This window comes from Indiicoccus explosivorum (assembly GCF_002167005.1).
Classification (GTDB): domain Bacteria; phylum Bacillota; class Bacilli; order Bacillales_A; family Planococcaceae; genus Indiicoccus; species Indiicoccus explosivorum.
In genome coordinates, this window is sequence record NZ_NHTN01000017.1 from 1 (window position 1) to 57,671 (window position 57,671).

The window sequence follows — 57,671 nt, forward strand, 5'->3', positions numbered from 1 at the left end:
CTCGTACAGTTCGTCCAGCGTCACACCTTCATGCAAATTTGCGATACTGATCAGCGTCTCGCCCGGCTGGATCGTATGGAATTTTTCTGTCGGGCTGCCGCTTTCCTTGCTGATGACCAGTTCACCGCCGATCGGAAGTGCATAAGGATCATATTGGCTATTCAATTCCATCAATCGATCAACCGATATGCCGGTCTCCTGGGATATTCCCCAGAACGTATCCCCCGGCTCTATCGTGACAGTTTCCGCTTGCACTGCCATGCCTGCTGATCCCATTATCAGTCCTGCTGCAATTGCTGCCGCTGAAAATTTGGATGCTTTTCGGATAATTAACGCCTCCCGTTAGATTATTCCGTGGCATGAACATTCCTTCGTTTTCCCTGAAAGCCCCAAACAAAACACTTAAAACTGAATTTTTAGATAAATAAATCGAAAGTGCCAATTCGTTTCTCATAACTTGTTATCCCAAAAGAAATTCACCCTGATCCGCAAATCGCCGGCCGAATGGTTCCCCGTCGGCCACTTCGAACACAACTGAATTCCAAGCCTTAATCCGCACATCTGTCCGGTGTCCCGCTGACCGGTATGTATCCCGCATTTCCCGCCTGATCCGCAGCGCGGTATCCAGTGAAAAGTGGCCGATCGGAAATGTAAGCCCTTCGACTGTCACGGTCACCAAGTACATCTCTTCCATATTCCCACTCCTCAGCCTTATTATCGGCTAAACCATTCCATTATAGTAGAATAAAATAAGGATTTATGCACGGAAATTTTTTATTGGACAGTGGGGGATCTGCAGTCTGTACACATTCGACGCATTGTTCTACGCTCAAGTTACAACAAAAGTGGGGGGTCTTCTTATCAATTATCAGCTGACCGGAAAAACAGCTGTCGTCACTGGCGGCTCAAAAGGACTCGGAAAGGCGATCAGTTCAACATTGGCCGCTTCCGGTGCGGCCGTCATTATTAATTATGCGAACAACAGTGAGGCGGCAGCGCAAACTGCCCAGGAAATCAAAAAAAACGGAGGGCTCGCTTTTCCAATCAAAGGCGATGTGACTGATGAACCAGATGCAGTCCGCATGATTGAAGAAGCCGAACAAGCCGTCGGCAGAACCGTAGATATCCTTATCAATAACGCGACCGGTCCGCAGCCCGAACTGTCGATAGAAGAAAGCACATGGGCCGATTACGAGGATCAGCTGCGATTCTTCGTCAAAGCTCCTTTGCTGGCCGCGAAAGCCGTATTGCCCGGCATGAAGAAAAACGGCTGGGGGCGGATCATCACGATCGGCAGCGAAGTCGTGCAGCTCGGAACGCCTAACTTCGCCAACTACGTGACCGCGAAATCAGCGCAGCTCGGCATGACGCGATCGTGGGCGAACGAGCTCGGGGCAGCCGGCATCACGGTGAACTTGGTGAATCCCGGTTTCATTCCGGTCGAACGGCACGGAATAGTAGACAGTAACGTATATCATGATTATGTAAACTCTGTTCCTCTCCGGAAAATGGGCGACCCGCAGGATGTAGCGGACACCGTCGCATTTTTAGCCTCGGACGGCGCCCAGTTCATCACCGGCCAGTCGATTTCCGTCAATGGCGGCAAAACGTTCGGGGTTTGATGTTCTTCCTAAAAACCTGGTTTTTCAATCCGAATGCGGACGCAAAAAAGCACCTTAGACGCAATTGATTTAGCGTCTAAGGTGCTTTCTTGTGGTCTGATACAATGCAATCCATCAAACTTTTAAACGTCCCAGGAGAGATTCGAACTCCCGACCGACGTTACTTCAGCCGTTACTAAACCGCGTCATATCCGCTCAGTGAACCGGTCATTAGCCGGTCTTAGACCGCTGTTGTAAGCATAGCACGCGGCTGTCAAAAAGAAAAGCGCCTGCCGGCTGGCAAGCGCTATCGTGTTTCTACTATATATATTAGGCCCTGCCGTAGTTCTGATTATCGCGGCTATCCGCATAGGCGCTATGCGTAATCTTCAAGCGGCGGTAAGCTAGGTCAACGCCGGCGAACTGTTGCGCTTCAAGCTCCTCTAAACGCTCCTGTTCCGGAGTTTTAAGGCGGCTTAGCGTCATATTAAGACTGCGCAAGTGCCGCGCAATCGCCTCGTCACCGCCGAGCGCGTCGAAGATTGCCGGCAATTGCAGGCGGAAGTGCGCCCATGCGCCGACATTGAGGGTTTGGAGTTTGCGCTCAAGTGCGTCATAGGCCAGCTTCTTCTCAACGTCGCTGAATGCGAGCTTAGCGTCAGCAATGAAGCTCTTAGCAAGGTACTCAACGGCTTCCTTGTCGGCGTTGGATACCGGAAAGCGTGAGCGTAAGGCGGCTTTTCTAGCGTTCTCAATCTCCGACTCCATCGTTGCGGCGTGTTCCCGCCGTAGCCCGTCTACTTTGGCGTCAAGTTCCCGCCGAGCTTCCTGAATTTCGTACTGGCGGGCGCCTTCGACGTTATAGCGCGGGTGGTCTGAGCTTTCGATGCGTTCTACTTGGCGGCGGAAGCCTGCAATTTCGCGTTCGATTTCGTTTTTATAGTCTTTCATCGTAAAATTTCCCCTTTATAGTTTTAGTTTTCCGTGGCTAGTGGCGTATTTACCAACGGCTTCCCTTTTCGACGTTCTTTATTGACGGCATGATGGCGTTCGTCGCCGGCGCTTCAAGCAAGTAAAGCTCGCTTTCCGCAACGAAGCCGTCAATCCGTGCGCAGGCGGCGTTATAGGCGGCAAAGTCGCTCTTTAGTGCGGATACATAGCGCGCCTTGAAAAGCGTGTCGCCGCTGTTGCAATCTATGACGATGATTTCGACATTGCGGCGCTTGTCAGGCGCCGGCTTGACGGTTACGTGGGCGGTTACCGTGCCGGCGTCTGCTTGCGCCCCTGCCGGTAGCGGCTTTTCTTTGCCGCGCCCCATTCCGAATAGCGTCATTACGCTGAGCCTCCTTATTTTTGTCTCTCTTGCTGAACTCTAGCGGCATACGCGGCGGCCGGCGCCATTTGACGTGAGGCTCGTATAGATGCGCCAGCCCTTCCGTGTTCTCCGTGAATATCCGTAGCCAGTTCGGTTGCCCGTCGTCGTACCACGTGACTTGTTTCGTCTCGCGGCGCATTGTCTTATTCGTCCTGCGTCCCAATTGCTTCAGTCCTTTCGTATAATCGCTGTAAGCCACGTACAAGCCCGTTGAGCGGCGTTATGCGTCAGGCAATACCTCTAACATCCGTCAGGGTCTATCGTCGCTGTACGGGGCTTGTGTGGCGCCTGAGGGCTTGCTGGCGTCTTTATAACGCGTCAGCCCGTAACGTTCCAGTTCCTCTTGCGTCATAGCGTTGAGGCGGTAAACCGTAACAGGGCCGCCTTCCGCTTCTCCGTTATGCCTGCGTCTTGGCGGCTCCTGCGTATAAATGGCGGGTAATTCCTGCATATCTCAACCTCCTAGCGCAATATAGAGCGTCGCAAAGAACGGCGCATTAAGCGCTATGCCGGCGGCGGTTGCGGTGAGCTTCTTACGCAAAGTCATTGCGCCTCAACTCCCACGATGCGACGTAAGCGAGCCGTGCGGTAAGCTATGCCGGCTCTTGCAAGCGTATAAAGGTATTCAGTAGGCGTTACGCCGTTGCGCTCCGCAAGCGTCTCTAAAAGCCTTCTAGCGGCTTCTGCGTCACCGTTAAGCAAGATGAACTCAAACGCCGGTAGAACGTGCTTGCGGCTATTGCAGGCGGTACACGCAAGCGTTACGTTGCCGAAAGTATTTGCGCCGCCGCACTCAAACGGTAGGACGTGTTCGAGCGTTTTCTCGCTTTGCTCAAGCGGCTTATTACAGTAATTACAATGCGTGCCGCCGAGAACTTCCTTGACTTCCTGAAGCGTGAGCGTGCTTTCGGCGCCATAGCGCTTTGCTTTTTGGTTGGCGCGGTCTTTCGCTTTAGTACATTTCCGCTCGAATGTGCCGTAGCTCGCTTTCCGCAATTCATCCTTGCAGGTGCGGCAATAAGTTTGCCTTCCGTCTCTCGCTTTGCTATCGCGGTTAAACTCCGCAATTGCCTTAGTTTCTTCGCAACGTGCGCATTTCTTCATTTCTTTCTTCATTCGTAAAACCTCCGTTTTTATTTTTTCTCGATAAGTTCTGCGTTAAGTTCTGCCATGATTGCGTTAATTTCCTTATTGCACTGAGTTCCGCCGTGCTTCAAGTCAACCAAGACGCTCAAGTAGTCAATCAGTTGTTTGATGCGTTCCGGGTTCGTCATTTCTTAACACGCTCCTTGTCTCCGTAGTCCCGAATAAACCGGTTGTAGTAAAGCGTGATGCCACGCATCGTGTTCGGCGTCAGGTTGAACGCCTCGATTATCTTGCGTTCCATCCGCCGCGTAATCGGCGCATAGCCGGTTTCCATCTGCGATACGTAACCGTCAGTCACGCCGAGCAGGGCGCCCATCTGCGCAACTGTCAGCGCATGAACGCGCCGGATGCGATAGAGCTTTTCTTTCGTGATGTGTACTTCCATATTCGTAGCCTCCTCGTAATTTCTTGATTGTCTCGCGGTGCCGCTGGCGATGCGCGAGCCTTTCCATAAGCGTTAGCGATAGGCGGCAGTTAAGGTCACGCTCGCAGGCGTAGCAACGCACTAGCTCAGCGCCGGTGTAGATTTCCGCGCTGGCGCCTTCCATTGCGCAAAAAGGGCAATTAAATTTCATAGCGCGCCCACGCCTTCAGAAGCTCGCGCATTCGGCTCGACGGAAGATATAGCTGTATCGGCTTCCCGTTACGTATTCTGCTCCGGTAAATCCATTGCAGAAGGTCGCTAACCGCGAGCATGTCCTCGTCAATTTCTACGCCGTTGTCTTGGAAAAATGCGTTAATTTCCGGGTGATTGAAGCGATTGAACAAATAAGCGAGGGCGCGCTTTTCGGCGTAGTCGTTCGTTGCGCGTGCGTTCACCGGAATGACGCTTTTCTTGAAGCCGCTCGGCGTTACCTTGTCGGCTACCGCCTTCAGCGTTGAAAACATGGCGTCCTCCGACTTGGCTTCCGCGTAGTGACGGAAGAAGTTCGACGCGTTATCTTTCATCTTCTTGCGCGCGCCTGCATCCATGCGCCGCAAACGGTTAGCGCTTAGCGCCGTTCGCTTGTCTCCGATGTTGTTGAGCTTGCCCTCGTATACGTCCATTAGCTCGTATAGCGCCGCGCGGCCTTCCGCTTTCCGGTCGTATTCCGTCAGGGCGTAGCGGCTTCCGGCGCGCTTTACGGCTTTGCAGTCGTATTTGAAGCCGAATAGCTCGCAGTAGTAGCGCTGTACTTGCCCGCGGAACAGATACGTCATAATGGTTACGCTATCAACTGCGCCAAAGACTGACGGCGGGAACGCCCATACTAAAAACGTATCGCGATGAAAGAACAGATTGCCGGCTTGCGCCAGTTCGCGTATGTCGCGGTATCTGCTGTTGTCCTCCGGATGCCCTATCCAAATGACGCGCTTGTCGTCAGCTATGCGAATGTCGCCGGCGTCGCGGAGCTTCTTGATGTCGTGAACGTTGACCGGCGCGGTTTCGACGCAATCCATCACTTCGTCGAGTATCAGCGTGTAGCCGTAACCCGTCAGCAGTTCGACTAGCTCCGCGTCAGCCCGCTGAAAGAGCGCGTGGGTGCTTGCGATGTCCCGCCCCTGCGCGATTAAATCCTTGAGGCTCGTCATTTTAGAGCCGTCATCATTCGCGTTGTTAGGCTCGTAGAAGTCGCGGCTCGTGACGCCTCTCTTGATGCGCTCCACTTCGTCGAGATAAGGCGTGATGTAAATAAAGCGCTCGTCCTCAGTAGCCTCCTGCATACGCTGTATGGCGTATTGCGTCTTGCCTGAACCCATGATTGAGTCAATTACGGTAATTTTCGTCATTTCTTTCTTCCTCCTCTGTTTTTGCGCTTGCATCCGTGGCGGCGGCGTGCTATAGTATGATTATGCTACCATTGCGCTAAGTCTGCGCTCCTTTCCGTAAGAGGCCGCAAAAAAAAAAAGACAGCCTACTCTTATTCCCCGTTTTGCATGGCGGTAAACCTTCGCTTACTACCGATATAAAAAGATAACAGCGGCTTCCGCTAGGCGTCTGAAAAAAGACCCTCTCACTATATAGTGGGACTAACCGGGTTTTTGTAGAGGCCTCAGTGCATAAAAGGTACTTTAGTCCTACGCAATCGCTTAAGCCGCCGTATGCTCTGACGCCAGTAACGGCGCTAGTTTGCGTACTTAACCGCCCTCTCAAAAAGACCCTCTCACTATATAGTGGGACTAATCGGCTTTTTCGCTAGAGGTAACTGCATAAAAGGTACTTTAGTCCTACTGCGCTCAGCCCCGCCCCAAAACGCCCTTAACGGAGGCTTACGCGTAAAAGCCCCCTCACTATATAGTGGGACTAACCGGCTTTTTTATAACCCCGCGCCCCAAAACGCTACTAAAGTCCTACGCAATCGCTTAGTTACCGCCGGCGCCCCTGCAAGTAAGACGTAAACAGTGCGTAATGGCAAGCGGCACTTTAGCGAACTAAAGCGTGAATGGCGTCAGGGCGCCGTTAATGCCGACTGTTCCGCTTGGTTATTACGGCACTTCATCGTAGTAAAGCGTTAAGGAATACGGAATGATTACGTACTAAAGGCGTACTGGCGCTTGCTATTCCGCTTGCTAACGCTTAGGTTCCGCTTGGCTCCGCTTGCTAACGTAATTACTAGGTTCCGCGTTCACCGCGTGCGCGCCTCGAAACTTTCAGAAGCCTGCGCAATAGGCCGGAAAAGGGGCGGCTTCGCAACGCCTACCCGACGACGTTTTGCGAAAAAAACTTCGCAGAATTTTTCGCGAGCCTTAGAGCGCCAAGGGTTTCAGCGCGCTTCCCTTAAAGAGAAAATACCTTTTTTAGAGCATAGTATTTAGTCGTCTGACGAGCGTGTTTTCAGCGAAGTCAGTGAGGAGCCGCAGGCGACGAGTCAGGAAGTAACGCGTTACCGTCTGAGGCTTCGGCTATCGCCTCGCCTGCGACTGTTCGCTTCGCTCACGTCGCCCTACATAAGCTCTCTTATTGCGTTAATACGTCTTACGCAATAGGGCGCCTATTCATTATTGCGGAAGTAATCCCGTTATACTCCGTAGTAAACCCTCGCCGGGTAGCCGCCATTGCATACGGAATCTATGCACTTATCGCCGCATGATTGCCGCATCCCTTACGCCAAGAACGCCGTAACGACGCCAATGTATACGGATTGCATACGGCACTATTCCGTCGCATTGCGAGAATGCCGTCATAGCAAGGCTTCCGCCGCCATGCGAGTTTACATAAGTTATGTTCTCGGTAGCTACGATGCATAACGTATTCATTCACGCCTGCCGGCGGTTGTCAAGGCGTATGCTCAAGCGCTAAGGCCGCGCCCATAAAAAAGAAGCGGCGCTCTGCCGCTCCTGTTGCGCTAATGCCATACCGGGGGGGGCGGTTCGTGCCTGCGCCTGCCGCCGGGTGCCGTCAAATTTCCTACAACTTTTTAAATTCCGGCCTTAACGTCACTGTCGCGCCGCCGCCGCCTCTCTTGCGCCAGCCTAAAGATAATCGCGCAGGTTCTCCGCTACGTCCTCTTTATCCATATACAGATAGCGCGTCGTTACTTCTATATCCGCGTGGCCTAGCGCCTTCGAGATAAGCGCAATGTGAGCGCCTTTATCAAGCAGGTTCTTCGCAAAGCCCCGCCGTAAGGCTTGCGGATTGATATTCTTTAAACCGTACTGGCGCGCATACTTGTTCAGCCGCTTCTGTATGTTGTTATTCGTCGGGCTAGTGACGATACAGCCGCCCCGCCGCGTGATGAATAGATAGTCGTTCCGTATGCCGTAATGCTTGCGGATTGCGTCGTTCTGTCGCATAAGCACGCCTAGGAGCCGCGTCAAGTCGTCTGAGAGCGGCAGGAATAGCCGCTGGTGGTTCTTAATGATGCCGCCGTCAATCTTTAGCAGGCGCTCGTCCAAGTCGATATGGGGCGCCTCTAGCCTTGCTACCGTACTAACGCGTAAGCCCGTTTGCGCCATTAGCAATAGTGCCGCCGCATCGCGTAACTGAATGAAGTCGGATAAGTCGAGCAGGCGCAGGAGCGTTTCTATATCCTTCATTGCCGCGCCCTGCTTAACGGGGCTATCAACGCGAACCGTCACCGCGCGCCAAAACTTAGACGCAAGCCAGCCGTTATCGAAGCAACGCCCTAGAAACGCCTTCAAACACTTCAGGCGCGTGAGCTTCGTTTGATTGCTAACGTCCATGCTCGCGAGCCAGTCGTAGATATGCGACGCCTCAAGCTCCGCCAAGTGCGTCGTGCCGGTTATCCGCGCAAAGTGCGTCACGTGCATGTTATAGTCGCTAATCGTGCGCGGGCGGTAGCCGGTTGTCTCCATATAGCGCGTTACCGTCGCAAGAGCGGCGTCAATCGTCATTGCTTGCGGCTTGGCTTCTTTGGCTTGCGGCGTTGCTTGCGGCTTCACTTGCGCGTGGCCTGCGCCCTTGGCGAATAGTCCCGTTAAATCTTCCGTTACCGTGAATGCGTTGTTTTTCCTCGTCATAATAAAAAGCCTCCTAATGCGTCTGATTTGCGGTGCTACGCGTGTAGCAAAAACCGGAATGTGACCGATTCAGTGACCGTTTCATTAGACGCCTTAGAAGGCTGTTGTGGCGGGGCTTTCCCGCGTTTTTCGTAACGTCCCAGGAGAGATTCGAACTCCCGACCGACGGCTTAGCTTACCGCTATGGCTTTCGCCACCAACTTCTGTTGTTTGCAAGTCTGGACTATATCTTCACCGTTTCAGGTGCGGCACGTGTAGTCTCTACGGAACCTCACGATAATCAGTCGCCTGATTATAATTCAGCGTTTCTACCTTCCGGACGGTCCGGACCTTTGAATCGCCTGCATTCCGTCTTTCATTCGACGGAATCGTAAGTTTCCTCGGTATTGCCATCAGCATGATCTGTTAAGGTTCCACCGATATAGTGCCGTGCACTCGGCAGGTTTCTGTTTCCCTGCGGAGGCTCCTATTGTTGAAGGCCGTTGCTCTATCCAGCTGAGCTACTGGGACATGTGCCATTCGAACCGAACGACAAGTTTTATTATAGGAACTCCTGGCACAAAAGTCAACGGCTATTTTGGATTGTCAGGAGAGCCACGCCGGCATGGCCGCTTTCAATTCGCGCAATGCATTCCCGCGGTGCGAGATTTCCGCTTTCTCTTCGGGCTTCAATTCGGCCATCGCCTTGTCCAGTGCCGGGACGAAAAAGATCGGATCGTAGCCGAACCCGTGCGTGCCGCGGCGCCCCGTCAGGATACGCCCTCCACAGGTCCCCGAGAACGTTTCCGTCTTTTCGCCTGGCGCCGCAATCGCCAGCACGCAGCGGAAACGCGCAGTGCGCTTCTCATCCGGAACGCCTTCCAGCTTTTCCAGCACTTTGTCGATGTTGGCATCGTCGTTTTTCTGTTCGCCGGCATATCTTGCGGAATAAACCCCGGGTTCGCCGCCGAGCGCGTCGATCTCCAGTCCGCTGTCGTCCGAAATGACGGGCTTGCCCAGGATCGCCGCGGTTTCCTCAGCTTTCAAAATGGCGTTTTCTTCGAACGTCGTGCCTGTTTCCTCGACGTCGATGTCTTTGTCGATATCCTGCAGCGTCAATACTTCGTAGCCGAGAGGTACGAGAAGTGCTTCGAAATCCTTCGCTTTGCCTTTATTGTTTGTAGCGATGATCACTTGTTTCATTGGTCAGCCTCCGAATCTCCGCCGATGCGGTTTGCGATGTCGCCGAGCACGTCTTTTTGGACGGCGATGAGCCGGCGGATGCCTTCTTCACCTAGGTCGAGCAGTTCGTTCAGCTCAGCACGGCTGAAAGTCGCTTCTTCCCCTGTTCCTTGAATCTCCACGAATCTGCCGGTCCCTGTCATGACAAGGTTCATGTCGACCGATGCTGCGAAGTCTTCGGTGTAATCCAAATCCAGTACCGATCCTTCGCCTTCAAGGACGCCCACACTCGTCGCCGCAAGGAAGTCGGTCACCGGGAACGTCGGCAGATCCAGTTTTTCGCAGGCGAGCGCGAGCGCGACGAACGCGCCGGTGATGGACGCTGTCCGCGTGCCGCCGTCTGCCTGGATGACGTCACAGTCAACCCACAGCGTGCGCTCTCCCAGTTTCTCCAAATCGACGACCGCCCGCAGCGCGCGGCCGATCAGCCGCTGGATTTCCATCGTGCGCCCGCCGATTTTCCCGCGCGTCGCTTCGCGCTGCGTCCGCTGGTTGGTTGCCCGCGGCAGCATGGAGTATTCAGCAGTCACCCAGCCTTTCCCCTGCCCTCTCAGGAAAGGCGGCACTTTTTCTTCAACGGTCGCTGTGCAGATCACTTTCGTGTAACCGACTGTGATGAGAACCGAACCTTCCGGGTGGACGAGGTAGTCCTTTTCGATTTTTATATCCCGCAGCTGTCCTGCTGCTCTTCCGTCGTGTCTGGTCATTCGTGTAGTTCCTCCTTTATTTCTCCGCATTCATCGTACCATAAAGGGGGGAACCGCCGCCAAGGAGCCGGCAGCGTGTTTCGGGAGTTGCGATGGTGACGCTGACGTGCAGAATAGAGTGATTTTGCGCGAGAACGGGATGAACAGTCGCAAGACCGGGATAAACGGCGCCGAGAACGAGATAAGCGGGATCGAGAACGTGTTAAGCGTTCCCAAGACCGGGATAAGCGCCCTCAAGACCGGGATAAACCCATTCAAGACCGAGATAAACCCACTCAAGACCGAGATAAACCCCTTCAAGAACGAGATAAACTCCTTCAAGACCGAGATAAACACACTCAAGACCGAGATAAACACACTCAAGACCGGGATAAACCCATTCAAGACCGAGATAAACCCACTCAAGACCGGGATAAACTCTTTCAAGAACGAGATAAACCTATTCAAGACCGGGATAAACCCATTCAAGACCGAGATAAACCCACTCAAGACCGGGATAAACCCATTCAAGACCGAGATAAACCCATTCAAGACCGGGATAAACCCTTTCAAGACCGGGATAAGCACAATCCACCCCCGACCAAACCACCCCCTCCTGACCAAAACAAAAAAACCGCTCAGCGGCGGTTCGTCAAATAAATCTCGTCTTACGGATTTCCGGCTCTTCGATTCCGAGCCAATCCTTTACCGTCTCCCGGAAAATCGGTACGGAGCCGGTCGTGTAAAAAATGTGTTTCGGCTGGCCGTTCCGGTTCGCCAGCAAGTTCTCATACTCCAGCAGACGTTTTGCGTCCCGGGCGGTCTCTTCTGCTGATGAAACGACCGTCACCGTCTGTCCGAACACTTCTTCAATGAACGGCTGAAGGAGCGGGTAATGGGTGCAGCCGAGGATTGCTGTGTCGAAGGACTGCTTCCGGAGCGGCAGCAGGGTCTCCTGCACGAGCGAGCGTGCGAATTCCCCGGTATGCTCCCGGCTCTCGACAAGCGGCACGAATTTCGGGCAGGCGAGCGGAATGACGGCTGAAGAGGATGACAGGGAGCTGATCGCCGATTCGTACGCACCGCTCGCCACTGTGCCGGCCGTGCCGAGCACGACGATCTTCTTTTTGACGGACGCCTTGACTGCGGCGCGGGCACCTGGGGAGATGACGCCGATCACGGGGATGCCCAAGTGCTTCTGAAGCGATTTGAGCGCCGCGGCGGTCGCCGTGTTGCAGGCGATGATGAGCAATTTCACTCCTTGGCGGACGAGCTTTTCCGCAAGCTGCCACGTGAACTTCCGGACCTCGGCGAATGGCCGCGGCCCATATGGACAGCGGGCGTTGTCGCCGATATAGACGACCTGTTCGGCAGGCATGAGTTTCATGATTTCTTTTGCTACGGTCAGGCCTCCTACACCGGAGTCCATGACACCGATCGGTGCATTCACAGCGCGCGCCTCAATCCTGTTTCATTTCCCGGTGGAGCTTCTCCAGGAGTGAAGACAGCTGTTCCACTTCCCCGGCTGAAAAGTCGGTCAGGACATCCTGCAAGTAGTCTTGTCGTTTCTTTATGACCTCTTCGATGATGCGCCCGCCTTCTTCCAGCAGATGGATGCGGATCACCCGTCGGTCATGATCATCCCGGACCCGGACGACGAGTTTATTTTTTTCCATCCGGTCCACTAGGTCGGTCGTGGTGCTGAACGCCAGAAACATTTTATTCGACAGGTCACCGATAGTCATATCGCCATGTTCGAACAGCCACTGCAGGGCAACGAACTGCGGCGGGGTGATCGTGTAGGAACTGAGCAGTTCCCGGCCTTTCTGTTTGATGATTCCGGCGATATAGCGGAGCTCTTTTTCCATGAAGGCGACCTGTTCTTCATTATGGAGGACTTGCTTGTCTTCATTCATTCCCGTTTTCCACTCCTCACTTGCTCTTCCTACCTTCTATATTGACGGTTTTTGGAGCGTTTCGCAATAGGGGCGGGGAACTTCAGCCCACAGCCTGCTCCGCTAATCCGAACAGTTCTTTGTCCGCCTCCGCCCACGGCTCGCTTTTGCCGGTCGCTTTCGCCATCTGGACGATGGTGCCGCGTCCGGTCAGGCAGACCGTCCCTTGCCGGTCGGTCGCCATGTAATGGATATCGACGGACGACCGCCCCACGTTTTCTGCTTTGACGTGGATGTGCAGTTCTTCGTCAAAATAGACTTGTTTGGCGTAATCGCACTGGAGGTCCGCCACCACCGGGATGGTCCCGCTGTCCCGTTCCAGCCAGCACTGCATGAGTCCCAAGTGTTTGAAATACTCGGTCCGGGCAAATTCAAAGTAAGTGAACGGCACGGTGTTATTCAAATGGCCGAACATATCCGTCTCCGAAAAGCGGACTGTCACCGGCACGGCGAAGCCGAATCCGTCTTTCCATTCTTCAAGATCGTTTATATATGAAGCGCGCATGCTTTCCCCTCCGCAATAAATTCCGCAAATTGTTGTATCAGTATAGCATTTTCGGCAAAAAGAAAAAACCCTGGATTTCTCCAGGGTTCTTCGTCCTGTCCTAGTCGACCATCCGATCGCTTCCGAAGAAGTTGCGGAACATCTGGACAGTTGCCGAGCGGTTCATCGCCGCGATCGACGTCGTGAGCGGAATGCCTTTCGGGCAGGATTCCACACAGTTCTGGGAGTTTCCGCAGTCCTGCAGGCCGCCCGGTCCGATCAGCGCATTGATGCGCTCGTCTTTATTCATCGCTCCTGTCGGATGTGCGTTGAACAGACGGACCTGTGAAATCGGTGCCGCACCGATGAAATCGGATTTCGAGTTGACATTCGGGCACGCTTCGAGGCAGACGCCGCACGTCATGCACTTGGACAGTTCATACGCCCACTGGCGCTTCTGTTCCGGCATGCGCGGTCCTTCGCCCAGATCGTATGTCCCGTCGATCGGCACCCAGGCTTTCACTTTCTTCAGCGAATCAAACATGCGGCTGCGGTCGATGACAAGGTCACGGACCACAGGGAACGTCTTCATCGGCTGCAGACGGATCGGCTGCTCGAGCTGGTCGACGAGCGCCGTACAAGACTGGCGCGCGCGGCCGTTGATCACCATCGAACAGGCGCCGCACACTTCCTCGAGACAGTTCATATCCCAGGCGACCGGTGTCGTGGTCTTGCCGTCCCGGTCGACCGGGTTCCGCCGGATTTCCATGAGGGCGGAAATGACGTTCATATTCGCACGGTATGGCACTTCAAACGTTTCCCAGAACGGTTCTTCGTTTGTCGTGTTGCGCCGCTCGATTTCAAAAATGACTGTTTTTGCTGCTTCAGCCATGACTAAAGGACTCCTCTCTATAATTTAATCAGCTCTTGGCGGAGTAGTCACGTTTACGCGGCGGAATGAGGGAAATGTCCACATCTTCATAATGGAAGATCGGCGCGCTTTCGCCATCGAATTTCGCCACAGTCGTTTTGAGCCACTCGTCATCATTACGCTCAGGGAAGTCCGGTTTGTAGTGAGCCCCGCGGCTCTCGTTCCGGTTCAGTGCGCCCAGCGTGATGACGCGCGCGAGATAGAGCATATTTTTCAGCTGGCGGGTGAACATCGCACCCTGATTGCTCCAGCGCTGTGTATCCAGGATGTTGATGTTCTCGTAACGTTCGAGAAGTTCGAGGATCTTATCGTCCGTCTCCTTCAGTTTATCATTGTAGCGGACAACTGTCACATTGTCGGTCATCCACTCGCCGAGTTCCTTGTGGAGGACATACGCGTTTTCCGTGCCGTCCATGCCCATGATGTGCTCCCATTTCGCTTCTTCTTCCGCCTGTTTGCGGTCGTAGATGTCGGATGGAAGGTCTTCAGCCAGCACATCGAGCCCTTTCATGTAATCGATGGCGTTCGGTCCAGCGACCATTCCGCCATAGATGGCGGACAAGAGCGAGTTCGCGCCGAGGCGGTTCGCACCGTGCTGGGAATAATCGCATTCACCGGCAGCGAAAAGACCCGGGATGTTCGTCATCTGGTCGTAATCGACCCACAGGCCGCCCATCGAGTAATGGACTGCCGGGAAGATCTTCATCGGCACTTTGCGCGGATCGTCCCCTGTGAATTTCTCGTAAATTTCAATGATGCCGCCGAGCTTGATGTCCAATTCTTTCGGATCTTTGTGCGAAAGGTCGAGGTACACCATGTTCTCGCCGTTGATGCCGAGCTTCTGGTTGACACACACATCGAAGATTTCCCGCGTCGCGATGTCACGCGGCACGAGGTTTCCGTATGCCGGATACTTTTCTTCGAGGAAGTACCAAGGCTTCCCGTCTTTATAGGTCCAGATCCGTCCGCCTTCACCGCGAGCCGATTCGGACATGAGACGCAATTTGTCGTCCCCTGGAATCGCCGTCGGGTGGATTTGGATGAATTCGCCGTTCGCGTAATGAGCTCCCTGCTGATAAACGATCGAAGCAGCAGAACCGGTGTTGATGATGGAGTTTGTGGATTTCCCGAAGATGATCCCTGGTCCGCCGGTCGCCATGATGACCGCATCCGCGCGGAACGTCTGGATTTCCATCGTCGTCAAGTTCTGCGCCGCAATTCCGCGCGCGCGCCCTTCGTCGTCCAGTACGATGCCGAGGAATTCCCAGCCTTCATATTTCGTGACGAGGCCGTTCACTTCCTGGCGGCGGACCTGCTCTTCGATTGCATACAAAAGCTGCTGTCCGGTTGTCGCACCGGCGAACGCCGTGCGATGGTGAAGTGTTCCGCCGAACCGGCGGAAATCGAGAAGACCTTCCGGTGTGCGGTTGAACATGACGCCCATCCGGTCAAGGAGCCGGATGATGGCCGGCGCCGCTTCCGTCATCGCCTGTACCGGCGGCTGGTTCGCGAGGAAATCACCTCCATAAACCGTGTCGTCGAAATGGATTGCCGGGGAATCGCCTTCCCCTTTCGTATTTACCGCGCCGTTGATTCCGCCCTGCGCACAGACAGAGTGTGAGCGCTTTATCGGGACCAGAGAAAACAAATCTACTTGCGTGCCGGCTTCAGCAGCCCGCACAGTCGCCATAGCGCCGGCCAGGCCGCCGCCGACAACGATTAACTTGCCTTTCGCCATTAAATTCTCACTCCTCTTTCATTTCCAAAAAAACAGATGATGCGCCGTTTAGACGAATGCGAACACAGCCTGCACGCCGATGACGGACAGGACGACGAAGAACAGCATGGTCACGACGGTCGCCACGCGCTGCGATCCAGGCGACTGGGTGATTCCCCATGAAACGAGGAACGACCAGATCCCGTTCGCAAAGTGGAATGTCGCTGTGATGACGCCCAGCACGTAGAACGCGACCATCCATGGATTGGACAGGATTTCCGCCATCATATTGAAGTTCACTTCCGCGCCCAGTGCCGCCTGCCAGCGTGTCTCATACACATGCCATGCAATGAAGATGACCAGGAAGACACCCGTGTAGCGCTGCAGGACGAACGCCCAGTTGCGGAGATAGCCATACTCCTTCGGATTGTTCTTTGCCGTGAATGCTATGTAGAGGCCATAAAAGGCATGGTACATCAGCGGCAGGAAGATCACGAAAATTTCGAGGAAGTACCGGAATGGCAGACTTTCCAGGAAATGCGCACCCGCTTCGAATGCTTCAGGGCCCCGGACAGCCAGGTTGTTGACAAACAGGTGCTGTGTCAGGAAGACACCGACCGGAATGACACCCAAAAGCGAATGAAGGCGACGCAAAAAGAACTCACGATGTGTTGTCAAAGTTTTTCCCCCTCTCGGCACAATAAAATTGCAGCTGCAGAGACGGCCCGAAAGCTTGGCCGCCACTGCGCGCTGCCTACTGCATCATCATACAAAATTATGACAGTTTTATTGTACTCCCCTGTCTGGGGGGCGTCAAGGAGTCCATTTACAATCGAAACCGGCCAAAACCGCGCCAGCACAAGGGAATTCCCTAACTTCCCGCCTGTTCTTCCCGGAAAAACCGCTCGATCGATTCGGCGAGGGCCGCCGGCATTCCCGCTTCCCTGAACTGGGCGGCATCCGCTTCCCGGATCTTCTTGATGGAGCCGAAATGCTTCAGCAGCTGTTTCTTCCGCTTCGGGCCGACGCCTTCCAAGTCATCCAGGACGGACGTGATCGACCCTTTGCCCCGCAGCTGCCGGTGGAATGTGATGGCGAATCGGTGAACTTCGTCCTGAATCCGCTGAAGCAGATAAAACGCTTCGCTCGTCCGCTCAAGCGGAACCGTCTCCGGCGGGAAGCCGAATAAAAGCTGCGACGTCTGGTGCTTCGTGTCCTTCGCCAGGCCGGCGATCGGGATCTCGAGCCCCAGCTCGTCCTCGAGCACTTCACGGGCCGCTTCCATCTGTCCTTTCCCGCCATCGATCACGATGAGATCCGGCAGCGGAATATCCTCCCGCAGCACCCGCGAATAGCGGCGCCGCACCACTTCCCGCATCGCTTCATAATCATCCGGCTTCGAACCGCTGCGCGTCTTGTACTTCCGGTAATCCTTTTTGGACGGGCGGCCGTCGATGAACGTCACCATCGCCGATACCGCGTCGGCTCCCTGGATATGCGAATTGTCGAACGCCTCGATCCGCAGCGGGACCGCAATGTTGAGCGCGTCCCCCAGCTCCTCGCAGGCGCCGACCGTCCGCTGCTCCTGCCGTTCGAGCAGCTGGAATTTCTCCCGAATGGCGATCTGCGCGTTTTTGATTGCCAGATCGACGAGGTCTTTCTTCTTTCCGCGCTGCGGTTTGGAGATTTTCACATCGAGCAGCTCAGCGGCGAGGTCCGCGTCAGCCTGAGGCGGCAGGAAGATCTCGCGCGGCTTCACATGGTTGGGCTTTTCGTAAAACTGCCCGAGGAACGTCATGAACTCCTCTTCCGGATCCCGGTACAGCGGAAACAGCGAAACATCCCGTTCGATCAGCTTGCCCTGGCGCACGAAAAACACCTGGACGCACATCCACCCTTTGTCGACGGCATAGCCGAACACATCCCGGTTCGTAAAATCATTCATCGCCATCTTCTGCTTTTCCATCACCGTCTCGATGTGCGCAATCTGATCGCGGTACTCTTTCGCGCGCTCGAACTCCAAATTCTCGGACGCCAGCCGCATCTTTTCCATCAGATCCTTTTTGACATCCTGGTAACCGCCGTTCAGGAACCGCGTAATTTCATCGATCATTTCCTGATACGTCTCTTTTTCGACCGGATTGATGCACGGTGCCAGGCACTGCCCGATATGGTAATAAAGGCAGGCTTTATCCGGCATGGTATGGCATTTCCGCAGCGGATACAGCCGGTCCAGCAGTTTCTTTGTTTCATTGGCCGCATACGCATTCGGATAGGGGCCGAAGTATTTGCCCTTGTCCTTCTTCACCTGGCGGGTCGTGATGAGTTTTGGGTGCCGCTCGGCTGTAATTTTGATATACGGATAGGATTTGTCATCCTTCAGCATGATGTTGTACTTAGGGTCGTATTTTTTGATCAAGTTAAGTTCCAGGATAAGCGCTTCGATATTCGAAGACGTCACAATGTATTCAAAGTCCTCGATTTCCCCGACAAGCCGCTGCGTCTTGGCGTCATGGCTGCCGGTGAAATAAGAGCGGACGCGATTTTTCAACACTTTCGCTTTGCCGACATAGATGATCGTCCCCTGCCGGTCTTTCATCAAGTAGCAGCCGGGCTGATCGGGCAGCACGGCGAGCTTATTCTGAATCCATTCGTTCATCAGTATCACCTTGTTTACATTAGTAGCTGTTCTTGGGATTTTTTGAGTAGCTAAGGAGGTGTTTTCGACTCTGGAGCACCGCATTTCGACTATGGAGCACCGCATTTCGACTCTGGAGCCGCCTATTTCGACTCTGCACGGCCACATTTCGACTCTGCAGCACCGTATTTCGACTCTGGAACGCCACATTTCGACTCTGGAACGCCGTACTTCGACTCTGCAGCGCCACATTTCGACTCTGCACCAACACCGTCAATAAAAAAATCACCCAGATACGAAAAACCGGGCTCCTTCGCGGGACCCGGTTCTGACTTTATTATGCGTGGCTTTGAATAAGATCAGCCAGTGCTTCTTTCGGGCGGAAGCCGACGACTTTGTCGACCGGTTCGCCGTCTTTCAGCAGAAGAAGCGTCGGAATCGACATGATGCCGAAGTTGCTGGCCGTTTCCTGGTTTTCATCCACATCGACTTTGACGATTTTCACTTGATCGCCCATATCTTCGTTCAGTTCTTCAAGTACCGGTGCAATCATTTTGCACGGTCCGCACCAAGGTGCCCAGAAATCCACGAGCACGAGGCCGTCGGATACTTCCTGTTTAAAGTTCTGATCTGTTCCTTTTACGATTGCCATCGAAACATTCCTCCTCCAAAAAATTCCCTGTTCTCCAATTGATTATAGCACCGCCCCTAAAGGCGGGCGAATTTTTTGCCTATCCTTCCTTTACCCGCCGCTCGCGGCCGTTAATCTTACCACTTAAGAAAACCGTAAGTGCCATACACTGAAGAGATCGCTTCCAGCGGACGCTTTCTGACCCACACGATGTGGGGAATGCAGCCAGCGCGACAGGACGTCGCGAGGCTGGCTGCCGAGGGGCGGTCCGCGAGCCGCTTTGGCTGCAATCCGGCCTGCAGGGTCTCGCCTGACAGAGAAAAACCCTGTGCTCCTGCGCCGCTCCGCGTGCTTGTCGCAAATGAATGGTCAAGATCCTCTTGCCCATTCATTCGCTGGTCCCTCCGGAGTCGCCGCCTGCCGCTCTTTCTTCAGAGGGGCAGGATGTTCGTCTTGTTCTTCGGCCGGCGTGAGATATCGGATCCTGCGAGACGCCTGCGGAAAAACGGGCGTGTCAAGACCCCGCATGCCGGGATCGCCGGCAGAGGAGGCTTGACCGTTCGTCCGCGGCAAACGGTTTTAACTGCGACGAGCTTGCACAGGAGCAAGTGAGCAGGTCCGAAGCGAACAGAAGGCCGAATGTGCAATCAAGAACTGCTCAGCAAACTAAAAGCGGCCCGCTGTTCGCGGACCGCTTGGCATTCAATTACATCATTTTCCGGAATTCTTCCGTCAGCATCGGCACGACCTCGAACAGGTCACCGACGATTCCGTAGTCGGCCACTTTGAAGATGTTGGCTTCCGGGTCTTTATTGATGGCGACGATCACTTTCGAGTTGGACATCCCCGCGAGGTGCTGGATCGCACCGGAGATTCCCGCAGCGATGTACAGGTCCGGCGTAACGACTTTCCCTGTCTGACCGATCTGCAGCGAGTAATCGACGTAGTCCGCATCACACGCACCGCGGGATGCGCCGACTGCGCCGCCGAGAAGGTCCGCCAATTCCTGGAGCGGCTCGAATCCTTCGGCGCTCTTGACACCGCGTCCGCCGGCGACGATCACTTTCGCTTCCGAAAGGTCTACGCCGTCCGTCGACTTGCGGACGACGTCCTCGATGATCGTCCGGAGATTGGTGATGTCCACCGACAAGGAACTGATGTCGCCCGAGCGGCCTTCCTCTTTCGCCGGCGCTTCGATGTTGTTCGGGCGGATCGTGAAGAATAAAAGCCCTTCTTTCACCCGGACTTTTTCGAACGCCTTACCGGAGTAGATCGGGCGGATGAACGTTGCATCATCGCCTTCCCCTTCAATCGCAGTCACGTCGGAAATGAGTCCCGACTGCAGCTTCGATGCGATCTTCGGTGCCAAATCCTTCCCGTTCGCCGTATGGGCGAAAACGATTCCTTCCGGGCTCTCCTGGTCGACGACGGCCATGAATGCCTGGCCGAAACCGTCGGATGTATACGTTTTCAAATGCGGGTGTTCGACTGTGACGACGCGGTCCGCTCCGTGCTGGACCATTTCCTGAGCGAGATCCTGGACCGAATCCCCGATCAGGACACCGACGACTTCGCCGCCGTCAGCGACTTGCTTCGCCGCACCGATCGCTTCAAATGAAACGTTCCGCAATGCACCTTCCCGCGCTTCTCCAAGTACCAGTACTTTCTTCGACATATTCAGTCACCCTCCTGTTAAAAATCCGATTATATGACTTTCGCTTCGTTGCGCAGCAAGCTTGCCAATTCCGAAACCTGATCCGACAGGTCGCCTTCCAGAATGCGGCCGGCTTCCTTCTTCGGCGGCAGGTATACTTCCACCGTTTCAACTTTCGCTTCTACGTCGTCCTCTTCGATATCGAGATCATCGAGTTCGAGCTCTTCCAGCGGTTTCTTCTTCGCTTTCATGATTCCCGGAAGCGAAGGATAACGCGGCTCGTTGAGTCCCTGCTGTGCCGTCACCAGCAACGGAAGGGATGTTTTGATCGTCTCCGAATCACCTTCCATATCGCGGACGATCGTGACATCGGATCCGTCGATTTTTAAGTCGGTGATCGTTGTGACACAGTTGATGCCAAGGCGTTCCGCCACGCGCGGACCGACTTGTCCGGAACCGCCGTCGATCGCCACGTTGCCCGCAAGGATGAGGTCCGCCTCTTTGTCTTTTAAGTATTCAGCGAGAACAGATGCCACCGTAAATTGATCCAGTTCTTCCAGATCATCTTCCGTATTGATCAGCACCGCCTTATCTGCACCCATAGCGAGGGCTGTTCTGAGCTGTTTTTCCGCTTCTTCTTCGCCCATTGTGACGACCGTCACTTCACCGCCGTGTTCATCGCGGACCTGGATCGCTTCTTCGATCGCGTATTCATCGTACGGATTGATGATGAATTCCGCGCCGTCTTCCTGGATTTTACCGTTCGAGACCGCGATTTTCTCTTCCGTATCGAATGTTCGTTTGATCAGTACATAGATATTCATGTAGGTTCCCTCCCGAATATTATTTCCCTTTAAAAACTGCTTCGCGCTTTTCGAGGAACGCCTGGATGCCTTCTTTCGCATCCTCAGAAACGAAGACGGTCCCGAATGAATCCGCTTCCGCTTTTACACCGGCTTCATACCGCTCGTGTTTCGTGTACTGCAGCATGGCCAGTGCCGCGCTGACGGAAACCGGGCTTTTTTTCGCGATTTTCTTGGCGATCTTCAGCGTTTCCGGCAGCAGCTCCTCCTCGGCATACGCGCGGTTCGCAAGTCCGAGCCGGACCGCTTCTTCGCCTGATACCGGATCGCTCGTCAGCAGCATTTCCGCCGCTTTAGCGAAACCGACATAGCGGGGAAGCCGCTGGGTTCCGGCGAATCCCGGGATGAGGCCGAGCTGAAGTTCCGGCAGGCCGAGTTTCGCATCGGCTGTCACGAAACGCATATGGCAGCTCATGGCGAGCTCAAGCCCGCCGCCGAGTGCCGCGCCATGGATGGCGGCGATGACCGGTTTCGGGAATGTCTCGACCCGTTCGAACACTTGCTGACCGCTTGCCGACAGCTTCGAAAACTCTTCGCCGGATGTGACGGAAGTGAATTCCTTAATATCCGCGCCGGCCGAAAAAAAACGCCCTTCGCCGTGAAGCACAATGGCGCGGACGTCGCCATCATGTTCGACCTCATCGAGCAGTTCGTTCACTTCCAGAATAAGCGACCGCGACAGCGCATTCGCCGGCGGCCGGCTGATTGCGGCGATCGCCACGCCATCTTCTTTCTTCCATGTGATCGATTCCATCTTTATCCCCTTTCTTATGCGCGCATCCCCTTCATCAGGAGGCGATGGACAGCAGGTGCGAGCCTCTCCAGGTCATACTTGTGGTCGTTCATGACCCAGGTGGTGATCGTTTCGTCCATGGTTCCGAACACCATCTGGCGGGCCAGCCGGATGTCCATGTCCTTATCGAATTCACCTGAAGCCATCCCCTCTTTCAGGATAACATCCAGAAGGACTAAATACTCTTTGAGCACGCCATTGATTTTCATCCGCAGATCATGGTTCGACTGCCGGAGCTCGAGCTGCGTCACAATCGACAGATGCCGGTCGGCGCTCAGCAGGCCGAAATGGTTCTCGATCATGCGCCGGAGCTTGTCGGAGGCCGTCAATTCCTGCGAGAGGATCTCCTTCAGCTTATCGGTGAACAGGCCCATTTTCTCTTCGAACACCGAGATGAGGATATCCTCTTTATTCTTAAAGTACAGATAAATCGTTCCGTCTGCAACTCCCGCCTCCCTTGCGATTTTCGAGACCTGCGCTTGGTGGTAACCGTTTTCAGCGATGACCGTTACGGCAGCGTCGACAATCATCTTATATTTCGGTTTTTCTTTTTTCATCCGATCTCTCACCACCAAAAAAAATATGAAAATATGAATGACGCCTCATTCATATTTTCATATTAATCTTTAATATAGGCTGTGTCAAGCGCTTACGAAGGTACGGATTCGGTCTGCTCCTGCTTTTTGCGCTCTTCTTCCACAAGCGAACGGCGCAGGATTTTCCCGACTGCCGTCTTCGGCAGCTCTTTCCGGAATTCATAGATCCGCGGCACTTTATAGGCGGCGAGATGCTTGCGGCAGAACTCATCCAGTTCCGTTTCCGTCACATCGTGCCCTTCCTTTTTGACGATATACGCTTTCACCGTTTCCCCGCGGTACGGATCCGGCACACCGGCGACCACACATTCCTGCACAGCCTCATGTTCGTACAGCACTTCTTCGACATCCCGGGGATAAATGTTGAAGCCGCCCGCGATGATCATATCTTTCTTCCGGTCCAGCACGTAAAAGTAACCCCGCTCGTCCATGCGACCGATATCGCCCGTCAGCAGCCAGCCGTCCACGATGGTCGCCGCTGTCTCTTCAGGACGGTTCCAGTAACCTTTCATGACTTGCGGTCCGCGGATGGCGATTTCACCGACTTCTCCGGGTTCCACCGGTTCCGTGGTGCCGATCTTGAACACCGCCGCTTCCGTGTCCGGGTATGGAAGTCCGATGGATCCTTTCACCCGTTCGCCCCATAAGAGGTTGGCGTGGGTGACCGGTGAAGTTTCCGACAGTCCGTACCCTTCAACGAGTTTTCCGCCCGTCACTTTTTCGAACTTCTCCTGGACTTCGACAGGGAGAGGCGCGGATCCGCTCAGGCACGCTTCTATCGAAGAAAGATCGTACTTCCGGATATCCGGATGGTTGAGTAAGCCGATATATATGGTCGGCGCTCCCGGAAAGACAGTCGGCTTCTGCTTGCTGATCGTCTTCAGGGCAGTCTCGGCTTCGAACTTCGGCAGCAGCACCATCTTGTTGCCCTGCATGACCGACAGGACCATGACGGTGGTCATGCCATAGACATGGAAGAACGGAATGATCGCGAGGACCGTTTCTTCGCCCTCTTTCATCCGGTACATCCAGGCATTGCACATCGTCGCGTTCGCAATCAGGTTTTTGTGCGTCAGCATGACGCCCTTCGGCGAACCGGTCGTCCCGCCGGTGTACTGGAGCAGCGCCAAGTCTTCCTCGAAATCAAACGGCGTTTCGGCGACTTCCGGCTTCGCCGTCTTCAGGATTTCCGTCAGCAGGTGATTCGTCCCGCTGTGTTCGACCTTCACCGTGATGCCGTACTGCTTTTTCTGAACATACGGATACAGTGCGTTCTTCGGGAACGGGAGAAAATCCTTTATTCCGGTGACGATGAGGTTTTCGAGCTCCGTCTCTTTCTGCACCGCCGCGACCCGCGGGTACAGGATGTCGAGCGTGATGATCGCCTTGGCCCCCGAATCCCTCATCTGATAGGCGATTTCACGTTCCGTGTACAGCGGGTTCGTCTGGACGACGACGCCGCCAGCATATAGGATGCCATAGTAGCTGATCAGGTTCTGCGGGCAGTTCGGCAGCATGATCCCGACCCGGTCCCCTTTCCGGATTCCGAGCGACTGCAGGTAGTTCCCGAACTTCAAGGCGGCTTCATTCAGCTCCCGGTATGTCATTTCCTTGCCCATGAAATGGATGGCGGTTTTATTGCCATGTTTTTTTGCCGTGCGGCTGAGGTACTCCTGGACGGGAATCGGTTCATATGACAACGTATGCGGAATTTCCGGCGGGTATTCGGACAGCCAAGGTTTTGCGGTCATCTGTTCAGCCCCTTTAGTTTAATAAATGATAGAATATTCCTAGTTTTCATTATACGGTAAAATGTAAACCCTTACAATTACTTTTCCAATAAAAAAATTTGCCGCCCGAGATCGAAGAAATCGTTCATTCAGCCCAGGGTCTTCAGCTCGCGCTATTGCCGCTGGATTCGCCGCCTGCTCGCTTTCTTCTGAAGTCGGACTACTGTATTCCTTCACCCGACAGGGCGATGCGGCGCCGTCCAAGCGGCCTCTTAATTTTTTGTTGCTGAGCAGCTGATATGGAGCAAAACAGCGGAGACTCCCGCGGGAAAGCGCAGTGCCGAGATCCACTCGGGCGCCTAACCCGAGTTAGCTCGGCGCAAGCCCGCAGGAAAGCGGAGCTGTTTTGCGCAATACCATCCGCTGCACCAGTTAGTTCAACAAAAAAGAAGCGCCGGCTTAAGCCGACGCTTCCAATTCAGAACAAAAGATAAATGATGCCGACGATGAGAAAGGCCGCGCATGCACCGAGCAGCCATTTCGCAAGTGTTTCCATCCGAACGTCCTCCTATGAAATACTGGCTCCGATGACATACGACAGGCCGACCGACAGAATGAGCGAAATGAAGCCGACCGACCGGTTGTCCCGTTCGATTTCCGCGTCGATGTTGAATTTCGGGGTCAGGAATTCGAAAAGGAAATAGGCCAGGATGAGGAGGAGAAAACCGAACAGGCCCCAGCCGATCATCACAGGAAGGGAATCATGGTTTTCGATGGAATAGCGGAAAATGTTCGCCACCCCGAAGATTTTGCCGCCTGTCGCCAGCGCGACGGCCACATTCCCTTTCTGGATCTCTTCCCAGTTCTTATATTTCGTGACGATTTCGAATATGACCATGGCCACGATGAGGCACAGCATGAATACGCTGAAGTAGCCTGCCGTCTCGACAAGCGGATGCGTCCAAAAACTAGACTGTTCCATAACCGGCTCCTTTTGCGTCCATTATTTCAATTCGGCGACTGTGACACCGAGCCCGCCTTCGCCGGCGCCGCCATACCGGAAGCTTTTGACGCGCGGGTGCTTCTTTAAATATTTTTGCACACCTTCGCGGAGCGCGCCAGTCCCTTTTCCGTGAATGATCGACACTTGATGGTAATTGGACAAGAGCGCATCGTCGATATACTTCTCGACGCGGACGATCGCATCCTCATATCGCTCGCCGCGCAGGTCGAGCTCAAGTTTCACGTGGCTGTCCCGGTTCTGGACGGTCGCCATCGCTTTCGGTTCTTTCTGTTTTTCCGGCTTAATGTATTCGAGATCGGTTTCGGGCAGCCGCATTTTCAGGATGCCGATCTGGACGGTCCATTCGGTATCCGACACTTTATCCAGGAGCGTCCCTTTCTGTCCGTAAGACAGCACTTTCACTTCGTCATTCGGTTTCAGTTCAGCTTCCTGTTTTTCCTTTTTCGCCTTTTTCAGCACCCGGTTCTCGGGCGCGGCGCTGTCCAGCCGCTTTCGGGCATCGATCAGTTCATGCTCTTTGACATTCGCCGCATGGTTCATCCGCAAATCACGCAGTTCGGAAATGACGGTCTCCGCTTCCCGCCGCGCATTGTCCACCAGCTTGCGGGCTTTTTCTTTCGCTTTGTCCTCCAGCTCCTGCTTGCGCGCTTCGTAGTCTTCCAGCTGCCGCTTCAGATCCGCCCGCAGCGCTTCGGCTTCGTCCAGCAGTTCCCGCGACTGTTCCGCGTCCTGTTCCGCGGCCCGCCGGCTTTTTTCAAGCGACGCGATCATGCCGTCCACTTCGCGCCGGTCGGTGCCGGTGATGCTTTTCGCCTGGGCGATGATGTGCTCGGGCAGTCCGAGCCGCTTCGAAATCTCGAAGGCGTTGCTCCGTCCCGGCACGCCCATGAGCAGCCGGTATGTCGGACTGAGTGTCTCCACATCGAATTCAACACTCGCGTTGATGACCCCTTCCCGGTCGAAGCCGTACGCCTTCAGTTCCGGGTAATGGGTCGTCGCCATGACCCGCGCGCCTCTTCCGTACACTTCATCGAGGAGCGAAATGGCGAGCGCCGCCCCTTCCTGCGGATCGGTCCCCGCTCCGAGCTCGTCGAAGATGACGAGCGAGTTTTCATCGAATTTCTTCAGGATGTCGACAATGTTGACCATATGCGACGAGAACGTGCTCAAGCTCTGCTCGATCGACTGTTCGTCCCCGATATCGGCGAACACTTGGTCGAATACAGCGAGTTCCGAGCCATCGAGCGCCGGGACCGGGATGCCGGACTGCGCCATGAGGGTGAACAGGCCGACCGTTTTCAGCGTGACGGTTTTCCCGCCGGTGTTCGGCCCGGTGATGACGACCGCTGTGTGCTCGCGTCCGAATTCGATGTCGTTGGCGACGACTTCGTCTTGCGGGATGAGCGGATGACGCGCTTTTTTCAGGCTGATGTAGCCTTCCGTGTTCATGAACGGCCGCGTGCATTTATTCGCCGAACCGTACTTCGCTTTCGCGAAGATGATATCGATTTCCCCGAGCAGGTCCACGGTGGTGAACAGCTCGCTCGCCACTTCCTGCACGAGTGCGGACAGCCGCTGGAGGATGCGGTCGATTTCCTCCTTCTCCTGTCCTTTCAGCCGGCTCACTTCGTTGTTCGCCTGTACGACGGCGTCCGGTTCGATGAACAGCGTCTGGCCCGATGAGGACTGGTCGTGGACGATGCCGCCGAAACTTCCCCGGTATTCCTGCTTCACCGGAATGACGAGCCGGTCGTTGCGGATCGTGATGATGGAATCCGACAGCATCTTCGCGTTCTTCCCGCGAATAAACCCTTCGAGCTTCTCGCGGACGCGGCTTTCCTGGATGCGTTTCTGGGAACGGATGCGGCGGAGTTCGGGACTGGCGGAATCCATGACGGCTCCGTTGTCGTCGATGCAGCCATTGATTTCATGCTCCAGTCCGGTGAGGACCGGCAGTGCATCCTTTTTGGAGAGGAGGAGCGGAATCTGGATGTCCCCTTCCTCATCGATCTTTTCGAAAAACTGGCGCAGGATCCGGCCGGCGCGGATGACGGCCGCCGTCTCCATGAGTTCAGCCGGACTCAGAACGCCGCCGATCTGGGCGCGGCGTGCGTGCGGGCGCACGTCGAAAATGCCGCCCATCGGCACATTGCCGCGGATGCGGAGCACACTTGCCCCTTCATCCATTTCATCGAGCAGCCGGCCCACTTCTTCCGGGTCGGCCGATGGTTTCAAGTTCTGTATATGATTCTTTCCGATGGAGGAAGACGCAAATTTGCCGACCTCGTCGCGGATTTTACGGTATTCCAATGTATCGAGCGCGCGTTCCGCAATCATGCGGGACACCTCCTACTGCTTTAAATGCTCTTTCAGTCGTTCGAGCGGCCACGTATTGACGACCGCCGCTTTTTTCAGCCACGCTTTCTGCGCATACTTGATGCCCGTCTCCATCAAATCGAGGCCGTCCGTCGAGTGGGCGTCGGTGTTGACAGCGATCGGTACACCTTCCTTCTGGGCAAGTTCCAGCCATTCAGTCGCAAGGTCCAGCCGGTATGGGCTTCCGTTCAATTCGAGGATCTTGCCGTATTCCTTTGCCCAGGCGATCAGCTGCCCGACGTCCGGGTTGTATCCGTCCCGCTGGCCGATGACCCGTCCTGTCGGGTGCGCGATCATGTCGACATGGGGATTTTTTATGGCGTTATGGAGCCGTTCCATGATCTTGTCCTGTGATTGGCTGAAGCTCGAGTGGATGCTCGCGATGACGAAATCGAGCTCTGCCAGCAAATCGTCATCGAAATCGAGCGAACCGTCCGGCAGGATATCCATTTCCGTTCCGGACAGGATTTCGATGTCGTCGTATTGTTCATTGAGTTTTCGGATTTCCTTGTGCTGCTGTCGCAGCCGCTCCGGCGACAGGCCGTTCGCGACTTTCAAGTAATGGGAATGGTCGGTGATGACCATATAGTTATACCCTTTTTCGCGGCACGCTTCAATCATTTCAGTCAGCGAATGGGCGCCGTCCGACCACGTCGTGTGCATGTGGAGGTCGCCCTGCACATCCCCCTGCTGCACGAGTTCCGGCAGTTCTTCCAGCCGGTCGAGCTCGCGGCCGTCGACACGCACGGAAGGCGGGATGAACGGCAGATCGAAATGGGCGAAAAACGCTTCTTCCGACTCGAACGTCTCCACGCTGCCATCGGGCTGTTCCACGCCGTATTCGCTGATTTTCTTCCCTTGCGATTTCGCCAGCTGACGCATTTTGACGTTGTGGTCTTTCGAGCCGGTGAAATGGTGCAATGCCGAAGCGAATTCATCCGGCGCCACGAGGCGGAAGTCGGCATCGATCGGGTCCTGCTGATCGAGCGTGACCGACACTTTCGTCGATCCGGACGCGATCGTCTCCAGTACCGGCAGCGTTGCCAGCAGCTTCTCTTTCACGGTGTCCGGCTCTTCTGTCGCGATGATGAAGTCCAGGTCCTTGCTCGTCTCTTTCGTCCGCCGGTAGCTGCCGGCGGCCTGGAACCGGCTGATCTCATCGATATCCCGAAGGATCGCCTCCAGCCATCCGACCGTGTCCGCCACTTTCCAGATCGGCTGGCGCGCCGGCCGGGTCTCATAATCGTTCAGTTCTTTCAGGATTTTTTCTTCCGACTTCGGTCCGAATCCGGCCAGTTTCTGGATGTGATGCTCTTCGCACGCTTTCCGGAGCGATTCGGCTGAATCGATGCCGAGCTCCGCGTACAGCCGGGCCAGCTTCTTGCCGCCGAGCCCCTGCAGGTTCAAGAGCGGCAGCAGCCCTTTCGGCACTTCCTTCTCCAACTCCTCGAGCACGGTCGACTTGCCGGTCTCGATCAGTTCGTTGATGATGTCGCCGGTCCCTTTTCCGATCCCTTTCAGCTTCGTGACATCATCCATTTCACTCAGGCTGCGCTGATCGAGTTCCAGCGCCTGCGCCGCCTTGCGGAATGCCGATATTTTGAACGAGTTTTCACCTTTCAGCTCCATGTACAGCGAGATCTTCTCCAGCACACGGACAATCGATTTTTTATTCATCGTCTGCCTCCGATCATTTCTGGAATAAAGGATGGATTTGTTGATGCATCTATTCCCCTGTACCCGCTGTGCGGGCCGGTCACTTCATTTATTCCGAAAAAAACTTCCCTCTTAACGAGAGAAGTTTCACTCAAGATAAATATACCACCAGTCTTTTGCCTGCTCCGTGAGAACGGGTGTATGTTCCAGCAGCAGCTGCGCCAGGAAGGACGAGCCGATCGTGTCCTGCACGATGGCGACCGGCAGCAGCGCGAACAGATAAAGCGCAAAGAAAAGCAATATGTAGGCTTCGACCAGTCCGAAGAACGCGCCGAGGATACGGGAGAAAAACCCGAGCACCGGAAGGAACTTCAAAAAGTTCAGGATCGATGCGAGGATCTGGAGCACGAACCAAGTCACGAAAAAAATGAGTGCGAATGAGAACATCTGGTAGAATGTCTCCGTCAAATCCAGTTTCTCCACGGCGATCGTGAACCGTGAAGCTTCCGTAATGGCCGGATACGGCACCCATAAGTCGAAATGGTCGGCAAGCGGTTCATAGTAGAGCCTTGCGACAAACAGCGCGATGATGAAGCCGACCATATGGATCAGCTGCACGACAAGACCGCGCGTAAATCCGACGATGAGGCCGACGACCAGTAAAATCAGCAATAAAATATCAAGCATTTCCGTCAACCCTTCAGTCTTTTCAATTCAATTTCCATTTGTTCCGCTTCCTGTTTCAGTTTAAGATAGTCATGGTAGCCGTTCACGGCAGTCAGCACCGCAAGTGTCGCGGTATCTAGGGACGGATTCTGGGAATGGATCTCCCGCATTTTATCATCGACCATCGACGCCACAAGCCGCATGTGGCCGGATGACTCACTGCCCACCATTTTATAGGTCTGGCCGAATATTTCAACTTGCAGCCGCCTTTTCTCTGCTTCCGACAATGTTCCATCCCCCTTTTTTTACAATACCTACATTCTATCATACCATGGATTTCCCGCAACGGGGAACCTGCCAAGGAGGAATCATCATGTCCAATGCAGTCATCAAACTGCCTCCAGGCCGGCTCAGCGCAATAAAAGACGCGTACCGGTCGAACGAAGTTCCGCCGAAAGCGCCGTCCGTCACCTTCACCGCCAAACTTCCAGATGTGACCGTCACCGCGTACAACTCAGGGAAAGTGCTGTTCCAGGGAGCCGGCGCGGCAAGGGAAGCCGCGCGATGGGGTGAGACACAGCCGGCAAAGACGGCATCCGGCGCAAAAGGCGACGCACTGCCGGAAGGGTTCGCCGCCCGCTCCGTCCTCGGTTCGGATGAGACCGGCACCGGCGATTTTTTCGGACCGATCACCGTTGCCGCCTGCTACGTGCCGTCGGATAAAATCGCGCTCGCCGAAGAACTCGGCGCGAAAGATTCCAAGCAGCTGACCGATGCCGCCATGCGGACGATCGCACCGGATCTGAAAGCGGCGTTCGCCCACAGCGTGCTGACCTTGCCTACCGAGAAATACAATGACGTGCAGGCAAAAGGCTGGTCGCAAGGGAAGATCAAGGCTCTCCTCCACAACCAGGCGCTCCGCCACACATTGCGGAAACTCGGAGATGAGCGGCCGGATGCCATCCTGATCGACCAGTTCGCCGAACGCGGCGTCTATTACCGCCACCTGAAAGACGAAGCGGACATCGTACGTGACGGCGTCCTGTTCTCGACTAAAGCGGAAGGCCTGCACGTGTCGGTTGCCTGCGCTTCGATCATCGCCCGCGTCGCATTTCTGGAAGCGATGGATGAACTGTCCGCCAAAGCAGGAGTGGCGCTTCCGAAAGGCGCCGGCAGCGGCGTCGATGAAGCGGCGGCAAAGATTTTATTGAAAAAAGGGCCGGAGTTTTTGAAATCCATCACGAAAGCCCATTTTGCGAACACGAAAAAAGCGGAAGTACTGGCAAAACGGAAGATCAAGGAATAATTTTCTTATGTAAAGTAATTTCGCGGGTGATTTGGCGTTACTAGTGAATCGGCGGCGGATACTCGCGAAACTGAGAACAATACTTGTGAATCGGCAGCAGCAGCCGGTTTCCAGCTAAGAAAGGCGGCCCCGCACCATCCGGGAGCCGCCTTTTCCAACCCGCACTTCCGCAGCAGGCCATAAAGAAACTCCGCCGGTCTGTAACCGGCGGAGCTGAAAAGGCGTTTATTCTTCTAAGTTCTGCGCTTTTTTGTTGGCGGGCGCGAACCAGCCGGCCAGTGCAATCGCTACGAGGACGCCATAGAAAACCAATGTCCACCCCGTGCTGTGCGGGAAGTCATGCGGCAGGATGCCGATGTCGTCATGCGAAAGCGTGATGACCGCAAGCTTGACCCCGACCCATGCGACGATGGCGTATGCCGTCGTTTCGAGCGCCGGCCGCTGGTCGAGCAGTTTGACGAACCATGTCGCCGCGTATTTGATCAGAATCAACCCGGCGATGCCGCCGAGAACGACGACGGCGAACTTCCCGCCGTCCATACCGCCGAAGTCCCCGAGCGGAGAATCCGGCAGGCCGAGCGCCAACGCGACAGCCGCCAAAATCGAATCGATTGCAAACGCGAGGTCGGCGAGGGCTATTTTTCCGACGGTCGGCCAGAAGCCTTTGCCTTTCGCTTCCTCTTCAATCTCCTCATCGATATTTTCGCTTTCCTTACCGAAGCGCGCCTGGATGACATGCTTCAAACCCAAGTACAGCAAATACGCCGCACCGATCGCCTGGACCTGCCAAACGTTCGCGATGAACGAAATCGCGAACAGGGCCGCGAATCGGAAAACGAACGCCAGAATGATTCCGTAATTGATCGCTCTTTTCTTCTGGTCCTCCGGCAAGTGCTTGGCGATCACCGCCAGCACTAAGGCATTGTCGGCCGACAGCAGGCCTTCCAGCCCGATGAGGACCAACAGTGTCCAGCCGTATTCCAGCCAAATCCCTTCCATACTATCCTTCTCCCTTCCCGATTATGATCGATGCCATCCAAACCGGTAAAAGGCACTAAAAAAGAGACCTTTACCAGCGAATGGTAAAGGTCTCACTAACAACATACGTTGCCAGCCAAGCCGGGGACGGATCCCGTAATGACGACTTGACTGTCCAGTTACTCCCCTTTAATCATGTGGTCCATTATACGACAATTGTCCCGATTATGGAAGCGGCAGGCATGGCAAACGCTGAAATAGTATCCGGACACAACCCAGGGCGGGTGATTCCGCCGCCTTGTGTCATCAGCTGCGCTGTTCAGCGCCAGCTGCGGCAAGCGCGCTGAGCACGCGGTCGTGCGCTTCCGTCACTTCTTCGTCGGTCAGCGTTTTTTCCGGATCGAAATACACGAGTGAGAATGCCACGGATTTCTTGCCCGGTTCCATGTTCTTCCCTTCGTACACGTCGAACACGCGCACATCTTTCAGCAGCCGGCCGCCGGCTCCGCGGATGACCGCTTCGATTGCGGCCGCTTCGGTCGCCTGGTCCAGCACAAGTGCGATATCCCGCGAAATCGACGGGAAGCGGGGCACCGGCGTGTAAAGCAGCGGTGCCGCTTCTTCAGCCAGCAGCGCCTGGAGATTCAATTCGAGCACGTACGTCTCCTTCAAGTCGCGCGCTTTCTGTTCAGCCGGATGGACCTGGCCGATGATGCCGATCCGCTCGCCGTCCTTCAAAACGAACGCGGTGCGCCCCGGGTGCAATCCGTCAAGCTCCCCTTTTTCGAATCCGAGGACGAGACCAAGTTTATCCGCCAGTCCTTCGATGATGCCTTTCAGCACGTAGAAATCGACCGCTTTCTTCTCGCCCTGCCAGCTGTGATCGACCCAGAGGCCCGTTACAGCGGCAGCAAGGTGCTCCTGCTCGTCCGGCAATTCGCCCGCCGACTCGAGGAATACCGAGCCCACCTCATACAAGGCGACGGAATCGTTCTGCCGCGCCGTGTTATGCGTCAGCGCTTCCAGCAGATGCGGGATGAGGCTTTGGCGTAGGACACTCCGCTCTTCGCTCATCGGCATGAGCAGTTTCGTCGTTTCCGTCGGCTGAAGTGCGAACTGACGGGCGGCTTTGTCCGACGTCAGGGCGTAAGTCACCGCCTGCAGCAGTCCGGCACTTTCCATGAAGCGGCGGGTGAGTCTCCGCTTTTCCTGGTAAGGCGTCAGGCCGCCCGGCACCGATTCGCCGACCGGCAGTGTCGCCGGAATTTCATCGTAGCCGTACAGGCGGGCGATTTCCTCCACGACATCCTCTTCGATCCGGATGTCCTGCCGGCGCGTCGGCACCTGAATGATCAACTGGTTGTTGGCCGCTTCCGTTTCGAACTTGAGCCGTTTCAGGATGGCGATCATTTCCTCGAACGGAATTTTCATGCCAAGCCGTTCGTTAATGAAATCGGGTGACACGGTGACAGTCCGTTCGCTCCGGTCAAGCGAATCGGCAATGAGGGAGCCTTCCAGCACGTCGCCGCCGGCCAGTTCGGCAAGCAGCTGTGCGGCCCGTTCCGCTGCCGGTTCCACCCGGTTCGGATCGATCCCTTTTTCGAACCGGGAGCTCGCATCGCTCCGCAGGCCGTGATCCTTCGATGACTGGCGCACCGAAGCAGGCGCGAAATATGCGGACTCGATGACGACCGTCGAAGTTTTATCGCTCACTTCCGAATTGGCGCCGCCCATGACACCGGCGAGGGCGACCGGCTCCTCCCCATTCGTAATGACGAGGTGATGCGGTTCCAGTTTGCGCTCCTGGTCATCGAGCGTCGTGATTTTTTCCCCGTCCTTCGCGCGGCGCACGACGATTTCGCCCGTCTTCAAGTCGTCATAGTCGAACGCGTGAAGCGGCTGTCCGTATTCCAATAAAACAAAGTTCGTCACATCGACGACGTTGTTGAGCGGGCGGACGCCCGCGGCCATGAGCCGCTGCTGCAGCCATACCGGCGATTCTGCCACTTTCACGTTCTTCACGACTTTCGCCACGTACAGCGGGTTGTCATCCGGCGCATCCACGCGGAGCTTCAGCAAGGATTCCGCTTTTTCAGCAGCAGTTTCATAATTTATTGCCGGCAGCTTGACGTCTTCCGACAAAATCGCCGCGACTTCATACGCGACGCCGAGCATGCTCATCGCATCCGCCCGGTTCGGCGTGAGGCCGAGTTCGAGCACATGGTCGTTGAGGTGCAGGTAATCAAGCGCATCGGTGCCGGTCGGCGCATCCTCCGGCAGCACATAAATGCCGTCGGCGTACGCTTTCGGGACCACTTTCCCTTCGATGCCCAGTTCCTGGAGCGAGCAGATCATGCCGTTCGACACTTCGCCGCGCAGTTTGGCTTTTTTGATCTTCATGCCGCCCGGAAGACGGGCGCCGGGCAGGGCCACGACGACTTTCTGGCCTTGCGCGATGTTCGGCGCGCCGCAGATGATCTGCAGCGTTTCATCGCCGACGTTCACTTGGCACAGTGACAATTTATCCGCTTCCGGATGCTTGCCGCATTCCTCGACGTAGCCGACGACGAGTTTTTTCAAGTCTTCCGACCGGTCGATGACGGCATCCACTTCAATCCCCGCGCGCGTCACTTTTTCCGCGAGTTCACCCGCGGTTTCATTTTGCGTATTCACATAGTCTTTCAGCCAATCTATCGATACTAACATGCCTCTGCCTCCTTACACTTCTGTCCGTTGGAATTGGGATAGGAACCGCGTATCGTTCGTGTAGAACTGCCGGATATCGTCGACGCCGTACTTCAGCATCGCGATCCGCTCCGGCCCCATGCCGAATGCGAAACCGGTCATTTTCTTCGGATCGTAGCCCGCCATTTCGAGCACGTTCGGATGCACCATCCCGGCACCGAGGATCTCGATCCAACCGGTCCCCTTGCACACGTTACAGCCGGTGCCGCCGCACTTGAAGCACGAAATGTCCATTTCGACGGACGGTTCCGTGAACGGGAAGAAGCTCGGACGGAGCCGGATCTCCCGCTCGTCCCCGAACATTTTTTTCGCGAAGACAGTAAGCGTGCCTTTCAGGTCGCTCATGCGGATGCCTTCGCCGACGACGAGCCCTTCGATCTGCATGAACTGGTGCGAATGCGTGGCATCGTCGTTATCCCGCCGGTACACTTTCCCCGGGCAGATGATGCGGATGGGCTCGCCTTCTTTTTGCTCCATCGTCCGTGCCTGGACCGGCGATGTATGCGTGCGCAGCAGAATGTCTTCGGTAATATAGAAGGAATCCTGCATGTCGCGCGCCGGATGGCCTTTCGGCAAGTTCAGCGCTTCAAAGTTGTAATAGTCCTTCTCGACTTCCGGCCCTTCCGCGATTTCATAGCCCATCGAGATGAACAAGTCCTCGATTTCCTCGATGATGCGCGTCAGCGGATGCGCATTGCCGAGATTCACCGGACGCCCCGGCAGCGTGACGTCGATCGACTCCGCTTCGAGCTGCTTCGTGATCGCTTCCGCTTCAAGCACTTCCTTGCGCGCTTCCAGTGTTTCGGTCACTTCCTGGCGCATTTCGTTGACGAGCGCCCCCATTTTCGGACGCTCCTCGGCCGGGAGTTTCCCCATCCCTTTCAACAAGTCCGTGATCGGCCCTTTCTTCCCGAGATACGCCACGCGCACATCGTTCAGTTCTTTGCTGTCCGACGCTTCGGCAATCTTGCCGAGCACGTCTTCTTTCAGCTTTTTCAGCTCTGCTTCCATGTGTGTGTTCCTCCTTTATTTGGCAATAAAAAAAGCCACTTCCCTGAATAAGGGACGAGGCTTTCATTCGCGGTACCACCCTAGTTACTGCATGTTCCATGCAATCACTCAATTTCGTTAACGGCTCTTCACCGGCCCATCTTTACGGCTTCCGCCGGTCCCGAGGGCAGTTCGCGGGGTGAACTTCAGCCGGTCACCGCGTATCCGCACTTCCAGTCAAGGTGCGGGCTCCCTGTTCGCGGCGGGAACGGCTTACTCTTCCCGGTCATCACTTTTGAATTATTTCCTATTTTATTATAATGCGGATTTCACTTTTTCGCAACGAGGCCGTACAGCAAAATGCCGGTCGCGATCGCGACGTTCAGCGATTCCGCTTTCCCGTATACCGGGACGAGCAGGTTTTCATCGGTCTGTGCGAGCAGCTCTTTGTCGACGCCGCTTCCTTCATTGCCGACGACGAGCGCGAATTCGTCCGCCGGCTGCGCTTCGTAGAACGGCGTCGCGTCCTGGAGCGCCGAGCCGTAAACCGGAATATTCTGCGCCTGCGCGCGGCCGATCCAGTCGTGGAGGTCGCCTTTGACGACCGGCAGGTGGAAATGCGAGCCTTGCGCCGAGCGGACGGTCTTCGGATTGAACGCGTCCGCGCACCCTTTGCCGAGGACGACCGCGTCGATTCCCGCTGCCGCCGCCGTGCGGATCATCGTGCCGATATTGCCGGGATCCTGGACCGCGTCGATCAGGAGAAGCTTCCGCCACGCCTTCTCCTCTTCCTCTGTGTGCGCCGGCTGCTTCACGTGCGCGAAAATTCCCTGCGGGTGATCCGTCTCGGCGATCTCCTTCGCAACCTGTGCGGACACCTCATAAACGGCGAGGTCTTCCGTATCCCAGCCATCCGGGATATCGACGCCGTCACGGACGATGAGGCCTTTCACGAGATGCTTTTCTTTCAGTGCTTCCTCTGTCAGATGGAAGCCTTCTACGAGAAATTCATTGAACTTATCGCGCTCTTTGCGCGTCGTCACCAGCTTTTTCCAATGCTTGACGAGTGAATTTTGTGGTGATTCGATCCGTTTCAAGTATGCGTCACGCCTTTCTGGTCATTTTGTAAGTATATCATACCAGCAGTCGGGTTTGAGCTTCTGCTTCGTTAATTATATCCGCGTTATTTGCGGTTTATCCGCGCTATTTTCGGTTTATCCGCTTTAATTCGAATATATCCGCGTTATTTTGAATATATCCGCTTTAATTCGAATATATCCGCGTTATTTTGAATATATCCGCGTTATTTTTATTATATCCGCGATAACTTCCTTTAACCGCGTTATTTGGGTTGTTTCCGGTAGAATCTTCCTTTCTGCTCTCCGTATGCAGAGAGATCTGCTTTCCGCAGCATTCGTGTCACGACATCCTGCGACTCTATCCCAAAATACTCCCGTATTCCCCGGTTCGTCAGCTCCTCCCCGACGACCGCAAAGTACTCGTCGATGAGCCGGGCACCGATGTCCCGCTCCCGTGCACCGCACGATCCGCACACCCAGCTGCGCTCGACGAGCCGAACGCTCGGCAGCCGGCATTCCGCACAAAAAATCCCTTTCTTCAAATCGTCCATTGAAATAAAATACTTCTCACATACCGGCTTCCGCCGATAAGGAACCAACTGTTGGGGGATGCGGCGAGCCGCTTCACGGAACGGCGCATCGCAAACAGGAGGATACTTCTTCAAAATCTCAATCAGCCGCCCTGGCATCTGATACAGCTTGCACATCCTCGCCAGCGTCGGCTTCGTCATGAACTCACATTGTTTCGCCGTAAAGACGACGAGTCCCTCCACCGGCAACGCAATCCTATTCCGACGGAACCACTGCTCCAAAAAATAGCGGTTTTTATTCAGCTGAACCGCCGGATGCTCGAATACGTGGCGGCCGCCTGCATTCTTCCGGTAAAACTCCCCCGTCGCCTCATCGAAATACAGCTCGTCACTGATGTTCTTCGACTCGATGATGACCGCACAGCGTCCCGTCAGCAAAAGCCCGTCGAACTGGACACGCCAGTCGCCGATCGCCAGGCCGACATCCCAAAACACTTCAAAATCTTCCGGAATAAAAAACTCCTTGAACTTCGATTCGATCCGGCTTTCTCCCCGTACACCCGCTTCCCGGTTATGCCGTTCCGACTCCACGTATGCCCGCTGCGGGTGACTGCCGTCCAGCCGTTCCAATAAAAGCCGCAATGCCTCCGCTTCTGACAACGCCATCTCCCCTTTTTGTCATCAGCATAGCAATTCACGTGAAAGCCTGTCGCCCACTTTTCCGGCGGTTTTAGCAAGTTTCACCCACAACAAAGCCCCTCACCACATCGGCAAGGGGTTCCATTTTTTATTCGAATGTAATGCGGTCGACCGTCTCGCGGTCGAGTTTCTTGATGACGGCCGTCACGAGTTTCACTGCGTTCTCGTAGTCGTCGCGGTGCAGGATTCCCGCATGCGAGTGGATGTAGCGCGTCGCCACACCGATCGACACGGACGGAACGCCGTTGCCTGACAGGTGGATGGCACCTGCATCGGTGCCGCCGCCCGCCATGACTTCAAACTGGAAAGGGATGCCGTTCTCTTCCGCAGTGTCGACGACGAGTTCGCGCAGGCCGCGGTGTGACACCATTGAAGCATCATAAACGAGGATCTGCGGGCCGTCGCCCATTTTGCTGTTGGATTCGTTCGATGTGATGCCCGGCGTATCGCCAGCGACACCTACGTCGACTGCGAACCCGATGTCCGGCTGGATTTTATTCGCTGCTGTACGGGCACCGCGCAGACCGACTTCTTCCTGAGCCGCGCCGACGCCGTAGACGACATTCGGATGCTCTTCGTTTTTCAGCGCTTTCAGGACATCGATCGCGATGGCGCAGCCGATGCGGTTGTCCCACGCTTTCGCCATGAGGAGCTTGTCGTTGTTCATGACGTTGAACTCGAAGTACGGGGTCACCATATCACCAGGCGACACGCCCCATTCTTTCGCTTCATCCGCGGAAGACGCGCCGATGTCGATGAACATGTCCTTGATCTCGACCGGCTTTTTGCGCGCTTCCGGGCTGAGGATGTGCGGCGGTTTCGAGCCGATGACGCCGGTGATTTCGCCGTTTTTACGGGTCGTGATCGTCACACGCTGTGCGAGCATGACCTGGTTCCACCAGCCGCCGACCGTCTGGAATTTCAGGAACCCTTTGTCGTCGATTTTCGTGATCATGAAGCCGATTTCGTCCAAGTGGCCGGCAAGCATGATTTTCGGGCCGTCTTCCTTGCCGACTTTTTTCGCGATCAGGCTCCCGAGCCCGTCGTTGTCGATTGAGTCAGCGTACGGCTCTATGTACTTGCGCATGACGTCGCGCGGCGCCCGTTCGTTGCCGGGGATCCCGTTTGCGTCCGTCAGTTCTTTCAGCATGCTGAGTGTTTCATCTAACTTTGCCATTCATTCGACCTCCTAAATATTCATACGTTCCTATTATAGAGGAAAATCGCGTAACGTTCAAAAAATTCAATAGTTTTCTTCCTGGCGTTCGTAGTTCTTCCGGTTTTTCGCCAAATACGCGCTGAGGACCTCCTCCTCGGTGAACCCGAGCGCGTCGCGAATCGCCCCGTACCAGCCCCAGACCGCCAAATACTTGGACATCCGGTAATCACCCATGAATTCCAGGACCGCTTTCTGCGCCGACAGAAACAGCTCCGTCAAATCCTCCCCTGAGCAAACAGGCGGCCATTCCGTAAGCGTAGCCAAGTTCTTCTCGATTCCGAGCGATAAGATGAAATGGAGGGAATCGACGAATTCCTCCAGCAGCACATCCCGCTCCGACGGGCCTTTCACGCTCCAGAACTTAAAGCAGCGGGTTTCGTTGGCCAGTTCCGCCAGCTCCGTCAGAAGCGCCAAGCCCTTTTTGCGGAACACGTCCTCCGTCACGCCCTGCTTGCGCTCGATATACGTATCCAATTCCCGCTGCATGTCAAACAGCCCTGTCAGTTCCATCACTCCCACTCCCTTCCCTTCCATTATACCGTTCACCACAGCATTAGCCATCCTGCAGCCGCGGCCTGCAAAGCTGCGAGGAACGGCAGCCCGAGGCGGAACGCCCCATGCTTCGTCTTGTGGCGGAACTGCCGCATGCCGAAGTACGCGCCGACGGCACCGCCACACCATGCCGCGAGCCACAGCCTGCGTTCCGGAATCCGCCAAACGCCCCGTTTCGCCCGTTTCTTGTCCGCCCCCATCAAAGCGAAAGCGAACACATTCACCGCTGCGAATAAACCCCATAACACCATTTCCATACGGTTTCCTCCAAAGAAAAAAAGGCCGGTGACAAGTCACCAGCCTTTCTTGATTATTTATTGATGGACTGTTTCGCCTGTTCAGCGAGTGCTGCGAATGCCGCTTCGTCCGTCACTGCGAGGTCGGCGAGCATTTTGCGGTTCACATCGATGCCAGCCAGTTTCAGACCGTGCATCAGACGGCTGTAAGACAGGCCGTTCATACGTGCAGCCGCGTTGATCCGCGTGATCCACAGTTTGCGGAAATCGCGTTTCTTCTGACGGCGGTCACGGTATGCATACTGACCGGATTTCATGACTTGCTGGTTCGCCACTTTGAAGAGTGTGTGTTTCGAACCGAAATATCCTTTGGCTAATTTAATGACTTTTTTACGACGCTTGCGTGTTACTGTTCCGCCTTTTACGCGTGGCATAATAATTACCTCCTGCTATTTCGTATGATTGAGTTCGGATTACTGGTTGTAGATCAGGGATTTGATGCGTTTCAGATCGCCGGCAGAGACGAGTTTGCCTTTGCGCAGGTGGCGTTTCTGTTTTGTCGATTTGTTAGCGAAGAGGTGGCTCGTGTACGCGCGGTTGCGTTTCACTTTGCCTGTCCCCGTCTTCTTGAAGCGCTTGGATGCGCCGCTGTGGCTTTTCATTTTTGGCATGTTGGTTCCTCCTAAACTGTTCGTCTGTTACTCTTTGTCGCTTTTCGCTTCTTTTTCGCTCTTCGTTTCTTTTTCAGCTTTCGGCGCCATCAGCAAGAACATGCTGCGGCCTTCCATTTTCGGCTTCTGTTCCACGGTCGCGACTTCCGCGCAGGCTTCCGCGAAGCGGTCGAGGACGCGCTGGCCGATTTCCTTGTGGGTGATCGCACGGCCTTTGAAACGGATCGACGCTTTCACTTTATCCCCTTTTTGGAGGAATTTGATCGCGTTGCGCAGTTTCGTGTTGAAGTCGTGCTCGTCGATGCCCGGGCTCAGCCGGACTTCCTTGACGTTGATCACTTTCTGGTTTTTGCGGATTTCGCGGTCTTTCTTCTGCTGCTCAAACTTGAATTTGCCGTGGTCCATGATACGGGCGACCGGCGGCTTTGCCTGAGGTGCGACAAGAACTAGGTCCAAATTGACACGGCTCGCGATATCAAGAGCTTCGTTGCGCGATTTGATGCCAAGCTGTTCGCCGTTCTGATCGATGACGCGAAGTTCGCGGGCACGGATGCCCTCGTTAACATACATGTCTTTGCTAATCGTAATCCACCTCCGAGTTTTTTCGCGAATACCTTTTTGTGTCCGGCCTGTTCGGGTTCCGTTCCAAAACAAAAGCGGACGGACACAAGAGGTCCGCCCGCATCGTATGACAAGCGCGCATGGAAGCGCGGATTCAGTCAATGTTGTGCAGAACCAGCCGACACGGAGTCGGGCAGGTGAGAAGCGGGCGCTCCTGCTTTGCCACAAATAAGTATTCTTAACCTTATCAAGGATAGCATGGTGCGCCCTCCGTGTCAACCGGTTCGCACACATCCTGTTTCCTGCCGCTTTCCGTTATTTCAATTCGCTCCGGATCTGGCTGAGGAAATCGTCGAACGGCATGCTTTCGGAGTTTTTCTCCCCGTATTTCCGGACGTTGACCGAGCCGTCCGCCAATTCCTGGTCGCCCAGGACGAGCATGTACGGAATCTTCTTTGTCTGCGCTTCCCGGATTTTGTAGCCGAGTTTCTCGTCCCGGCTGTCGATGTCCACCCGGATTTTATGCGCCTGGAGCTGTTCACGGATTTTATTGGCATAGTCGGCATGTGCTTCGAGGGACACCGGGATGATTTCGACTTGCACCGGCGCCAGCCATGTCGGGAATGCGCCTTTGTATTCCTCGATCAGGAATGCGACGAACCGTTCCATCGTCGACACGACGCCGCGGTGGATGACGACCGGCCGATGCTGCTTGCCGTCTTCACCGATATACGTCAGATCAAAACGCTCCGGCAGCAGGAAATCGAGCTGGACGGTCGACAGTGTCTCTTCTTTGCCGAGCGCTGTCTTTACTTGGACGTCGAGCTTCGGACCGTAAAATGCCGCTTCGCCTTCCGCCTCGAAATAGTCGACGCCGACTTCATCCATTGCGTCTTTCAGCATGGCCTGCGCTTTCTCCCACATCGCATCGTCGTCAAAGTACTTTTCTTTATCCGCCGGGTCGCGGTACGACAGTCGGAACGAGTAATCGCTGATGTTGAAGTCCTTGTAGACTTCCATCACAAGATTGACGACCCGGATGAATTCTTCCTTGATCTGGTCCGGCCGGACGAAAATGTGCGCATCGTTCAGTGTCATGCCGCGGACCCGCTGCAGCCCGGACAGCGCCCCGGACATCTCATAGCGGTGCATCGTGCCGAGTTCCGCAATCCGGATCGGCAGCTCCCGGTAGGAATGGATGCCCTGTTTGTAGATTTCCATGTGATGCGGGCAGTTCATCGGGCGAAGAACCAAGTCCTCGTTGTCCATATGCATGACCGGGAACATGTCTTCCTGATAGTGATCCCAGTGACCGCTCGTCTTGTACAGGTCCACGCTGCCGAGCACCGGTGTATACACGTGACTGTAGCCGAGCCGTTCCTCTTTATCGACGATGTAGCGTTCGATTGTCCGGCGGATCGTTGCGCCATTCGGCAGCCAAAGCGGGAAGCCTTGGCCGACTTTCTGGGAGTTCATGAATAAATTCAATTCTTTGCCGATCTTCCGGTGATCGCGCTCTTTCGCTTCTTCGAGCATCTGGAGGTGCTTTTTCAAGTCTTCTTTATTGAAAAAAGCCGTTCCGTAGATGCGCTGCAGCATCTTATTGTCGGAGTCGCCGCGCCAGTAAGCGCCCGCCACGCTCAGCAGCTTGAATTCCTTCAGTTTGCCTGTGGACGGGACATGTACGCCGCGGCACAGGTCGAAAAATTCACCTTGTTCGTAGATGGTGACGTCCTCGTCTTCCGGAATCGCGTCGATCAGTTCGAGCTTGTATTCATCGCCGATTTCCTCATAGCGCGCTTTCGCTTCGTCGCGTGAGACTTCCACACACTCGATGTCGAGGTTCTCGCCGATGATCCGCTTCATCTCTTTCTCGATGGCGGGCAAATCTTCTGCTGTAATCGCCTGCTCAGTATCGATGTCGTAATAGAATCCGTTCTCGATGACCGGTCCGACGCCGAGCTTTGCATCCGGGTACAGCCGTTTCACCGCCTGCGCTAGGAGGTGGGCTGTCGAATGCCGCAGTATTTCAAGCGCGCCTTCCGAATCCTGCGTCACGATTTCAATTTCTCCGTCCTGCTCGAGCGGCGACTTCAAGTCGACGAATTTCCCATCCAGTCTGCCGGCGAGCGCTTTTTTGCGCAGACCCGGCGAAATGGATTGTGCGACATCTTCTGTTGTGGTCCCTTTCTGGAATTCCTTGATGGCTCCGTCGGGGAATTTTAGTTGAATGCTTTCTGCCATAATTATCTCTCCTTTTTAATCAAGTCAGTACAAAGCTCATCGAGTGAATTCTGCGAATCACAGAAGAAAGAGCGGCAGGCGGCGACTCCGACGGGATCAGCGGGCCAAGCGAGACCCCGCAAGGCGCAGCCAAGGAGGCTCGCGGACCGCCCCGCGGCAGCCAGCACCGCGACGTCCTGTCGCGCTGGCTGCATTCCCCACATCGTGTGGGTCAGAAAGCGTCCGCCGGAAGCGATTTCTTCAGGTGAAAAGCCAGAAAAACAGAAAAAGCCCCATCCCATAAAAGGGACGAGGCGCTGCTCGCGGTTCCACCCTTCTTCTCCCTGCGCCGGCACGCGGCACAAGTGAAGCTCTCGAATCGGCTAACGGGCCGATACCGTCGGCTGCCGCCGGTGAAAAGGCGGAGCCGCTGCTATTGGGTCGGTAAGATCGTGTCCGTCACTCAGGAAGCTCGCAGCCAATGGCTTCCCTCTCTGATGAGCCGTTTCCATGATCCGTTTGTCCCCGTCACTGCATTTGGCTTATTATGAGTTTCATCATACGACGGGGCCGGAAAGATTGCAACCGGAAAATCACGATCGCCTGCGGTTTTTTCCGTCGAGGCGGACAGGAAGCGTCAGCGCGCGGACGCGCTCCATGACACGCGCCGCCTTCACTTCCTCTTTTTCGCCGCGCTGGGAGTACGTCAAGTGGTGCTCCAGTTCACTGTAACCGAAGTTCGACGTCATGAACGTCGGCAGTTTTTCCGCCATCCGGTAATGCAGGATGGTGCCGAGCACTTCATCCCGCGCCCAGCTCGACATCGATTCCGCGCCGATATCATCCAGCATGAGGACGGGCGCTTTTTTCACATACTCGATCTTCTCCTGGAGCGTCTGATCACCGATGGCCTGTTTCATCTCCCGGAGGAATTCCGGCACATAGACCATGACGGTCCGGATATCGAGCTCGGCCAATTCATTGGCGATGGCGCTCAGTAAATACGATTTGCCGACACCAAACTTGCCGTACAGGTAGAGCCCTTTCGCCGGCAGCTCATGCGGACCGAGCGCGCCGGCCAGGAAGCGGTTTGCCGCGCGGAAAGCCTCCATCCGCTCGGGATCCGGTTCGAATCCTTCCAGTTCCGCGGAGAGGACTTCTTTCGGCATATGCATGCTATGTATCATCGCCTCCGCCTTCCGCCTGCTGTCGCGGTCGACCTTCCGATGGCATTTGGCATATTCAAGTGAAATGTTGCCCCGGACGAGCACAAGTTTCGGCTCATGGCCTTTCAAGTAATTGATGCAGTGTTCCAGGTCCTTGCATTTGTCACAGCGGTGTGACTGTTCGGTATATTCCAGCAGTTTGCTGAGCCCCCGGTCCACGGTCTGTTTGTCCACTTCATCCGCATGCGCTTCCAGGAATTCCTGGACACCCGGGTGGTTCAGCACTTCATTGCGGGTTTTTTCATAGCGGCTGGAGAATCCAGGATCATTCACGACCCGCTTCAAGGTTTTGCCGATCGGTTCCATCTGTTATTCCCCCTTGCCTTTTCTCATTGCCAATTCCGCCAGCAGCTTCCTCTTTTCTTCCTCAAGGGACGAGCGTGCAGCGTCACCGGAAGCGGAATTTTCGGGCGGTGTTTTCAGGTCTGTCTCTTTGTTATGGAACCAGTCCGGCACTTTTTCTTCCCGGCCGGATTTTCGCCGGTTCCCTGATGAAGGGGCTGGACCTTCTTTTTTCCATTTCACGTACTGGTCGTGTTCGGTCCTTGCCAGTTCCATCGCTTCTTTCGCTGTCCGCACGTTTTTGCGGATCCAGTGGGAAGCGATTTTTTCGACGTATCCTTTCGTCAGTTTCATATCGGTCTTCAGCAGCACATACTGCAGCAGGACGTTGACGACAGGCGGTTCCATCCCGTGCGTCAGCACAAGCTGATTCGCCAGCTGGACGTCCGCCGGCAGCGGTTCTTTACCGTCTGCGATGTCGCGCAGCACTTCAGCAGGCGAAGCGGTCTCAAAATAATCAATGATCTCGTCCTGTCTCGTTTTCGGCTGTGTGTTTTCACGGTCCTTTTTTGCCTGCCGGACCGGCGCCAGCTCCGGCGCTTTAGCGGAAACAGTCATTTTATACAAATCGGCCGCCGCCTTTTTCAAGGCGTCTTCCTTCAGCTGGAAATCATCGCCGACAGCAAGGAGCACGACTTTCTGCATATCGAGCGGACCGAAACCATAAAGGAACGCAAGCTTGGCGATCAAAAGACGGATAGCCGGTGTCAGGACACGGGCGGGGACAAGCTGTTCGGACAGCCCTTGCCGCAGCGTGCCAAAGTCAAAATCGATCTCCGTTTCGTAAGGGGTCCGCGCTCTCGTCTGCCCGTCATCCGCCTGTGCCGGAATACCGTCTTTCTCGCGGACGGGTGTGAAGACGTCGGTGAATGTCCTTGAAACTTCCGCGAAACCTTCTTTATTCGGCAAATGCGCAGTCAGACGCTCCCGCGTCCGCTTATAAGCGCTTTCCCCGATTTTCCGGAACAGGAACATCGACAGAAGGGGATCCGAAAAAAACGTTTTCGGATCGAGCGGCGGGCACAGTTCATAAATGAATGACCGCTGCTCCCCCTCTTTCCGGAATGATTTAAGCAGACCGATCGCTTCCAGCCGGATGCGGGAGTCGAGAATGGCCGAGTCCGACGTGCCCATCCCTTCCATCAGCCGGTAGTGGGGAGCGGGCTCTTTCATGGATTCCCCTTCCGCCCATAGCGTCAGGTAAAGCGCCGCCGCTTCGAAACCGATCAGCGGCTGATACAGAAGAGTCAGCAGCTGCCGGTCGTAATCAGAAAACGGATACGGCAAAAACACACAATATGCGTCAGTCGGATGGAGTTCGTTGTAAGTCGCTGCCATCGTCTCCCACCTTATTCCGCTCCCGTTTTCTTATCGGAGGTCTTCTCGAGGAGGTCTTTCAGTTCATCGATGAAGACGGTGATGTCCTTGAACTGACGATACACCGATGCGAATCGGACATACGCCACTTCATCGATATCGGCCAGCCGGTCCATCACCATTTCACCGATATCCTCCGATTTCACTTCGGCATTGCCGATCCGGCGGAGTTCCTGCTCCACGCTGAATACGAGTTCTTCCAGTACGTCGAGCGGCACCGGGCGCTTCTCGCAGGCGCGGATCACGCCTTTCAGCACTTTCTCCCGGCTGAACTCTTCGCGCGAGCCGTCTTTCTTCACTACGATCAGCGGAGTTTCTTCCACTTTTTCAAACGTGGTGAAACGGTAGCCGCAAGCTTCACATTCCCTGCGCCTCCTGATGGCTTTCAATTCATCTGCGGGCCGTGAATCCACGACCCGGGTGCCGTTATGCTGACAGGACGGACACTTCATTTCGTACAACTCCCCCGTTTTATCTCTAAATGTCTTATCTCTCAGTATATCAAAAATCGGATGGCCCGACCGCATTTTCTTCGTGTTTGTTCCTCGCTGCTTTCTGTAAAAACGAATGCCAGATGAACTCGCTTTAGGCGGACGCTTTCCGGCCCACACGAAGTGGGTCATGCAGCTGGCGCGACAGGACGTCGCGAGGCCAGCTGCCGCGGGCAAATCGTTGCTCCCGCGCCGCTCCGCGTGCTCGTCGCAAACGAATGGTCAAGATCCTCTTGCCCATTCATTCGCTGATCCCGTCGGAATCGCCGCCTGCCGCTCTTTCGTCTGTTATTCACCAGAAAACGCAAGAGTGAACCATCCTGCAAGTTTCACTTGGCTTCCCAGAGCTGATCAAAGGAACTTTACGAAAACCATGTGCTCCTGCATCGCTACGCTCTTCGTCGCAAAGGTCGGGTTCAATCCTTTCGCCCAACCTTTCCTGCGGAATAACTGGCTGTCCGAGACCCCGCAAACCAGCGCCAGCGGGTGCGGAGGCTCGGCAGTCAGTCCGCGGAAAGCGAGCAGAAGTTCCTCGATCGGCGAAATGGAAGCGAGCAGGAAGTGCAGGCATGGATCAAGACAAAATAAAAAGCAGAGGATTTCTCCTCTGCTCTCCGCCTATGTTATCCCCATGGATCAGGCGCTGGCAATGACTTTTGTTTTACCGATACTGACTGGTCCCATGCCGCGCGGCACTTCGACGACTTCACGGTGCTGCGAGCCGAGTGCGTCTGCAATATAATCGGCGGCAATTGTCGGATCAAGATCGCCGCATGTATAGACATCGATGCTTGCGTAACCGTGTTCCGGGAAGCTGTGGATCGTGAGGTGGGACTCTGAGATGATGACCACACCGCTCACGCCTTGAGGCGCAAACTTGTGAAAAGCCACTTCCCGGACTTCCGCTCCCGATTTAAGCGCTGCGTCCACAAAAGTCTGCTCAATAAAATCCATGTCGTTTAATTTGTCGAATTCACACTGCCAAAGTTCTGCGATTACGTGACGTCCCATTGTTTCCAAGGTTCGTTTCCCCCTTTGAGTAATTGGTTTATTCAAAGTGACTACCACGGGGGAAAGTTAGTCCGGAGAGGTCCTAACCCTTTAAGTAGCCTCGTGAATGGTTTACGGGTCAGTTTTCCATCCCCCTCAACAAGTTCACGAGAACCATTATATGATGTACGTACGTCAATTGCAACAAAAAAGATTGATTTCCATCCAGCACGAAAAACCGCACTGTCCTTTTCGGTCAGTACGGCTTCATCAATTCGGGTTCCGGTTTAAAGCGCTTTTGCGTAAAGCCCCTTCGCGACTTTCTTCGTCAGGTCGACAACCCGGGCGGAATAGCCCCATTCGTTGTCATACCAGGCAAGCACTTTCACTTTCCGGTCGCCGATGACCATCGTCGACAGTCCGTCGATCGTCGCGGAAGCGCTTGTCGTATTGAAATCAACCGACACGAGCGGTTCCATCGTCACATGCAGAATATCCTTCAGCTCCTGCGCGGCCGCCCGTTCAAAAGCGGCGTTCACTTCTTCCGCCGTCACTTCCTGTTCCAGATCCACGACAAGATCCACGAGCGATACGTTCGGTGTCGGAACCCGGAGAGCCATGCCGTGAAGTTTTCCTTTCAGCTCAGGAAGCACCAATGACAGCGCTTTCGCGGCGCCTGTCGAAGTCGGGATGATCGATTCGCCGGCGGCCCGCGCCCGGCGGAGGTCCTTATGGGGATTGTCGAGGTTCTTCTGGTCGTTCGTGTAGGCATGGACGGTCGTCATCAGCCCGTTCTCGATGCCGAATGCGTCGTTCAGCACTTTCGCGACCGGGGCGAGACAGTTGGTCGTGCAGCTGGCATTCGAAATAATGTCATGCTTTTCCACGTCCAGCTTGTCATCGTTCACTCCGACGACGATGGTGACATCTTCATCTTTGCCCGGCGCTGTCAGAATCACTTTTTTTGCTCCGGCTTCCAGATGGAGAGCGGCTTTATCGCGGGCATTGAATTTACCCGTCGCTTCGATTACGATATCGACGCCCAGCTCTTCCCATGGCAAGTTCAGCGGATCCCGTTCACCCAGAAGCTTCACACGCTTGCCGTTGACGATCAGCGCATCTTCTTCCGCGAAAACTTCCCCGTCGAACCGTCCGTGATTGGTATCGTACTTTATTAAGTGGGCAAGTGTTTCAGCCGGGTAGCTGGCGTTCACCGCTACAATGGAAAAATTCTCTTCAAGAATCGCCTGTCGGAATACCATCCGGCCGATACGGCCAAAGCCATTTATGGCAATCGAAACTGTCATAACCGAAGCCTCCAATAATTGAGTTATACTTTTATAGCCTTTTCATGCGAATAGTATAACATAATTCATCACTTCCAGGTCCAGTTTTTTGAATAATAACCGTTCTTTTCAGCCAGCGGCTTTCCATTGACGTAAAATAGCCTCCAGCTGCTGTTCCGTTTCAGCCAATGTCCCGTTATTGTAGATCACGGCATCCGCCCCCTGCTCTTTTGTCGAAAGGGGCAGCTGCGAGGAGATGCGTGCCCGTGCCTCCTTTTCCGTGAGCCGGTTCCTCTCCATGAGGCGGGCGAGCTGGTTCTCTTCCGTTACGCTGACGACGAGCACTTTGTCGACGAAATGCTGGAGCCTGCTTTCAAACAAAAGGGGGATATCCATGATGACGGTATCCGCTCCGTTTTCCAGCCATCCATCGCGCTGGCGCAGCATTTCCTGTCGGATGGCCGGGTGCATGACTTCGTTCAGCTGCCGCCGGCTGACCGGGTCATTGAAAATCCGTTCCCCGAGTTTTTCCCGGTCGAGCGTTCCGTCCGGCCGGATCACTTCCTGTCCGAACAGGCGGCGGACGTCATTGAGCGTTTCCGAGCCGGGTTCAACGACGAGCCTCGCGACTTCATCCGCATCCACGACCGGGTATCCTTTGTTTTTCAGCATTGCCGCCACGGTGCTTTTGCCGCTGGCGATGCTGCCTGTCAAACCGATGATCATCTTCACCACTCACTTTTGGCAGGAAGGACAAAATACGGATGTCCGTCCGCCGATAGTCATTTTTTCTGTCTCAGCGCCGCAATCCGGGCACTGTTTTTTGCCGTACATTTTCAGCCGGTGCTGCATGCTGCCGGATTCACCGTTAATGTTCCGATAGTCGGAAATCGTGCTGCCCCCCGCTTCAATGCTTTCTGCAAGTATGCTGGAAACCGTTCGGAAGAGTGCGGTTTTCTGTTCTTCCGGCAAGTCGCCCGCCTGCCTGTCCGGCCTTATCTTCTCCCGGAACAGCGCTTCCGTGGCGTATATATTGCCGCAGCCGGAAATCACTTGGCCGTCCATGATCACTTCCTTGATCGGCTTGCGCGCATACTTCGGCCGGTTGCTCATATCGAGAAAATGATGCAGGGCGTCTTCCCCGAACGGCTCCGGGGCCATCAGGAGCAGTGGCGGGTACCCGCTTTCATCCTGCAGAAGCCGCATCTCGCCGAAGCGGCGGATATCCGAATAAACGAATAGGCTGCCGTCATCAAGTGTGAATACGATGTGCACATGCCGCCTGAACTTCTCCTCCCGTATACCATCGAGCGCTTCCACATGGAACCAGGCGCCGGTCATCCCGAGATGATTGATGAACAGGAACGGCCCTTCTTTTTCCATCATGAAATAAATGTATTTGCTCCTCCGTTCCACGGATCGGAAAGTGGCACCGGTCATTTCTTCGATGAATGCGTCTTCGGTAATCCGTTTCAGGATGGCATCCTTCCCTCCGGCTTTCGATTCCCTGACCGTTTCGGAGACCGTCACTTCCTGTACGGTCCTCCCTTCAACGGCCGGCCGGATGAGCCGGACCACCCCTTCCACTTCCGGTAATTCCGGCATCAGTCATCCTCCTTGTCCTTTTCAATCCAGTGAATCATTAATCCCGGTCCTTCTTGGCACAACGAAAACCCTAAAAGTTTCCTTCTTTTATTTCGTATCGAACCAGGTGTCGCCGTAAGCGAAATCGACTTTCAGCGGCACATTCAGCGCTACAGCCGATTCCATCATCTCCGGCACAAGGGTTTTCAGTATTTCCACTTCTTCAGGCGGCGCCTCAAAAATGAGTTCGTCATGCACTTGGAGAAGAAGGCGGGTCTTCAGCCCTTCCCGTTCCAGTGCGCCGGCCATATCGAGCATCGCTTTTTTGATAATATCCGCCGCGCTTCCTTGGATCGGCGTGTTCATCGCAGTCCGTTCAGCGAAGCTGCGCATATTGAAGTTGGAGCTGTTGATTTCCGGTAAGTAACGCCGGCGGTTCATCAATGTCGTCACATAGCCGTCCTTTTTCGCCTGTTTGACGATTTCCTCCATGTATTTCCGGACTCCCGGAAAACTCGACAAATACCGGTCGATGAATTCCCCCGCTTCCTTCCGGGTGATCTTCAGGCTCTCGGACAGTCCGTACTCGCTGATGCCGTACACAATCCCGAAGTTGACCGCCTTCGCGACACGCCGCATGTTCGGCGTCACCTCTTCAGGTTCTGTACCGAACACGTCCACAGCTGTCGCTGTGTGGATATCCTGGCCGGTCCGGAAAGCCTCGATCAGACCTTCGTCTTCCGAGATGTGCGCGAGGACGCGGAGTTCGATCTGCGAGTAATCCGCTGCTACCATGACCCATCCCGGTTCTGACGGGATGAACGCTTTCCGGATCTTCCGCCCTTCCTCGAGCCGGACCGGAATGTTCTGCAGGTTCGGGTTGATTGAGCTGAGCCGTCCTGTCTGCGTCAGCGCCTGCTGGAACCGGGTGTGGATCTTTCCGTCCTCGTGGATCTCTTTCAACAGACCTTCGATATAAGTCGACAGCAGTTTGCCGAGCTGCCGGTACAGCAGGATCTGTCCGATGATCGGATGCTTGCCTTCGAGTTTTTCCAGTACGTCCGCCGCAGTCGAGTAGCCCGTTTTCGTCTTCTTGATCGCCGGAAGCCCCAGTTTTTCGAACAGGATGACGCCGAGCTGTTTCGGTGAATTGATGTTGAATGTTTCGCCGGCCGCCTCGTGGATATCCGCTTCGATCTGACCCAGCTTCTGTGCGAGGTCCTCTCCCATCGCCTTGAGCTGGGCGCTGTCCACCCGGACACCGAGCGATTCCATCCCTCCGAGGATCACCGCCAGCGGCAGTTCGAGTTCATGGTACAGGGAAAACTGTTCATTCCCCTTCAGCTTCTCCTCGATCACCGGCCGAACTTCCCAGACCGCTTTCGCTTTTCGGGCGATATGTTCGTGGAGGATGCTGTCGAACGGCACAGCCCGCTTGGCGCCTTTGCCGTAGACTTGATCATCCGTCGATACGGCCGAATAGCCGTACTCGCGGACAATGTTCGGCAAGTCAGTATGCGTCAGCGAAGGATTGTCGATATACGCGCCGAGCATCAGATCCGCTTCCGCGCCTTCCAGTCCGATGCCGAGCCGGTGAAGGGCGGCGGCAGCCGCTTTCGAATCAGACAAATACTTTTTCTTCGCGGGGTCTTCAAGCCATGCTTTCAGCGGAGCGGACTCCTGGAGCGCTTCCGCCGGGAAGACATAAATCCCTTTATCATCTGCCAGCGCCAGCCCAAGAACAGGGGCAGTGTGATACTGCTCTCCGTCTATTTCGATCTGGACGGCCATTTCATCCCCCAGGAATTCCCCGCCGTCCTCCGGAGAAACGGTCGTAAATTCAATTTCCTGTCGCTCTTCCGTTATTTCTTCAGCGGGCGCATCCAGCTTGGCAAGAAGCGATTTGAACGCAAGCTCCTGCCAGATGCCTTTCAGCTGGTCCATATCAGGGCCCGAGTAGGTAAGATCCTCCAGCCTGATTTCCACTGGCGCCTGCCGTTCGATGGTCGCAAGCTTTTTGCTGATACGGGCGGATTCCTCGTTCTGTTCCAGCTTTTCTTTCAGCTTTCCTTTCAGCTGCCCGATGTTTTCATAAACCCCTTCCACACTTCCGTGCTGGGCAAGAAGTTTCAAGGCGGTTTTTTCACCGACGCCGGGGACTCCCGGAATATTATCGGAAGCGTCTCCCATCAGCCCTTTCATGTCGATGATCTGTTCCGGGGACAGCCCGTACTTTTCCCGTACATGTTCGACTGTGTACTTCTCGATATCCGTTATCCCTTTTTTCGTAATGTAAACGGATGTGGAAGGAGAAGCGAGCTGCGTGAGGTCCTTGTCTCCAGAAATGACTATGACTTCATCACCCGCTTCTTCCGCTTCCCGGCTGAGCGTTCCGATGATGTCATCCGCTTCATAATTGGGCAATTCATAACTTTTGATCTTGTACGCCTCAATCAGTTTTTTCAAGTGAGGAAACTGTTCCGACAGCTCGGGCGGCGTCTTTTGACGTCCGCCTTTATATTCCCCGAACGTCTCATGCCGGAACGTCGTCTTACCCGCATCGAAAGCGACCAGCATGTGGGTCGGGTTTTCCTCTTCCAGTATTTTTTGAAGCATCATCGTGAAGCCGTAAACCGCATTCGTATGGATCCCCTGATCGTTCGTCAGCAGCGGCAGTGCGAAAAACGCACGGTACGCCAGACTGTTGCCGTCGAGGAGCAATAATTTCTTCGTCACGTCCTAAACCCCTTTCAACTCAAAAACCGTCATTTCCTTTAGTTTACCACGAGGGCAAACCGAAAAGAAAATGACGGCGGAAACTGCACTATTCCGGATGTTTCCGCGGAAGTCTCACGCGGAAAACAGTTCCTTTTCCATACTCGCTTTCAACCTCGATCCGGCCGGCATGCGCTTCAGTCAAGTGCTTCACAATCGCAAGCCCAAGCCCGGTCCCACCGGAATTCCTACTTCGGGCCCGGTCCACCCGGTAAAACCGTTCGAAAATCCGCGGGATGTCTTCAGGAGGGATGCCGATCCCCTCATCCGCCACTTCAATTGCCACTTCCTCTTCCGAACCTGTCACCCGGATGGTGACCGCTGTTCCTTCCGGCGAATAAACGATGGCATTCGACAGAAGGTTCGACACCACCTGCAGCAATCGGTCGGCGTCCGCCTCGATGAAGCAGTCCCCTTCGGTTTCCAGGCAAACTTCGATCTCTTTGTCCGCCGCTGCCAGCTGGACACCTTCCATTGCACGGGCAGCGACCGCGCATATATCTGTCCGGCTCAGATTCAAATGGAAGCCTGACTGCTCGATTTTCGAGAGATCAAGCAGATCCTGGATGAGCAGCATGATCCGGTTGCTCTCTTTCTGGATGATCTCGAGGAACACGATCAGTGAGGCAGAATCCTGATACGCACCGTCCAGCAGTGTTTCAGTAAACCCCTTGATTGAGGTTACCGGCGTGCGGAGTTCGTGGGATACGTTGGCGACGAAATCTTTCCGGATCTGCTCCAATTTCTTCAGTTCCGTAATATCATGGAGAACGATTACGATTCCCAGCCATTTGCCGTGACCGCCGATCACCGGTGCCCCGTATACCGCAAAATGCCTCGTATATACGCCCCGCGTCACAGTCAGCTGTGTGTTCGCGGGGTCTTCCGACAAGAAGATCTGGTCGATGAATGAGATGAGGCTGGCGGGAAGTTCCGCTTCACGATACCGCTGATCCTGCAGTTCACCCGCCTCCAAACCGAAGGAAGCGGCGAAGGATTTGTTGATCAGGGATACTCTCCCACTCCGCCCGATCATGATCAGGCCGCTTCCCATATGCTCGATCAAGGTTTTCAGTCGCTCCTGTTCCAGCTCCCGGAGAGCGGAAATGTCCTGGAGATTCCTCGCCAGGACATTGATCGCGGTCCCGAGCTGAAGCTGCCGGCCGGAACGCGTTTCCGGTGCCCTCGCTTCGTAATTCCCTTTCGCCAGCTCGATTGCCGTCGCCGCGGCCGCTTCGGTCGGCTGCGCATACACGTTGATCAGCCGCGACCCGAAAATCCAGTTCAGCAGCATCCCCAAAATGAACAGCAGACCGAGCACGAGCCACAGGATGTCCTGACGCGCTTCTTGTCCGTCCCCATAAAGCGGAAAAAGCTGCCCGACCATCAGAAAAAGGCCGGCCAGCAGCGTACTGCTCCATGTCATGTAAAGAAAAAGGAGCCTGGTTTTCAGTGACTTCATACCGGTTTCGGCTCCTCGAATTTGTAGCCGAGGCCCCTAATCGTTTTGATGAACTGCGGTTTTCGGCTGTTCTCTTCAATCTTTTCGCGCAAATGACTGATGTGCACGTCGACAATCCGCGTATCTCCGGCAAAATCATACTGCCAGACCGCACTCAGCAGCTGATCGCGTGTCAGGACCCGGTTCCGATTTTCCATCAAGTATACAAGCAGCTCAAATTCCTTCGGTGTGAATTCCAGCGGTTTTTTATTCAGGAAAACCTCGAATTTGGACGGGAACACTTCCAGTCCGCCGATGGTCAGCCGGTCTGTCTCGGGCTCTTCGGGTGCGGCATGTTCAGTCCGCCGGAGTACCGCCCGGATGCGGGCCGCCACTTCCCTCGGGCTGAACGGCTTCGTCATGTAATCATCCGCTCCCAGTTCCAGGCCGAGCACTTTATCCACTTCATCATCTCTCGCTGTCAGCATAATAATCGGGATGTCGATCTTCTGCTGCCGCAGCGCTTTGCAGACTTCCATGCCGTCCATTTGGGGAAGCATCAGATCCAAGACGATCAGGGCCGGCTGTTCTTCGACCGCGAGGTGCAAACCCGTCTGGCCGTCGTGGGCCACAATCGTCTCGTATCCCGCCTGTTTCAGATTATAAGAAAGCAGTGTCGCAATGGATTCCTCGTCTTCTACAATCAGCAATTTTTTTGTCATCTGCGTCTCCATTTCCATCTCCCGCCGGTCAGAAGTTATCCATTGTCTGGGTCGTCAGGCCATCGATCAGTTTCGGCGGATGCGCTTTGATCTGCCCTTCGACCACTTGCTCACCGTCTTCATTTTCAGCCGTCACGCGGACGGTCACTTCATTACGGGCGACATCCACTTCCGTCACTTCCAGCAGAAAATCCACAGTGGAGTAGTGGTACACCGGCCGTACGAACTTCAATTGCTGTTCGGTCACGTGAGAGCCGGGACCCGGCAGGTACTTCGAAATGGCGGATGTCAGAATGCCTGTCAGCATGACGGTCGGCACGATGGGCTTCTCATACGTCGTCCTGGAGGCGAAATCGTGCTGGATATACAAGGGATTCCCATCATTCGTCAGCCCCAGATAAAGCAGGAGATCCTTGTCCTCGATGTTTTCGGTCAATTTCAGTTTCTCGCCTACAGAGATGTCCTCTATTTTCCGTCCAAGCTTGCGCTTTTTACCCAACAGCAAAGATCATACCCCTCTCTATTCTTCTGCTACTCTTATAGTATCAATACCCATTAAAAAAATCGAGCAGGGAATGACTGCACCGAAGCGGGCGGCGTAAACCTTTGCGGCGGGAAAACGGAGCAGCGAAGGAACACAAAGCAAAGCCGCCTGCGGGAATATACCCGCAAGCGGCTTCCAATTTCATTAAACTAATATTTCCATCACTTTTTTAACAGAATCCGCTGATTGCTGAAGCGCCGTCTTTTCATCCTCCGTCAGTTCGAGTTCGATGATCCGCTCGATTCCGTTTCCGCCGAGGACGGTCGGCACACCAAGATAGATACCATCCATTCCATATTCCCCTTCCAAGTAAGCGATGGCCGGCAGAATGCGCTGCTGGTCCTTCAGGATCGCTTCCGCCATTTCCGCCAGGGAAGCGGCCGGCGCATAGTAAGCTGATCCGCTGCCGAGAAGGTTGACGATTTCCGCGCCTCCTTTACGGGTGCGTGTGACGATTTCATCCAGACGCTCTTTCGGGATGAGCTTTTCCAGCGGAATGCCGCCGGCATACGAATACCGCACGAGCGGCACCATGTCATCACCGTGTCCGCCCAGTACGAACCCTGTTACGTCTTTCACCGACAGATTCAGTTCCTCTGCGACAAAGGTCCGGAAACGGGCAGTATCGAGCACCCCCGACTGGCCGATCACCCGTTCTTTCGGGAAGCCGGATTCCTTGAAGACCGTATAGGTCATTGCATCAACAGGATTAGTCAGGACGAGGATCGTCGTATCCGGCGAATGGCTGACGATTTCGGAAGTGACCGATTTCATGACTTTCTGATTCGTTTGGACGAGGTCATCCCGGCTCATTCCGGGCTTGCGGGCGATTCCGGCTGTGATGATGACAAGGTCGGAGTCTTTAGTATCCGCATAGTCCGCCGTGCCGGTGATCCGGGC

The 57,671-nt window shown here is 55.0% G+C and carries 56 protein-coding genes and 1 other annotated feature (1 of these 57 running past the window's edge); of the genes, 2 read left to right on the forward strand and 54 right to left on the reverse strand.

The window, feature by feature from the left end; genetic code table 11:
* Together CCE92_RS05730 and CCE92_RS05735 are read right to left on the reverse strand one after the other, a co-directional pair.
* Positions 1-276 (reverse strand): LysM peptidoglycan-binding domain-containing protein (locus CCE92_RS05730; protein WP_144390978.1); only part of this gene is annotated, 276 nt, incomplete at its 3' end.
* A 184-nt stretch (positions 277-460) separates the two neighbouring features.
* A complete protein-coding gene (locus CCE92_RS05735) occupies positions 461-694 on the reverse strand; it encodes a hypothetical protein (RefSeq protein WP_088006572.1) in 234 nt (77 codons plus the stop codon).
* 151 nt (positions 695-845) lie between these two features.
* On the opposite strand from CCE92_RS05735, the gene CCE92_RS05740 reads away from it, so the two are divergent.
* On the forward strand, positions 846-1,622 hold the full coding sequence (locus tag CCE92_RS05740; protein WP_206601391.1) for an SDR family oxidoreductase: 777 nt from the start codon (positions 846-848) through the stop codon (positions 1,620-1,622).
* Positions 1,623-1,931: 309 nt separating this feature from the next.
* Here CCE92_RS05740 and CCE92_RS05745 read toward each other — a convergent pair whose 3' ends face one another.
* The 28 genes from CCE92_RS05745 to zapA form a co-directional block, all read right to left on the reverse strand.
* Positions 1,932-2,552 carry a hypothetical protein gene (locus CCE92_RS05745; RefSeq protein ID WP_088006573.1) on the reverse strand — a complete coding sequence of 207 codons (621 nt, stop codon included), beginning with the start codon at positions 2,550-2,552 and terminating at the stop codon, positions 1,932-1,934.
* Between the two features lie 49 nt (positions 2,553-2,601).
* Positions 2,602-2,934: a hypothetical protein gene (locus tag CCE92_RS05750; RefSeq protein WP_088006574.1), complete on the reverse strand. Its 333-nt coding sequence runs from the start codon at positions 2,932-2,934 to the stop codon at positions 2,602-2,604.
* 292 nt (positions 2,935-3,226) lie between these two features.
* Entirely contained in the window at positions 3,227-3,427 is a 201-nt protein-coding gene (locus CCE92_RS05755) for a hypothetical protein (protein ID WP_088006575.1), read from the reverse strand.
* A 92-nt stretch (positions 3,428-3,519) separates the two neighbouring features.
* On the reverse strand, positions 3,520-4,092 hold the full coding sequence (locus CCE92_RS05760) for an HNH endonuclease (protein WP_088006576.1): 573 nt from the start codon (positions 4,090-4,092) through the stop codon (positions 3,520-3,522).
* A gap of 17 nt (positions 4,093-4,109) precedes the next feature.
* The gene (locus CCE92_RS15820; RefSeq protein ID WP_155522828.1) at positions 4,110-4,250 is read right to left on the reverse strand and encodes a hypothetical protein; all 141 of its coding nucleotides are present in this window, start codon (positions 4,248-4,250) and stop codon (positions 4,110-4,112) included.
* A complete protein-coding gene (locus CCE92_RS05765; protein WP_088006577.1) occupies positions 4,247-4,507 on the reverse strand; it encodes a helix-turn-helix domain-containing protein in 261 nt (86 codons plus the stop codon). The genes CCE92_RS15820 and CCE92_RS05765 overlap by 4 nt, the downstream gene beginning before the upstream one ends.
* 179 nt (positions 4,508-4,686) lie before the next feature.
* The gene (locus CCE92_RS05770; RefSeq protein WP_088006578.1) at positions 4,687-5,892 is read right to left on the reverse strand and encodes a YonV family putative phage-derived protein; all 1,206 of its coding nucleotides are present in this window, start codon (positions 5,890-5,892) and stop codon (positions 4,687-4,689) included.
* Between the two features lie 1,683 nt (positions 5,893-7,575).
* Positions 7,576-8,583: a tyrosine-type recombinase/integrase gene (locus CCE92_RS05775; RefSeq protein ID WP_088006579.1), complete on the reverse strand. Its 1,008-nt coding sequence runs from the start codon at positions 8,581-8,583 to the stop codon at positions 7,576-7,578.
* 585 nt (positions 8,584-9,168) lie between these two features.
* The gene (locus tag CCE92_RS05780) at positions 9,169-9,765 is read right to left on the reverse strand and encodes an XTP/dITP diphosphatase (RefSeq protein WP_088006580.1); all 597 of its coding nucleotides are present in this window, start codon (positions 9,763-9,765) and stop codon (positions 9,169-9,171) included.
* The gene (gene rph, locus CCE92_RS05785) at positions 9,762-10,511 is read right to left on the reverse strand and encodes a ribonuclease PH (protein ID WP_088006581.1); all 750 of its coding nucleotides are present in this window, start codon (positions 10,509-10,511) and stop codon (positions 9,762-9,764) included. The genes CCE92_RS05780 and rph overlap by 4 nt, the downstream gene beginning before the upstream one ends.
* Positions 10,512-11,142: 631 nt before the next feature.
* Positions 11,143-11,940, reverse strand: a complete 798-nt coding sequence (gene racE / locus CCE92_RS05795) for a glutamate racemase (RefSeq protein ID WP_088006583.1) — start codon at positions 11,938-11,940, stop codon at positions 11,143-11,145.
* 10 nt (positions 11,941-11,950) lie between these two features.
* Positions 11,951-12,406: a MarR family winged helix-turn-helix transcriptional regulator gene (locus CCE92_RS05800; protein ID WP_088006584.1), complete on the reverse strand. Its 456-nt coding sequence runs from the start codon at positions 12,404-12,406 to the stop codon at positions 11,951-11,953.
* 82 nt (positions 12,407-12,488) lie between these two features.
* Positions 12,489-12,950, reverse strand: a complete 462-nt coding sequence (locus tag CCE92_RS05805) for an acyl-CoA thioesterase (protein ID WP_088006585.1) — start codon at positions 12,948-12,950, stop codon at positions 12,489-12,491.
* A 100-nt stretch (positions 12,951-13,050) separates the two neighbouring features.
* Entirely contained in the window at positions 13,051-13,821 is a 771-nt protein-coding gene (gene sdhB, locus CCE92_RS05810) for a succinate dehydrogenase iron-sulfur subunit (RefSeq protein WP_088006586.1), read from the reverse strand.
* A gap of 28 nt (positions 13,822-13,849) precedes the next feature.
* Positions 13,850-15,598, reverse strand: a complete 1,749-nt coding sequence (gene sdhA, locus CCE92_RS05815; protein WP_088006587.1) for a succinate dehydrogenase flavoprotein subunit — start codon at positions 15,596-15,598, stop codon at positions 13,850-13,852.
* A 48-nt stretch (positions 15,599-15,646) separates the two neighbouring features.
* A complete protein-coding gene (locus tag CCE92_RS05820) occupies positions 15,647-16,255 on the reverse strand; it encodes a succinate dehydrogenase cytochrome b558 subunit (RefSeq protein WP_088006588.1) in 609 nt (202 codons plus the stop codon).
* A 193-nt stretch (positions 16,256-16,448) separates the two neighbouring features.
* Positions 16,449-18,236 carry an excinuclease ABC subunit UvrC gene (uvrC, locus tag CCE92_RS05825; protein ID WP_088006589.1) on the reverse strand — a complete coding sequence of 596 codons (1,788 nt, stop codon included), beginning with the start codon at positions 18,234-18,236 and terminating at the stop codon, positions 16,449-16,451.
* Between the two features lie 316 nt (positions 18,237-18,552).
* Entirely contained in the window at positions 18,553-18,867 is a 315-nt protein-coding gene (trxA, locus tag CCE92_RS05830; RefSeq protein ID WP_088006590.1) for a thioredoxin, read from the reverse strand.
* Positions 18,868-19,552: 685 nt separating this feature from the next.
* Positions 19,553-20,521, reverse strand: coding sequence for an electron transfer flavoprotein subunit alpha/FixB family protein (locus tag CCE92_RS05840; protein ID WP_088006592.1), 969 nt, complete (start codon positions 20,519-20,521; stop codon positions 19,553-19,555).
* A gap of 29 nt (positions 20,522-20,550) precedes the next feature.
* Positions 20,551-21,324 carry an electron transfer flavoprotein subunit beta/FixA family protein gene (locus tag CCE92_RS05845; protein ID WP_088006593.1) on the reverse strand — a complete coding sequence of 258 codons (774 nt, stop codon included), beginning with the start codon at positions 21,322-21,324 and terminating at the stop codon, positions 20,551-20,553.
* Between the two features lie 19 nt (positions 21,325-21,343).
* Positions 21,344-22,117: an enoyl-CoA hydratase gene (locus CCE92_RS05850; RefSeq protein ID WP_088006594.1), complete on the reverse strand. Its 774-nt coding sequence runs from the start codon at positions 22,115-22,117 to the stop codon at positions 21,344-21,346.
* 14 nt (positions 22,118-22,131) lie between these two features.
* Positions 22,132-22,713, reverse strand: a complete 582-nt coding sequence (gene fadR, locus CCE92_RS05855; RefSeq protein ID WP_088006595.1) for a fatty acid metabolism transcriptional regulator FadR — start codon at positions 22,711-22,713, stop codon at positions 22,132-22,134.
* A 92-nt stretch (positions 22,714-22,805) separates the two neighbouring features.
* The gene (locus CCE92_RS05860; protein WP_088006596.1) at positions 22,806-24,503 is read right to left on the reverse strand and encodes a long-chain-fatty-acid--CoA ligase; all 1,698 of its coding nucleotides are present in this window, start codon (positions 24,501-24,503) and stop codon (positions 22,806-22,808) included.
* 547 nt (positions 24,504-25,050) lie between these two features.
* The gene (locus tag CCE92_RS05865) at positions 25,051-25,464 is read right to left on the reverse strand and encodes a DUF350 domain-containing protein (protein WP_088006597.1); all 414 of its coding nucleotides are present in this window, start codon (positions 25,462-25,464) and stop codon (positions 25,051-25,053) included.
* Between the two features lie 21 nt (positions 25,465-25,485).
* Complete coding sequence (locus CCE92_RS05870) at positions 25,486-27,843, reverse strand: endonuclease MutS2 (protein ID WP_088006598.1); 2,358 nt, start codon at positions 27,841-27,843, stop codon at positions 25,486-25,488.
* Between the two features lie 12 nt (positions 27,844-27,855).
* Positions 27,856-29,559, reverse strand: a complete 1,704-nt coding sequence (gene polX, locus CCE92_RS05875; RefSeq protein WP_088006599.1) for a DNA polymerase/3'-5' exonuclease PolX — start codon at positions 29,557-29,559, stop codon at positions 27,856-27,858.
* 126 nt (positions 29,560-29,685) lie between these two features.
* Complete coding sequence (locus tag CCE92_RS05880; protein ID WP_088006651.1) at positions 29,686-30,225, reverse strand: CvpA family protein; 540 nt, start codon at positions 30,223-30,225, stop codon at positions 29,686-29,688.
* A gap of 5 nt (positions 30,226-30,230) precedes the next feature.
* Complete coding sequence (gene zapA / locus CCE92_RS05885) at positions 30,231-30,491, reverse strand: cell division protein ZapA (protein WP_088006600.1); 261 nt, start codon at positions 30,489-30,491, stop codon at positions 30,231-30,233.
* 86 nt (positions 30,492-30,577) lie between these two features.
* Between zapA and rnhC the strand changes: the two genes are divergently transcribed.
* A complete protein-coding gene (rnhC, locus tag CCE92_RS05890; RefSeq protein ID WP_088006601.1) occupies positions 30,578-31,510 on the forward strand; it encodes a ribonuclease HIII in 933 nt (310 codons plus the stop codon).
* A 225-nt stretch (positions 31,511-31,735) separates the two neighbouring features.
* Here the strand turns inward: rnhC and CCE92_RS05895 are convergent, their stop codons facing one another.
* From CCE92_RS05895 to mdh, 24 genes are all read right to left on the reverse strand, one after another.
* Positions 31,736-32,509 carry a MeeY/MeeF family manganese export membrane protein gene (locus tag CCE92_RS05895; RefSeq protein WP_088006602.1) on the reverse strand — a complete coding sequence of 258 codons (774 nt, stop codon included), beginning with the start codon at positions 32,507-32,509 and terminating at the stop codon, positions 31,736-31,738.
* Between the two features lie 285 nt (positions 32,510-32,794).
* Positions 32,795-35,194, reverse strand: coding sequence for a phenylalanine--tRNA ligase subunit beta (gene pheT / locus CCE92_RS05900; RefSeq protein ID WP_088006603.1), 2,400 nt, complete (start codon positions 35,192-35,194; stop codon positions 32,795-32,797).
* A gap of 12 nt (positions 35,195-35,206) precedes the next feature.
* Positions 35,207-36,244 (reverse strand): phenylalanine--tRNA ligase subunit alpha, encoded by a 1,038-nt coding sequence (gene pheS, locus CCE92_RS05905; protein ID WP_088006604.1) that lies wholly within the window; start codon positions 36,242-36,244, stop codon positions 35,207-35,209.
* Between the two features lie 47 nt (positions 36,245-36,291).
* Positions 36,292-36,522, reverse strand: a binding site (T-box leader).
* 30 nt (positions 36,523-36,552) lie between these two features.
* Positions 36,553-37,320, reverse strand: coding sequence for a TrmH family RNA methyltransferase (locus CCE92_RS05910; protein ID WP_088006605.1), 768 nt, complete (start codon positions 37,318-37,320; stop codon positions 36,553-36,555).
* 245 nt (positions 37,321-37,565) lie between these two features.
* A complete protein-coding gene (locus CCE92_RS05915) occupies positions 37,566-38,492 on the reverse strand; it encodes a nuclease-related domain-containing protein (RefSeq protein ID WP_162287817.1) in 927 nt (308 codons plus the stop codon).
* A gap of 127 nt (positions 38,493-38,619) precedes the next feature.
* Positions 38,620-39,708 carry a M42 family metallopeptidase gene (locus CCE92_RS05920; protein ID WP_088006607.1) on the reverse strand — a complete coding sequence of 363 codons (1,089 nt, stop codon included), beginning with the start codon at positions 39,706-39,708 and terminating at the stop codon, positions 38,620-38,622.
* 66 nt (positions 39,709-39,774) lie between these two features.
* Positions 39,775-40,260, reverse strand: coding sequence for a dUTP diphosphatase (locus CCE92_RS05925; RefSeq protein WP_088006608.1), 486 nt, complete (start codon positions 40,258-40,260; stop codon positions 39,775-39,777).
* 32 nt (positions 40,261-40,292) lie between these two features.
* Positions 40,293-40,559, reverse strand: coding sequence for a DUF1294 domain-containing protein (locus CCE92_RS05930; protein ID WP_420913227.1), 267 nt, complete (start codon positions 40,557-40,559; stop codon positions 40,293-40,295).
* A 53-nt stretch (positions 40,560-40,612) separates the two neighbouring features.
* Complete coding sequence (gene rplT, locus CCE92_RS05935; protein WP_088006609.1) at positions 40,613-40,972, reverse strand: 50S ribosomal protein L20; 360 nt, start codon at positions 40,970-40,972, stop codon at positions 40,613-40,615.
* A gap of 39 nt (positions 40,973-41,011) precedes the next feature.
* On the reverse strand, positions 41,012-41,209 hold the full coding sequence (gene rpmI, locus CCE92_RS05940; RefSeq protein WP_088006610.1) for a 50S ribosomal protein L35: 198 nt from the start codon (positions 41,207-41,209) through the stop codon (positions 41,012-41,014).
* 27 nt (positions 41,210-41,236) lie between these two features.
* The gene (gene infC / locus CCE92_RS05945; RefSeq protein ID WP_144390977.1) at positions 41,237-41,779 is read right to left on the reverse strand and encodes a translation initiation factor IF-3; all 543 of its coding nucleotides are present in this window, start codon (positions 41,777-41,779) and stop codon (positions 41,237-41,239) included.
* Between the two features lie 306 nt (positions 41,780-42,085).
* Positions 42,086-44,014: a threonine--tRNA ligase gene (gene thrS, locus CCE92_RS05950; RefSeq protein ID WP_088006612.1), complete on the reverse strand. Its 1,929-nt coding sequence runs from the start codon at positions 44,012-44,014 to the stop codon at positions 42,086-42,088.
* A 572-nt stretch (positions 44,015-44,586) separates the two neighbouring features.
* Entirely contained in the window at positions 44,587-45,525 is a 939-nt protein-coding gene (gene dnaI, locus CCE92_RS05960) for a primosomal protein DnaI (protein WP_088006614.1), read from the reverse strand.
* A gap of 3 nt (positions 45,526-45,528) precedes the next feature.
* Entirely contained in the window at positions 45,529-46,899 is a 1,371-nt protein-coding gene (locus tag CCE92_RS05965; RefSeq protein ID WP_088006615.1) for a replication initiation and membrane attachment family protein, read from the reverse strand.
* An 11-nt stretch (positions 46,900-46,910) separates the two neighbouring features.
* Positions 46,911-47,390 carry a transcriptional regulator NrdR gene (nrdR, locus tag CCE92_RS05970; RefSeq protein ID WP_088006616.1) on the reverse strand — a complete coding sequence of 160 codons (480 nt, stop codon included), beginning with the start codon at positions 47,388-47,390 and terminating at the stop codon, positions 46,911-46,913.
* 675 nt (positions 47,391-48,065) lie between these two features.
* Positions 48,066-48,449, reverse strand: a complete 384-nt coding sequence (gene speD, locus CCE92_RS05975) for an adenosylmethionine decarboxylase (protein WP_088006617.1) — start codon at positions 48,447-48,449, stop codon at positions 48,066-48,068.
* Positions 48,450-48,706: 257 nt separating this feature from the next.
* A complete protein-coding gene (locus CCE92_RS05980; protein ID WP_088006618.1) occupies positions 48,707-49,726 on the reverse strand; it encodes a glyceraldehyde-3-phosphate dehydrogenase in 1,020 nt (339 codons plus the stop codon).
* Between the two features lie 108 nt (positions 49,727-49,834).
* Complete coding sequence (coaE, locus tag CCE92_RS05985) at positions 49,835-50,431, reverse strand: dephospho-CoA kinase (protein ID WP_088006619.1); 597 nt, start codon at positions 50,429-50,431, stop codon at positions 49,835-49,837.
* Positions 50,432-50,440: 9 nt separating this feature from the next.
* Positions 50,441-51,310, reverse strand: a complete 870-nt coding sequence (gene mutM / locus CCE92_RS05990; protein ID WP_088006620.1) for a bifunctional DNA-formamidopyrimidine glycosylase/DNA-(apurinic or apyrimidinic site) lyase — start codon at positions 51,308-51,310, stop codon at positions 50,441-50,443.
* A gap of 87 nt (positions 51,311-51,397) precedes the next feature.
* Positions 51,398-54,025, reverse strand: coding sequence for a DNA polymerase I (polA, locus tag CCE92_RS05995; protein ID WP_088006621.1), 2,628 nt, complete (start codon positions 54,023-54,025; stop codon positions 51,398-51,400).
* A gap of 88 nt (positions 54,026-54,113) precedes the next feature.
* Positions 54,114-55,526 carry a two-component system histidine kinase PnpS gene (gene pnpS / locus CCE92_RS06000; protein WP_088006622.1) on the reverse strand — a complete coding sequence of 471 codons (1,413 nt, stop codon included), beginning with the start codon at positions 55,524-55,526 and terminating at the stop codon, positions 54,114-54,116.
* Positions 55,523-56,227: a response regulator transcription factor gene (locus CCE92_RS06005; RefSeq protein WP_088006653.1), complete on the reverse strand. Its 705-nt coding sequence runs from the start codon at positions 56,225-56,227 to the stop codon at positions 55,523-55,525. Before CCE92_RS06005 ends, pnpS begins: the two co-directional genes overlap by 4 nt.
* A 28-nt stretch (positions 56,228-56,255) precedes the next feature.
* A complete protein-coding gene (locus CCE92_RS06010; RefSeq protein ID WP_088006623.1) occupies positions 56,256-56,732 on the reverse strand; it encodes a MaoC/PaaZ C-terminal domain-containing protein in 477 nt (158 codons plus the stop codon).
* 183 nt (positions 56,733-56,915) lie between these two features.
* Positions 56,916-57,671 carry the 3' portion of a malate dehydrogenase gene (gene mdh / locus CCE92_RS06015; RefSeq protein ID WP_088006624.1) on the reverse strand. It continues 183 nt past the right edge of the window, so the window shows 756 of its 939 coding nt (coding positions 184-939); the start codon falls outside the window, past its right edge; the stop codon is at positions 56,916-56,918.

Excerpts from the sequence above, each read along its gene's own strand:
- CCE92_RS05735 (WP_088006572.1), bottom strand. The coding sequence starts at position 694 with ATGGAAGAGATGTACTTGGTGACCGTGACAGTCGAAGGGCTTACATTT.
- CCE92_RS05745 (WP_088006573.1), bottom strand. The coding sequence starts at position 2,552 with ATGAAAGACTATAAAAACGAAATCGAACGCGAAATTGCAGGCTTCCGC.
- CCE92_RS05750 (WP_088006574.1), bottom strand. The coding sequence starts at position 2,934 with ATGACGCTATTCGGAATGGGGCGCGGCAAAGAAAAGCCGCTACCGGCA.
- CCE92_RS05755 (WP_088006575.1), bottom strand. The coding sequence starts at position 3,427 with ATGCAGGAATTACCCGCCATTTATACGCAGGAGCCGCCAAGACGCAGG.
- CCE92_RS05760 (WP_088006576.1), bottom strand. The coding sequence starts at position 4,092 with ATGAAGAAAGAAATGAAGAAATGCGCACGTTGCGAAGAAACTAAGGCA.
- CCE92_RS15820 (WP_155522828.1), bottom strand. The coding sequence starts at position 4,250 with ATGACGAACCCGGAACGCATCAAACAACTGATTGACTACTTGAGCGTC.
- CCE92_RS05765 (WP_088006577.1), bottom strand. The coding sequence starts at position 4,507 with ATGGAAGTACACATCACGAAAGAAAAGCTCTATCGCATCCGGCGCGTT.
- CCE92_RS05770 (WP_088006578.1), bottom strand. The coding sequence starts at position 5,892 with ATGACGAAAATTACCGTAATTGACTCAATCATGGGTTCAGGCAAGACG.
- CCE92_RS05775 (WP_088006579.1), bottom strand. The coding sequence starts at position 8,583 with ATGACGAGGAAAAACAACGCATTCACGGTAACGGAAGATTTAACGGGA.
- CCE92_RS05780 (WP_088006580.1), bottom strand. The coding sequence starts at position 9,765 with ATGAAACAAGTGATCATCGCTACAAACAATAAAGGCAAAGCGAAGGAT.
- rph (WP_088006581.1), bottom strand. The coding sequence starts at position 10,511 with ATGACCAGACACGACGGAAGAGCAGCAGGACAGCTGCGGGATATAAAA.
- CCE92_RS05800 (WP_088006584.1), bottom strand. The coding sequence starts at position 12,406 with ATGAATGAAGACAAGCAAGTCCTCCATAATGAAGAACAGGTCGCCTTC.
- CCE92_RS05805 (WP_088006585.1), bottom strand. The coding sequence starts at position 12,950 with ATGCGCGCTTCATATATAAACGATCTTGAAGAATGGAAAGACGGATTC.
- sdhB (WP_088006586.1), bottom strand. The coding sequence starts at position 13,821 with ATGGCTGAAGCAGCAAAAACAGTCATTTTTGAAATCGAGCGGCGCAAC.
- sdhA (WP_088006587.1), bottom strand. The coding sequence starts at position 15,598 with ATGGCGAAAGGCAAGTTAATCGTTGTCGGCGGCGGCCTGGCCGGCGCT.
- uvrC (WP_088006589.1), bottom strand. The coding sequence starts at position 18,236 with ATGAACGAATGGATTCAGAATAAGCTCGCCGTGCTGCCCGATCAGCCC.
- trxA (WP_088006590.1), bottom strand. The coding sequence starts at position 18,867 with ATGGCAATCGTAAAAGGAACAGATCAGAACTTTAAACAGGAAGTATCC.
- CCE92_RS05840 (WP_088006592.1), bottom strand. The coding sequence starts at position 20,521 with ATGTCGAAGAAAGTACTGGTACTTGGAGAAGCGCGGGAAGGTGCATTG.
- CCE92_RS05845 (WP_088006593.1), bottom strand. The coding sequence starts at position 21,324 with ATGAATATCTATGTACTGATCAAACGAACATTCGATACGGAAGAGAAA.
- CCE92_RS05850 (WP_088006594.1), bottom strand. The coding sequence starts at position 22,117 with ATGGAATCGATCACATGGAAGAAAGAAGATGGCGTGGCGATCGCCGCA.
- fadR (WP_088006595.1), bottom strand. The coding sequence starts at position 22,713 with ATGAAAAAAGAAAAACCGAAATATAAGATGATTGTCGACGCTGCCGTA.
- CCE92_RS05860 (WP_088006596.1), bottom strand. The coding sequence starts at position 24,503 with ATGACCGCAAAACCTTGGCTGTCCGAATACCCGCCGGAAATTCCGCAT.
- CCE92_RS05865 (WP_088006597.1), bottom strand. The coding sequence starts at position 25,464 with ATGGAACAGTCTAGTTTTTGGACGCATCCGCTTGTCGAGACGGCAGGC.
- CCE92_RS05870 (WP_088006598.1), bottom strand. The coding sequence starts at position 27,843 with ATGATTGCGGAACGCGCGCTCGATACATTGGAATACCGTAAAATCCGC.
- polX (WP_088006599.1), bottom strand. The coding sequence starts at position 29,559 with ATGAATAAAAAATCGATTGTCCGTGTGCTGGAGAAGATCTCGCTGTAC.
- CCE92_RS05880 (WP_088006651.1), bottom strand. The coding sequence starts at position 30,225 with ATGCTTGATATTTTATTGCTGATTTTACTGGTCGTCGGCCTCATCGTC.
- rnhC (WP_088006601.1), top strand. The coding sequence starts at position 30,578 with ATGTCCAATGCAGTCATCAAACTGCCTCCAGGCCGGCTCAGCGCAATA.
- CCE92_RS05895 (WP_088006602.1), bottom strand. The coding sequence starts at position 32,509 with ATGGAAGGGATTTGGCTGGAATACGGCTGGACACTGTTGGTCCTCATC.
- pheT (WP_088006603.1), bottom strand. The coding sequence starts at position 35,194 with ATGTTAGTATCGATAGATTGGCTGAAAGACTATGTGAATACGCAAAAT.
- pheS (WP_088006604.1), bottom strand. The coding sequence starts at position 36,244 with ATGGAAGCAGAGCTGAAAAAGCTGAAAGAAGACGTGCTCGGCAAGATT.
- CCE92_RS05920 (WP_088006607.1), bottom strand. The coding sequence starts at position 39,708 with ATGGCAAAGTTAGATGAAACACTCAGCATGCTGAAAGAACTGACGGAC.
- CCE92_RS05925 (WP_088006608.1), bottom strand. The coding sequence starts at position 40,260 with ATGGAACTGACAGGGCTGTTTGACATGCAGCGGGAATTGGATACGTAT.
- CCE92_RS05930 (WP_420913227.1), bottom strand. The coding sequence starts at position 40,559 with ATGGAAATGGTGTTATGGGGTTTATTCGCAGCGGTGAATGTGTTCGCT.
- rplT (WP_088006609.1), bottom strand. The coding sequence starts at position 40,972 with ATGCCACGCGTAAAAGGCGGAACAGTAACACGCAAGCGTCGTAAAAAA.
- rpmI (WP_088006610.1), bottom strand. The coding sequence starts at position 41,209 with ATGCCAAAAATGAAAAGCCACAGCGGCGCATCCAAGCGCTTCAAGAAG.
- infC (WP_144390977.1), bottom strand. The coding sequence starts at position 41,779 with ATGTATGTTAACGAGGGCATCCGTGCCCGCGAACTTCGCGTCATCGAT.
- thrS (WP_088006612.1), bottom strand. The coding sequence starts at position 44,014 with ATGGCAGAAAGCATTCAACTAAAATTCCCCGACGGAGCCATCAAGGAA.
- dnaI (WP_088006614.1), bottom strand. The coding sequence starts at position 45,525 with ATGGAACCGATCGGCAAAACCTTGAAGCGGGTCGTGAATGATCCTGGA.
- CCE92_RS05965 (WP_088006615.1), bottom strand. The coding sequence starts at position 46,899 with ATGGCAGCGACTTACAACGAACTCCATCCGACTGACGCATATTGTGTG.
- nrdR (WP_088006616.1), bottom strand. The coding sequence starts at position 47,390 with ATGAAGTGTCCGTCCTGTCAGCATAACGGCACCCGGGTCGTGGATTCA.
- CCE92_RS05980 (WP_088006618.1), bottom strand. The coding sequence starts at position 49,726 with ATGACAGTTTCGATTGCCATAAATGGCTTTGGCCGTATCGGCCGGATG.
- coaE (WP_088006619.1), bottom strand. The coding sequence starts at position 50,431 with ATGATCATCGGTTTGACAGGCAGCATCGCCAGCGGCAAAAGCACCGTG.
- mutM (WP_088006620.1), bottom strand. The coding sequence starts at position 51,310 with ATGCCGGAATTACCGGAAGTGGAAGGGGTGGTCCGGCTCATCCGGCCG.
- pnpS (WP_088006622.1), bottom strand. The coding sequence starts at position 55,526 with ATGAAGTCACTGAAAACCAGGCTCCTTTTTCTTTACATGACATGGAGC.
- CCE92_RS06005 (WP_088006653.1), bottom strand. The coding sequence starts at position 56,227 with ATGACAAAAAAATTGCTGATTGTAGAAGACGAGGAATCCATTGCGACA.